Annotated in this window: 31 protein-coding genes (1 of these 31 running past the window's edge); 17 read left to right on the top strand and 14 right to left on the bottom strand. The window is 68.3% G+C overall.

Going from position 1 to position 41,380, the window contains the following annotated elements; all coding sequences use genetic code 11:
* Positions 1-353: 353 nt before the first annotated feature.
* From ABD719_RS17220 to ABD719_RS17205, 4 genes are all read left to right on the top strand, one after another.
* Positions 354-1,640: a glycoside hydrolase family 130 protein gene (locus tag ABD719_RS17220; RefSeq protein ID WP_344694597.1), complete on the top strand. Its 1,287-nt coding sequence runs from the start codon at positions 354-356 to the stop codon at positions 1,638-1,640.
* Positions 1,641-1,711: 71 nt separating this feature from the next.
* Positions 1,712-2,353, top strand: a complete 642-nt coding sequence (locus tag ABD719_RS17215) for a hypothetical protein (protein WP_344694596.1) — start codon at positions 1,712-1,714, stop codon at positions 2,351-2,353.
* A gap of 94 nt (positions 2,354-2,447) precedes the next feature.
* Positions 2,448-3,698 (top strand): arsenic transporter, encoded by a 1,251-nt coding sequence (locus ABD719_RS17210; RefSeq protein WP_344694595.1) that lies wholly within the window; start codon positions 2,448-2,450, stop codon positions 3,696-3,698.
* A gap of 12 nt (positions 3,699-3,710) precedes the next feature.
* The gene (locus ABD719_RS17205) at positions 3,711-4,973 is read left to right on the top strand and encodes an MFS transporter (protein ID WP_344694594.1); all 1,263 of its coding nucleotides are present in this window, start codon (positions 3,711-3,713) and stop codon (positions 4,971-4,973) included.
* 4 nt (positions 4,974-4,977) lie between these two features.
* Here ABD719_RS17205 and ABD719_RS17200 read toward each other — a convergent pair whose 3' ends face one another.
* From ABD719_RS17200 to ABD719_RS17180, 5 genes are all read right to left on the bottom strand, one after another.
* Entirely contained in the window at positions 4,978-7,206 is a 2,229-nt protein-coding gene (locus ABD719_RS17200; protein ID WP_344694593.1) for a glycosyltransferase family 4 protein, read from the bottom strand.
* Positions 7,207-7,434: 228 nt separating this feature from the next.
* Entirely contained in the window at positions 7,435-8,535 is a 1,101-nt protein-coding gene (locus ABD719_RS17195) for a zinc-dependent alcohol dehydrogenase (protein ID WP_344694592.1), read from the bottom strand.
* Positions 8,532-10,604 carry a glycosyltransferase gene (locus tag ABD719_RS17190; protein ID WP_344694591.1) on the bottom strand — a complete coding sequence of 691 codons (2,073 nt, stop codon included), beginning with the start codon at positions 10,602-10,604 and terminating at the stop codon, positions 8,532-8,534. Before ABD719_RS17190 ends, ABD719_RS17195 begins: the two co-directional genes overlap by 4 nt.
* Positions 10,601-12,898, bottom strand: a complete 2,298-nt coding sequence (gene glf, locus ABD719_RS17185; RefSeq protein WP_344694590.1) for a UDP-galactopyranose mutase — start codon at positions 12,896-12,898, stop codon at positions 10,601-10,603. Before glf ends, ABD719_RS17190 begins: the two co-directional genes overlap by 4 nt.
* 48 nt (positions 12,899-12,946) lie before the next feature.
* Positions 12,947-14,113: a glycosyltransferase gene (locus ABD719_RS17180; RefSeq protein WP_344694589.1), complete on the bottom strand. Its 1,167-nt coding sequence runs from the start codon at positions 14,111-14,113 to the stop codon at positions 12,947-12,949.
* Positions 14,114-14,244: 131 nt separating this feature from the next.
* On the opposite strand from ABD719_RS17180, the gene ABD719_RS17175 reads away from it, so the two are divergent.
* Together ABD719_RS17175 and ABD719_RS17170 are read left to right on the top strand one after the other, a co-directional pair.
* A complete protein-coding gene (locus ABD719_RS17175) occupies positions 14,245-14,676 on the top strand; it encodes an antitoxin Xre/MbcA/ParS toxin-binding domain-containing protein (RefSeq protein ID WP_344694588.1) in 432 nt (143 codons plus the stop codon).
* A gap of 214 nt (positions 14,677-14,890) precedes the next feature.
* Positions 14,891-15,433 (top strand): RES family NAD+ phosphorylase, encoded by a 543-nt coding sequence (locus ABD719_RS17170; RefSeq protein WP_344694587.1) that lies wholly within the window; start codon positions 14,891-14,893, stop codon positions 15,431-15,433.
* An 11-nt stretch (positions 15,434-15,444) separates the two neighbouring features.
* Here ABD719_RS17170 and ABD719_RS17165 read toward each other — a convergent pair whose 3' ends face one another.
* On the bottom strand, positions 15,445-17,082 hold the full coding sequence (locus ABD719_RS17165; protein ID WP_344694586.1) for an alpha-N-arabinofuranosidase: 1,638 nt from the start codon (positions 17,080-17,082) through the stop codon (positions 15,445-15,447).
* Positions 17,083-17,095: 13 nt separating this feature from the next.
* Positions 17,096-18,259, bottom strand: a complete 1,164-nt coding sequence (locus tag ABD719_RS17160) for a glycoside hydrolase family 43 protein (RefSeq protein WP_344694585.1) — start codon at positions 18,257-18,259, stop codon at positions 17,096-17,098.
* Between the two features lie 418 nt (positions 18,260-18,677).
* Between ABD719_RS17160 and ABD719_RS17155 the strand changes: the two genes are divergently transcribed.
* Positions 18,678-19,523, top strand: a complete 846-nt coding sequence (locus tag ABD719_RS17155) for a hypothetical protein (RefSeq protein ID WP_344694584.1) — start codon at positions 18,678-18,680, stop codon at positions 19,521-19,523.
* A complete protein-coding gene (locus tag ABD719_RS17150; RefSeq protein ID WP_344694583.1) occupies positions 19,520-19,975 on the top strand; it encodes a hypothetical protein in 456 nt (151 codons plus the stop codon). The genes ABD719_RS17155 and ABD719_RS17150 overlap by 4 nt, the downstream gene beginning before the upstream one ends.
* Before the next feature lie 41 nt (positions 19,976-20,016).
* Here ABD719_RS17150 and ABD719_RS17145 read toward each other — a convergent pair whose 3' ends face one another.
* From ABD719_RS17145 to ABD719_RS17135, 3 genes are read right to left on the bottom strand one after another with little or no spacing between them, the layout of a single operon-like run.
* Positions 20,017-20,457 (bottom strand): hypothetical protein, encoded by a 441-nt coding sequence (locus tag ABD719_RS17145; protein WP_344694582.1) that lies wholly within the window; start codon positions 20,455-20,457, stop codon positions 20,017-20,019.
* A complete protein-coding gene (locus tag ABD719_RS17140; protein WP_344694581.1) occupies positions 20,454-21,683 on the bottom strand; it encodes a PAAR domain-containing protein in 1,230 nt (409 codons plus the stop codon). Before ABD719_RS17140 ends, ABD719_RS17145 begins: the two co-directional genes overlap by 4 nt.
* A complete protein-coding gene (locus ABD719_RS17135; RefSeq protein WP_344694580.1) occupies positions 21,683-22,099 on the bottom strand; it encodes a DcrB-related protein in 417 nt (138 codons plus the stop codon). The genes ABD719_RS17140 and ABD719_RS17135 overlap by 1 nt, the downstream gene beginning before the upstream one ends.
* Positions 22,100-22,465: 366 nt before the next feature.
* Between ABD719_RS17135 and ABD719_RS17130 the strand changes: the two genes are divergently transcribed.
* Both ABD719_RS17130 and ABD719_RS17125 read left to right on the top strand, forming a co-directional pair.
* Positions 22,466-23,356 (top strand): replication initiator protein A, encoded by an 891-nt coding sequence (locus tag ABD719_RS17130; RefSeq protein ID WP_192128444.1) that lies wholly within the window; start codon positions 22,466-22,468, stop codon positions 23,354-23,356.
* Positions 23,357-23,828: 472 nt separating this feature from the next.
* Positions 23,829-24,644 carry a helix-turn-helix domain-containing protein gene (locus tag ABD719_RS17125; RefSeq protein ID WP_344694579.1) on the top strand — a complete coding sequence of 272 codons (816 nt, stop codon included), beginning with the start codon at positions 23,829-23,831 and terminating at the stop codon, positions 24,642-24,644.
* Positions 24,645-24,831: 187 nt separating this feature from the next.
* Here the strand turns inward: ABD719_RS17125 and ABD719_RS17120 are convergent, their stop codons facing one another.
* The 3 genes from ABD719_RS17120 to ABD719_RS17110 all read right to left on the bottom strand — a co-directional run bounded on the left by ABD719_RS17120 (position 24,832) and on the right by ABD719_RS17110 (position 28,371).
* Complete coding sequence (locus ABD719_RS17120; RefSeq protein WP_344694578.1) at positions 24,832-25,920, bottom strand: PepSY-associated TM helix domain-containing protein; 1,089 nt, start codon at positions 25,918-25,920, stop codon at positions 24,832-24,834.
* A 167-nt stretch (positions 25,921-26,087) separates the two neighbouring features.
* Positions 26,088-26,519 (bottom strand): hypothetical protein, encoded by a 432-nt coding sequence (locus ABD719_RS17115; RefSeq protein ID WP_344694577.1) that lies wholly within the window; start codon positions 26,517-26,519, stop codon positions 26,088-26,090.
* A 271-nt stretch (positions 26,520-26,790) separates the two neighbouring features.
* Positions 26,791-28,371, bottom strand: a complete 1,581-nt coding sequence (locus ABD719_RS17110) for a hypothetical protein (RefSeq protein ID WP_344694576.1) — start codon at positions 28,369-28,371, stop codon at positions 26,791-26,793.
* A gap of 327 nt (positions 28,372-28,698) precedes the next feature.
* On the opposite strand from ABD719_RS17110, the gene ABD719_RS17105 reads away from it, so the two are divergent.
* From ABD719_RS17105 to ABD719_RS17075, 7 genes are all read left to right on the top strand, one after another.
* On the top strand, positions 28,699-30,243 hold the full coding sequence (locus tag ABD719_RS17105) for a hypothetical protein (RefSeq protein WP_344694575.1): 1,545 nt from the start codon (positions 28,699-28,701) through the stop codon (positions 30,241-30,243).
* Positions 30,244-30,544: 301 nt separating this feature from the next.
* Entirely contained in the window at positions 30,545-31,342 is a 798-nt protein-coding gene (locus ABD719_RS17100) for a glycosyltransferase family 2 protein (protein ID WP_344694574.1), read from the top strand.
* A gap of 125 nt (positions 31,343-31,467) precedes the next feature.
* Positions 31,468-31,893 (top strand): GtrA family protein, encoded by a 426-nt coding sequence (locus ABD719_RS17095; RefSeq protein WP_344694573.1) that lies wholly within the window; start codon positions 31,468-31,470, stop codon positions 31,891-31,893.
* A 2-nt stretch (positions 31,894-31,895) separates the two neighbouring features.
* Positions 31,896-32,957, top strand: coding sequence for a glycosyltransferase family 2 protein (locus ABD719_RS17090; RefSeq protein WP_344694599.1), 1,062 nt, complete (start codon positions 31,896-31,898; stop codon positions 32,955-32,957).
* Positions 32,954-34,375 carry a DUF2142 domain-containing protein gene (locus tag ABD719_RS17085; RefSeq protein ID WP_344694572.1) on the top strand — a complete coding sequence of 474 codons (1,422 nt, stop codon included), beginning with the start codon at positions 32,954-32,956 and terminating at the stop codon, positions 34,373-34,375. The genes ABD719_RS17090 and ABD719_RS17085 overlap by 4 nt, the downstream gene beginning before the upstream one ends.
* A gap of 56 nt (positions 34,376-34,431) precedes the next feature.
* On the top strand, positions 34,432-35,085 hold the full coding sequence (gene parA / locus ABD719_RS17080) for a ParA family partition ATPase (RefSeq protein WP_344694571.1): 654 nt from the start codon (positions 34,432-34,434) through the stop codon (positions 35,083-35,085).
* Positions 35,082-35,363, top strand: a complete 282-nt coding sequence (locus tag ABD719_RS17075) for a ribbon-helix-helix domain-containing protein (RefSeq protein WP_344694570.1) — start codon at positions 35,082-35,084, stop codon at positions 35,361-35,363. Before parA ends, ABD719_RS17075 begins: the two co-directional genes overlap by 4 nt.
* 43 nt (positions 35,364-35,406) lie before the next feature.
* Here ABD719_RS17075 and ABD719_RS17070 read toward each other — a convergent pair whose 3' ends face one another.
* Positions 35,407-41,380, bottom strand: partial view of an autotransporter outer membrane beta-barrel domain-containing protein gene (locus ABD719_RS17070; protein WP_344694569.1) — the 3' portion only. It continues 1,094 nt past the right edge of the window; the window shows 5,974 of its 7,068 coding nt (coding positions 1,095-7,068); its start codon lies off the right edge, out of view; it ends in the stop codon at positions 35,407-35,409.

Here is a 41,380-nt window from a genome sequence, read left to right as displayed (position 1 = left end):
TGGAGCAGCCCGGTAGCTCGTCAGGCTCATAACCTGAAGGTCACAGGTTCAAATCCTGTCCCCGCAACCAAACACCCGACATACACCACCGCCTCGGTAGCTACACGCTCCGAGGTTCTTTGCGTTTGTGCTGAAATTCTCCCGGTAGGGCAACGGCATAGAACAGATCGTTGCCCATGACCCAACCGTGGAGGATGACGCCGGCTCATGTGATCCACGGACCGCGGGGTAGCCGCCTGCACTTCCGGCGAAACCTGATTTCCACCCTCGGGGGATCGTGGCCGGACCGGGATCGTTACCGGTGGCAGCGCACCTTGTCTGGTCGCGCTACTGTCCCGAAAAGGCCGATGCCCATGAACGCTGCCGATGTCTTCACGACGCTTGATATCGAACTGAAACCCGATCCCTCGCGCACCGTGATCCGGCCGTTCAGCTTTGGCTACCCCGCCGCCTTCGCCGATGGCCATCCGCCGCGGCCCGAAGCGGTGGTCGATCGTATCCAGGCGCTTGATACCTCGATGCGGGCGCGGATGCGCGATCTGCTCCTCGCCGCCATGAACGACCGGCACCGCAATGCCGAGCAGGTACTGCTGCGCCGCTTCGAGGAAGTGCGCCCGGATATCGGTGAGGGGGACTTCGATCATGACGAACGCGTGCTGATCGGCGCCTATTTCAGCCAGGAATATGCCTTCGAATCCGCCGCGCTGTTCAACCCCAGCATCGTCACGCTGACCGAGTTGACGCCGTCGCAGCCGGGGGCGGTGCCCTTCATCCTGTCGCTACGCGGGATCGGCGAGGGGCATATCTCGTCGATCACCTTCCGCACCGGTGAATGGGGGCCGGGCGACCGGCTGGTGATCGATCCGCCGAGCCCGGAGGCGGTGCCACCCCGGATCGAGCGGCAGGACGACGGCTGGGTCCGGCTGGTCTGCGAGGACAGCGAGGACCTGTCGGAGACGATCATCTTCCCGATCCTCCCCAGCCAGCGACAGGGCGTGGAGGATCTCCGCCTCGTCAACTTCACCGATCATGACGGCGTGCGCAGCGTGATCGGCACCTATACCGCCTATGACGGCAAGGATGCGCGGCAGGAGATGCTGCGCGGCGTCGACCTGCGGACGGTCGAGATGCGGCCACTGACCGGCGCGATGACCGGATACAAGGGCATGGCGCTGTTCCCCCGCCGGATCGACGGGCAGTTCGTGATGCTGGGGCGGCAGGACAACGAGAATATCTGGCTGCTGCGCTCCGACGATCTCTACACCTGGGACACCGGCACCCCGATCATGGCGCCGAAATATCCGTGGGAATTCGTGCAGATGGGCAATTGCGGCTCTCCGATCGAGATCGACGAGGGCTGGCTGGTGTTCACCCACGGCGTCGGCATGGTCCGGGGCTATTGCGTCGGCGCCTGCCTGCTCGACAAGGACGATCCGTCCAAAGTGCTGGCCCGCACCCCCTCTCCCCTGCTGTTCCCCAGCGCCGAGCAGCGTGGCGGCTATGTCCCCAACGTCACCTATAGCTGTGGCGGGCTGCTGCACGAGCGCCGCATCCTGCTGCCCTATGCGATCGGCGACGAGTTCAGCGCGTTCGCGGTCGGCCGGGTTGACGATATCCTGTCGGTGATGGTGCCGGCCTGAACATGGACGGGCCATGGCGGCCAACCCGGTGCTGGTGCGTTGCGTCAGGGTGATCCAGCGAAGGAGTTGACGTGACGGCATCGCCTTCCACCCATCCCGGCCCTACGCTGCTGGCCGATATAGCGACGCTGGAGACGCCCTCGCAGGCGCCGCACACGCTGCGGCTGCCGCCGGCGATGGTCGCGACGATGGCGGCGCAGTGGCGGGCCAGCTTTCCGGGCGGGCACCAGCACGAACAGGGCGGGACGATCGTCGCGGATCGCCACGGCGCCCTGTCGATCCAGAACATCGGCGGGCAGCGCGGCGTGTTGCACAGCAACCATCACCTGTTCCTGCCCGATATCAAGCTGCGCGATGCCGCCCATTACCGGGTCGTCGGTACGTTTCACACGCACCCCTATGACAAGGCGAACGGCGGGGCGACGGGGGTGCCGCAGAGCGGTGCCGACATGGGGGTGCTGATCCTGATGACCCCGTTCCTGCTGTCGATCGTCCAGTCGGGCAGCCAGTTGTTCGCCTTCGTCAAGACGCGGCTGACCCCCAGCTATGTCGACAAATGGGAACTGCACAAGAACACTCAGGAGGAGGTGTGGATGCGGATGAAGGCGGGGCAAAGCTTCGAGGTCGGCAGCCGGAAGATGGCGGAGGGACACGCGCTGCGGTTCGGTTTCGCCTATTATCGCGGATCGGGCAGCGTCCTCACCCGGTCCTGACCCCGACGGCTGCCCCACCCCGTTCAGATTGGGTTGGGTCTGCCCCGCTATCGGCGCGTCCTCCGCCCGAAGTGCCGGCGGCTGGAGTATCCCGTTGAGCCTTGCCGTCGTCGCCACCTGGTCCGTCTGCGCCGCGGCGATCGGCGGTGTCGTCGCGCGGCCGTTCCGCTGGCCGGAGGCGGTGTGGGCGATCGCGGGGGCATCGGTCCTGCTGCTGGCCGGCCTGATCGCGCCGGGGGCGGCGTGGACGGCGGTGGGGCGCGGCCTCGACGTCTATCTGTTCCTGATCGGCATGATGCTGCTGAGTGAAACCGCGCGCGAGCATGGCCTGTTCGACTGGATCGCGGCCACCGCGGCGATCCATGCGCGCGGATCGTCGCCGCGGCTGTTCCTGCTGATCTACGCGGCCGGCATCGTCACCACCACCTTCCTGTCCAACGATGCCACCGCCGTCGTCCTGACCCCCGCCGTCTATGCCGCGGCGCGCAAGGCCAGGGCGGAGCCGTTGCCGCTGCTGTTCGCCTGCGCGCTGATCGCCAATGCCGCCAGTTTCGTGCTGCCGATCTCCAACCCCGCCAATATCGTCCTCTATGGCGGCACGATGCCGCCCCTGGGGGAATGGCTGGGGTCGTTCGCCCTGCCCTCGGTCGCGTCGATCGTGGTGACGTTCCTGGCGTTGCGCTGGATCGAACGACGCCGGATCGCGGGGACGTGCGCCACGGATATCGCGCGCATGCCCCTGTCCGCCGGCGGGCGGGCGGCGCTGGCCGGGATCGTCGGCACCGCCGGGCTGCTGCTGGTCGTATCCGCATTCGACATCGCCCTCGGCCTGCCCACCGCGCTGGCCGGGACCGCGACGACGCTGGGCGTCTGCGCGCTGGTGCGAGACTCGCCGCTGGTGCCGGTCCGGTCGGTGTCGTGGAGCGTGCTGCCGCTCGTGGCGGGGCTGTTCGTGCTGGTCGAGGCGCTGACGCTGACCGGGGTCACCGGCCAGATCGCCGCGCTGTTGCAGGCGGTATCGGCCGACCCGGCGCGCGGCGCGGCGATCGCGGGGACGGTGCTGGCCTTCGGATCGAACGCGATGAACAACCTGCCGGCGGGGCTGTTCGCCAGCATGGCGGTGGCCCAGGCGCAGCCGCCCCGGATCGTGACGGATGCGCTGCTGATCGGCGTCGATCTCGGCCCCAATCTGTCGATCACCGGATCGCTCGCCACCATCCTGTGGCTGCAGGCGATCCGGCGTGAGGGGGAGGATGTCGGCTTCCGACAATTCCTGAAGGTCGGTGCGGTGACGATGGTGCCCGCGCTGATCGCCGCGCTGGGCACGCGGCTGATGCTGGGCTGAGGGGAAATGACGATGACGATGGCGACGCACCCGGACGGGCGCGACGGGGCGGACAGACGGGTGCCGACCCGCACGCTCGATGCGCTCAATTTCTTCCTGGCGGACGTGCGCGACGGGCTTGGCCCCTATCTCGCCATCTATCTGATCGCGGTGCGCGGGCCGGCCCATGGCTGGAACGAGGCGACGGTCGGCGTCGTGCTGACCATCGCGGGTATCGTCGGCCTGTTGTCGCAGACCCCGGCGGGGGTGCTGATCGACCGGGCGCGCAACAAGCCGCGGATCATCATGATCGCCGCGCTGCTGGTGACGATCAGCAGCGTGTCGCTGCCGGTCGTGTCCGGCTACACGATGGTCGCGATCACCCAGTCGGTCGCGGCCGCGGCCGGCGCGGTCTTCGCTCCCGCCATCTCGGCGGTCACGCTCGGGCTGGTCGGGCCGAAACTGTTCGCCCGCCGGGTAGGCCGGAACGAGGCGTTCAACCATGCCGGCAACGCGGTATCGGCCGGGCTGGCGGGGGTGCTGGCCTGGTCGTTCGGCCCGGTGGTGGTGTTCTGGCTGATGGCCGCGCTGACCGTGGCGAGCATCGCGGTCGCGATGCGGATCAGGAACGGCGACATCGACAACGCCGTGGCCCGTGGCCTCGACTGCGAGCCCGACGGGGACGGGGGCGAGGATTGCGCGCAGCCGGGCGCATGGCGCTGCCTGATCGAGAACCGGCCGCTGATGATCTTCGCGGGCGTCGCCTTCACCTTCCACCTCGCCAATGCGGCGATGCTGACCTCGGTCGGGCAGTTGCTGGCGAAGACGGTGGGCAAGGATCAGGCCACCTCGCTGACCGCGGCGTGCATCGTCGCGGCGCAACTGGTGATGGTGCCCGTGGCGATCATCGTCGGGCGCAACACCGAACGCTGGGGGACCAAGCCGATCTTCCTCGTCGCGTTCGGCTTCCTCGCCGTGCGCGGCGCGCTCTACACCGTGTCGAACGATCCGTGGTGGCTGGTCGGCGTGCAGGCGCTGGACGGGATCGGCGCGGGCATCTTCGGCGCGCTGTTCCCCGTCGTCATCGCCGACCTGACCAGGGGATCGGGGCGGTTCAACGTCAGCCAGGGCGCGGTCGCGACCGCACAGGGGCTGGGCGCCGCCCTGTCGGCCACGCTGGCGGGATCGATCATCGTCTGGGCGGGCTACAGCGCCGGTTTCCTGACGCTCGCCGTGATCGCCGCGACCGGCTTCGTCCTCTATCTGGTCGCGATGCCGGAGACGAAGCGGGGGTAACTGGTCAGCCTCGCCGCAACGCCGCCAGCGCCGCGGCAAAGGCGGGGTCGGCGCGGCGGGTGCCGTCCGCGGTCGTATGGAGCAGGCCGTTGGGGCATGGCCGCTCGTCGTCCCAGCCGGGATGGTCGAGGATCGGATAGAGGCAGATGCCCGCCACCGGCACGCCCAGCGCCTGCGCCCGTTCGACCTCGCCGGCGATATGCGCCAGCCAGATCGGGCGTTCGTCGCCCTCGATCCCCGTCTCCGCCACGAAGATCGGGCGGCCGTAGCGGGCATAGGTGTCGGCGAGGATGCGGTGGAACGGCCTGGCCAGCGGATGGTGGCGGTCGATCGGCGGGCCGCCATGGATCCACTGGTTGTTGTGGTAGTAATTGACGCCGACGATATCGAGCAGGTCGGGCCGTCCGCCGATCTGCGGCCAGATGCGGCCCGAAATCAGGTCCCACCCCTGGAACTGCGCCTGCCGGTGTCCCTCCGCATGGGGGGCGTCCCATGGCCGGGCGGGATCGGTAATGACGTTGATGACCGGGTCGACATGGACGAAGCGCGCGGCCGGATCGATGCGGCGGATGGCGTCCATCGCGGCGATCGCGGCGCGGGCCAGTTGCACCTTCAACTCATAGCCGCGCCCCCGCGCGAAGGGGTTGAGGTACGCCGCATCGCCCCCGCCCCATGACAGGAACGAGATCTCGTTGACCGGGCAGTAGAAGCGCGTGCCCATCGTCCGCGCGGCGACCACCTGTGCGGCCGCGGTGGCGAAAGCGGCGAAGCGGGTGACGAAGGCGGGGCTCCACACATCGATATCGTCGGGCCAGCCATAATGGAGCAGGTCCCAGATCACCTCCGTTCCGCTGGCGGCTGCGCCGGCAAGCTGGTGGTCGAGGCTGGACCAGTCATAGACGCCGGGGGTCGGCTCGATCAGGTGCCAGCGCAGGCCGTCGCGGACGGTGCGGATGCCGTGCGGGTGGAGGCTGCGGTAATCATGCTCCGCCTGTACGTCGTGGCGGGTGGCGGCGATCACGTCGACCCGCCGACGATCATGCGCGCGGCGATGCGTCGAGCATTCGAACCCGCCCTGCCAGAAACTGCGGAACAGCGGCGTCGGAGCGGGCGGTGGCGGCGGACGGCGGACCGCATCGAACAGACGCTGCCACTGCGGCACCACCACCTCGACCGCATAGTCGCGGGCGACCTTCGCATGGAGCGCCGTGCCCAGCTGGCGGCGCAGGGGCGCATCGTCGATCAGGCGCAGCATCGCCGCGGCGATGGCCGGCGGGTTCTCATGCGGCACGAACAGGCCGCTGGTGCCGTCCTCTATCTGCTGGAGCGCGCCATTGTCGGGGGTGGCGATCACCGGCAGCGAGGCCGCGCCCGCCTCGGCGATGACGTGCGGCATCCCCTCCCCGCGCGACAGCCAGACGAAGATGTCAAGTGCCGCGAGCAGCGCCGGGATGTCGCTGCGGTCGCCGAGGAAGGTCAACGCGCCGGCCAGCCCCGCCGCCTGCGCCTGTTCGCGCAGTCGCACCGCATAGTCGGGCATGAAGGCATCCGCCCCGCCGATGACGAGGAAGCGCGCATCGGGGCGGACGGCATGGACGAGCGCGGCCGCGGCGATGAAGTCTTCGACCCGCTTCTTGGCATCCAGCCGGCCAACCCAGCCGATCAGCGGCACGGTATCGCCGATGCCCAGTGCCATACGCGTCGTCGACCTGTCGACAGGTCGATAGGCCGACATGTCCACCATCGAGGGGATTTCGATCGCATCCCCCTCCCGCCCCGGCATCCGCGACGCCGCGGCATCGCGGATCGACGCGCAGACGCCGACATAGCGGGTGGTGAAATGCTTGGGGCCGGCCAGTGCCTCCGACACCAGCCCGCCATGCTCGATCAGGGGCGGGCGCAGGTGCAGGCGTTCGAGCGCGGGGTAGATGTCGGCGACGTTCTGGCACGACACCACCGCGTCGTAGCCGGGGACGATGCTGGCGAGGTACGCGACCGTTTCGTCGAATGACAGGTGATAGGGGGTGGTGTCGACCTTTACCCCGATCGCGGCCAGCTGCGCGTGCGTCTGGTCGGGCATCCCCGGTTTATGGAAGCAGGCGACGACGTCGATCGTGTGGCGCGCGGGATCGAGCGATTGCGCGAGCAGCCGCACCTCGGTTTCCTCGCCGCCCACGACCAGCCAGGCGAAGACGAACAGGATGCGCATCGGGGGGGCGGTATCAGGGATCAATCGACGTTTCCTGCCAGCCTGCCGTGGTAGCCCCGGCCCTGAGCGGGGCCTTCGCGAAAGTTCGTATCGCCACCCCATACCGCCACCCCGGCGGAGGCCGGGGCCCAGTTGGGCGAACGGTGGTGATGACTCACGATGGCTATCCCAACTGGACCCCGGCCTCCGCCGGGGTGGTAGAGCGGGTCTTGCCCGGGTCTCGCCCCGAACGACGGGGCAGGTGACGCCGGATCAATCGACGCCCTTGAACACGATCTGGAGGAACTCCGGCCGGTCCGCGATCAGGTGGCGCAGGAAGTCCGGCGCGTCCTCGATCGGGACGACATGGGTGATGAGCTGCGCGCGGATCGCGTCGCCACGCGCCGCCAGCAAGGCGACCGTCTCGTTCGCCAGCCGGCGCTTGTCCCATGCCGTCGCCATGCCGCGCGGGACGCGATTGATCTGCGCGCAGCGGAGGTTGAGGCCGTTGTGATGGAACTCCTCGCCCAGCCGCAGCCGGTCGGTGCCGCCCTGATAGAAGGCGAGGTCGATCACCGTGCCCTGCGGGCGTAGCGCCTGCATCGCGGCGTGGAGCGAGGCGCTGTCGGCGCGGGTCTGGAAGACGAGATCGGCCCCGCGATCATCGCCGCCATGATGCCAGCGCGACTTGGCATAGGCCCAGGCATCCGCCTCGACCATCGGCACCAGCCCGAGACAGGCGGCGCGGGTGCGGCGGAATTCGGAAGGGTCGGCGATCACCACCTCGCTCGCCCCCGCGCGCTGCGCGAACAGCGCCACGAACAGCCCGACCACCCCGGCGCCGATCACCAGCACCGGCCGGTCCTTCACGCTGGCGCCGAAGAAGGGCGCGGTCGGCCCCAGCATTTCGGCATCGGCATGGAGGATGCCGTTGGCGGCGATCGGCCCCATCTGGCCGACATAGATGCCGAGGATCGGGTCGATCGCGGGCGGCAGCTTCGTCAGCACGTCGTGGAAGGGATCGGCGGTATGGCCGGTCTTGTGCCCGAAGACGGTGCCGATCGTGTCGCCGGGGGCATAGTCCCACGCTCGCGATTCCACGACGCGCGCGGATTCCATGTAACCGAGGAACGGCACCGGATAATGCTGCTGCGGCTCGCCGTGGACGAACACGCCGCGCCCGGCGTCCCAGCGCGCGTGGAGATAGGGGTTGGTGTTCTTGACGAAGGTCAGCTCGGTGCCGGCGGAGAAGCCCGTGTAGAGCATGTCGAGCCGGACCTGCCCATCGCCGGGCGGCCCCTCGTCATAGCCGTGCAGATACGCCTCGCCGGGTCGTTCGACGCCCAGTGAGCGGATATGACGCCACTCGCTCATATCAGTTCCTCCAGCATGATCGCAGCGCCCGTGCGCGCGGATTCACCGATCGCCAGCGCGACGCGATGGGTTTCGACCGCGTCGGCATAGGGGCAGCGGATACGGTTCTCCTTGCCCTGTACCGCGTCGATGAAGTCGCGATCCTCGTGCCAGACGGGGTCGCCCTGCGTGCCGCGCACCGGCCGGCCGTGCCCGACATCGACCATCAACTCGCGGTCGGTGATCTCCACCGCCAGCCGGTCGCCGAACAGGTGCAGGCCGACGCGGTGGTTCCAGCCGAGCAGGCAGGTCGAGGCGAAATTGGCGATCGCGCCGCTGGCGAATTGCAGGCTGGCGGTGCTGGCGGTCGGCACGTCAAGGCCGTGGAAGTCGGCGCGGTCCGTATGGCCGGCGAGGCCGAACACGCGGGTCACGTCGCCCGCCAGATATCGCGCCAGATCGATCAGGTGCGTGGTCTGTTCGACCATCTGGCCGCCCGACTGGTCCTCATGCCACCACCATTGCGGGGGCGGCGTGGAATCGAGCCAGTAGCCCGACATCAGCCGCGCCGGATTGTGCGCCAGCAGCCCGCGCACCTCGTCCACCGTATCGAGATAGCGCCAGTGATAGCCGACCGCGGTGACGAGGTCCGCTGCGGCGACCTCCGCCGCGATGGCGTCTGCGGTGGCGATGTCGAGGGCGACGGGCTTCTCGACGAAGAAGGGCAGGCCCCGCGCGATCGCGGCGCGTTCGGGGGCGCCGTGCGCGAAGGGCGGCACGCAGATGTAGAGCGCGTCGACCTCCACCGTATCCAGCATCGCGTCGATATCGGTGAAGGCCTGCGCGCCGAACCGCGCGGCCGCCTCGTCGGCGCGGGCGCCGTCGACATCGGCGATCGCGACGATCGCCACGTCCTCGAACTGTTCGAGCACGCCGAAATGGCGATGGGCGATGCCGCCCGCGCCGATGAAGCCGATTCTGGTCATGCGTGTCCCGTCCGGGCGCGGTGCGCCGCTGGTTTCCTGGGCATAGATCGCCGCGGTGTCGCGGATCATGCGGTCGGCGTCGTAATGGGTGCGCTGGTCGTCGCTCGCGGTCGCGGCGACGGTGCGCAGCCGATCGCGGTCGGATAGCGCGTCGATCACCGTCGCGGCGAACGCGGCCGCATCGCCGGCGGGGGCGAGCCAGCCGGAACGGCCATGGTCCAGCATCCCGGCATTGCCCGGTGCGTCGCTGGCGACGACGGGCAGACCGGCCGCCATCGCTTCCAGCGCGACCAGCGACAGCCCTTCGAACCGCGAGGGCAGCACCAGCAGATCCGCCGCGCCCATCAGGTCGGGCAGGTCGTCCCGCTGGCCCAGCATCCGCACCGAACCGGCAAGGCCGCGTGCCGCGATCTGGCGCGCGATCGTCCAGTGCAACGGTCCCTCGCCCGCCAGCAACAGCGTGACGCGCGGATGCACGGCGCGGATCGCGGGCATCGCGTCGAGGATCAGACGATGATCCTTCTGCTCGGCGAAGCGCGCCGCCATCAGCAACACCGGGCCGTCGTCCAGTGCCCCATATCGCCGCAGGGTCGCGCGCGGTTTCGTCGGGGCGGTCGGCGGTACGACGCCGTTGAGGATCGTCACCAGCCGGTTGCCGAATTCGGCACGGGCGTGGCTGTCGGCGACCGCACCGGACACCGCGATCAGCCGGTCGACATGGCTCAGGCCGGCGCGATGCGCGGCGCGCTGGTCCGCATCGGTCAGCAGATAGGGGAGATGCTCGGTACGGACCACGCGGGCGCCGGCATCATGCGCGGCCTGCGCGCTGGCATGGCCTTCCCAGCCGATGCCGGCATGGACGTGGACGATATCCGGCCGAGTCCGGGCGAACCAGCGCGACAGGTCGGCGACGTCGCCGGGGTCGATCGCCTTCACCGTCAGGCCACGGGCGCGGGCGCGGGGCAGTAGGCCCGACGCGGGGGTCGCGGCGATCACGATGTCATGGTCGCCGCGCAGCCCCTCCGCCAGCGTCAGCATATGCGCGCCCACGCCGGACGGCGCCGGGCTCTCGGTGACGAGAAACAGCCTTGATCGGATGGTCATGCGGCGACGGATGCCGGTTCGATGCGGGCTGCAAGGCGACGATAGGTCGCCAGCGCCTGCCCGACCACCTGGTCCATGTTGTAATAGCGGTACGTCGCCAGCCGGCCGACGAAACTGACATCGGGCAGCGCATCGGCGAGCGCGGCATAGCGCCGGTACAGCGCCTGGTTTTCCGGGCGCGGGACCGGGTAATAGGGATCGCCCTCGCCCCGCGGAATCTCATGGCTGATGCTGGTGCGCGGGGATTGCTGGCCGGTCAGGTGCTTATACTCCGTGATCCGCGTGAACGGCGTATCGGGGGACGGATAGTTGACGACCGCGACCGGCTGATACCGGGCCACGTCATGCGTCTCGTGCCGGAATTCGAGGCTGCGATAGGGCAGCGGGCCGAAGCGATGGCCGAAATATTCGTCGACCGGGCCGGTGAACACGGTGTGGTCCGCACGCACGTCGCAATCGGCAAAATCCACCCCGGTCTGCACGGTGATGTTGGGGTGATCGAGCATCGCCTCGAACATCGCGGTATAGCCGTGCAGCGGCATCGCCTGATGCCGGTCGGTGAAATAGCGGTCGTCGGTATCGGTGCGGGTCGGGACCCGCGCGGTCACCGCCTTGTCCAGTTCGGACGGGTCGAGGCCCCATTGCTTGCGCGTGTAGCCGCGGAAGAACGTCTCGTAGAGTTCCTGTCCCACCGCCGCGACGACGACATCCTCCGAGGTGCGGATCTCGCGCGGTTCGGCGCGCGCGGCGAGGAACGCGGCCGCCGCGGCCTCGTCGTGCAGGTCAAGGCCGTAGAGCGTGTTGAGCGTGGTGCGGTTGATCGGGATTGGCACCAGCTTGTCCGCCACGCTCGCCAGCACGCGGTGCTCGTAGGGCCGCCATCTGGTGAAGCGCGACAGGTACGCGAACACCTCGTCGCTGTTGGTGTGGAAGATGTGCGGGCCGTAGCGATGGACCATGATGCCCGCCGCGTCGTGATGGTCGAACGCGTTGCCGGCGATGTGCGGGCGCTTGTCGATCACCAGCACGCGCTTGCCCGATCCCGCCGCCAGCCGTTCGGCCAGTACCGACCCGGCGAAGCCCGCGCCGACCACCAGCGCGTCGTAATGCGGACGCCGCCCGGCGGGGTGGATCGCGGGGGCGGCGGGAGGGCGCTTCGGCACCATCCTCGCCTTCATGCCCGCGAACGTGCGGTCCCATGAGGTGGCGGCGAGCAGCGCATCCGCCTCGTCCCGCCACGCGCCGTCCACCGGCAATGCCAGTGCCGCCTCGCAACCCGCGACGAACGCCGGGGCGTCGGCCGCGATGCTTACGCCGGCCAGATCGCCATAATGGCGGATCACGTCGACGATCGGGGTGGATACGACGGGGCGGCCCGCCGCGAGATATTCGGGGGTCTTGGTCGGGCTGATGAAACGGGTGGCGGCGTTGATCGCGAACGGCATCAGCGCGACCGACCAGCCGGTCAGGTAGGCGGGCAGCTCGTCGTAATGCCGGTTGCCCAGCCAGTGGAGATTGGGCCGCTGCGGTAGCGTGGCGGGATCGATCTTCACCACCGGGCCGACCATCACGACCTGCCAGTCGGGCCGTGCCGTGGCCAAGGCATCGACCAGCGCCAGATCGACCCGCTCGTCGATCACGCCGTAGAAGCCCAGTTTCGGACCCATGATCCCGCGCTGGTCCGCCGCCTCCGCCACGTCTCCGCGCGCCGCGGCGAAATGCGCGACGTCGACCGCCGAGGGGAAGGGCGTGATCGCGTCGTGGCGGTCGCGCTTCGCCTCGTACAGGCTGTACCCGCCGGTGAACATCACATCGGCGCGCGCGATTAGCGCCGCCTCGCGCTCGACCAGCAGCGGATCGGCGAAGGCGAAGGCGGACAGCTCGTCCATACAGTCATAGACGACCAGCGACGATCGCAGATGCGCCGCGAACCCCAGCATCATCGGCGTGTAGAACCACAGCACCGGGTCCGCCGGCATGCATGTCGCGACCAGCATGTCGAGCAGGCCGCGCAGCCCCTCCTCCACCTGGTCGCGGTTCCACCAGTGCGGCACGCGCGGGCGCAGCGCGATGACGCCATCGGCGGGAAAGGGATGATGTTCGAGATAGGGCAGCGGATGATCGCCGCCGATCGGTTCCTCCCAGAAGAACACGCGGCGTTCGGCCGCGAACCGCTTCATCAAATGCTGTGGCCGCTGGGTCACGAAATCCCAGCGCAGGTGCGAGAAACAGATCAGCGGGGCGGGAACGGCGTGGAGCGGGGCTTCATCGACAGACCGGGCCGGACCATGCACATCGTTCTCCATCTGATCCGACGGGTGTGGGCCGCGATATCGACGAACTCAATTAATGCAGATCAAATCACAGGATTTTTTCTGTGCGGCCTGCGCCAGCAAGGGTCGCAGCCGCGCGATGGTGTGCGGCCATGTCCACCGCGCCAGCGACGTTTCCCGCGGGAAACTTTCGCCGGTTTCCGCGCGCATCGCCATGATCGCGGCGGCCAGATCGGCGGGGTCGAAGAACCGCCCCGTCTCCGGCAGGATATACTGCCGCCCGCACACCAGTTCGGCGTTGCAGAGCACCGGCAGGCCGGCGAGCATATATTCGGTCAGGATCGCGGGGGCGCCGTCGTCGCGCCCGCACACCATGCCGAACCGCGCACAGTTCATCAGCCGGTTGACCTCGTCGAACCCCACCCCCGGCGGGCCGATACAGTCGACCGACAGCCCGGCATCGGCGATGCGGGCGCGCAGCCGATCCGCCTCCTCGCCGTACCCGAACACGAACAGCCCGCGCACGTCGCGCGGCAGCGTCTCCAGCGCATCGAGCAGAAGGTCGTGCTGCTTGTACCCCTGCGCCGCGGCGACGTAGATCAGGTCATAGTCCCGGGGGCCGTCCAGCGGCCGGAACTGGTCGATCGCGGCGAATTCGGGACCGACCGGCATGATCGCGGTCGCCATGCCGGGATGGCGCGCCTCGACCTCGTCGGACTGCCACTGCGCGCCGGTCAGCACCAGATCGAAGCGGGCGCTGACCTCCGGGGGAACGCGCAGGGACGGCGCGTCGATCGAGTTGTACAGGATGATGCTGTTGGCGCACGCCGCCAGCAGCGCCGGCGCGACCCCCAGCCCGTAGACGACCAGGATATGCGGCGCGCCATGCGTCGCCACGAATTCCAGCATCGCGCGATTGTCGAACGGGGGCACGGGATCGACGATCGGAAACCCGCGATAGCCGAGCCGGGGGCCGGCGGGGGTGTAGGACGATCGCCCCTGCCCCGCCCGGTGGTGCCAGATTTCCGCCCGCTCGACGATCCCGGCCGCGATGCAGGCGAGCGGCAGCCGCTCCAGATAGCCGCCCGTGACCGCGAAGGGCGCGTCGGTCACCACCTGCCACGGCGCGGGGGGATCGGCGATGCCGTCATCGGGATGCCAGTCGACCCGGTCGCTGATGACGACGATCGAGGGCATCGGGGTCAGCGGCGCCGGGGCGGTGCTGGCCGCCATCATGCCATCGGCCGCGCTCTAACATATGTCATGGGCGGAGAACGCGTGTCGCCATGCTCCGTTCAACAGGGACGACTTGATCCGGTGACGGTAATGTCCCATATTATCGACCTGTACTGGACGAAAGAACGGACATGAGCGTCGAAGCCAAGGGTATCGGTCGGAAACGGGCAGCGGCCACCATGCCGCCCGCCATCGCGCTGGCGGGGCAGGGGTTCGTGACGCATTTCCTCGATCAGGGCGGCATCGTCGACATGGAGCGGGTCGCCGACATGTTCCGCATGACCAAGGGCCAGCTGGCCGAGACGGTCGGGCTTGGCGCCGCCACGATCGGCAAGGCGGAACGGCGGACGGCGCCGCGCGCCCAGTCCCGCGTCCGCGAGATGCTGGAGATCGTCGCGCGCATCCGGGACTGGGCGGGCGGCGAGACGCAGGCGATGGCCTGGTATCGATCGCAACCCATCCCCGCGCTCGACGGGCGGACGCCCGAGGCGCTGGTGAAGGCCGGGGAGGCCGGCGCGGTCCGCGACTATCTCGACCATCTGGCGCTGGGTGGTTTCGCCTGAGCGGGCTTTCACGCGGTGCCGCGAGGAAGGCTGGTTCGCGCGGAGACGCGGAGACGCGGAGGGTTGCGTATGACGTATCCTCACCGGCTCCACGGTCCGACCATCTGGCCCGGCCGATGATGCACGCCATGATCGGCCCCGTGCCCGGCACCTCCGCGTCTCCGCGTCTCCGCGCGAACCCCAATCTTTCCCTCTTCGCGTCTTCGGGCGAACGATGAGGTTCGCCGGTCGCTGCTACCGGGGCCATGACCCGATGTGGTCCTTCTCCCCCCTGTCGGGGCAGGGCGCGGCGAAGACCGGGGGGCGCTTCAATCGGCGGGGCGAGCCGACGCTGTATCTGTCGCTGTCGATCATGACCGCCGTCAACGAATGCACGCAAGGGTTCGGCCGGCGCCTGCACCCGCTGACGATGTGCGAATATGATATCGACTGCACCCCCGTCGCCGACCTGCGGACCGAGGCGGACCGGGCGGCGACGGGCGTGGCGCTGGCCGATCTCGCCTGTGGCTGGCTGACCTGTCTGCGCGCCGGGCGCGACGCGCCCTCCTGGGCGGTGGTCGACGCGCTGAAGGCGGGCGGCCATGCCGGGATGCTGGTGCCCAGCTTCGCCCCCGGCGCGGGGGCGGGCGACGACAATTTGATCCTGTGGCGCTGGGGCCCGGACCTGCCGACCCGCGCGACGGTGTTCGATCCGGGCGGCCGCCTGCCCCGCGATCAGCGGTCGTGGACCGAAGGGACTGCCGTCAGCGGATCGTGACCCTGCCCGCGTCAGCGGATCGTGACCATCGTCACCGACCGCGCCGGCACGGTCAGCGCCAGCCGTCCGTCCGCCAGCCGCACCCCGTCCAGCGGCACGGGCACGAATGGGTCCGCCTTGCCAAATTCGATGCGCGTGTCGATCCGGCCGGCGGTCAGCGTCTCCGCCGTGGCGCTGCGCCCGGCCACCCCTGCCAGCATGGCGGCGACGGGGGCGGGCCGGTCGGGGTGGAGGTTGACGATCGACAGGTGCAGCACGCCGCCCGCATCGCGGCTGGCCGAGACGCTGACCTGCGGCATCCGGCTGTCGCCCTCGACATAATCGGGGGTGCCGATGTCGACGGGGATCAAGTCCGCGCCCTGATGCACCTTGTACAGGTCGAACACGTGCCAGGTCGGCGTCACCACCATCTCGCCCCCGCGCGTCAGGACCAGCGACTGGATGACGTTCACCATCTGCGCCAGATTGGCCATGCGCACCCGGTCGGCATGACGGTTGAAGATGTTGAGGCTGAGGCCCGCGATCACCGCGTCGCGCAGCGTGCTTTCCAGATACAGGCTCGACGCACCCGGCTCGCTGGCGAACCATGCCCCCCATTCGTCGACCGCCAGCGCGACCTTCTTCTGCGGGTCGTAGCGGTCCATGATCGCGGCGTGGCGCGCGATCAACTCGTCGGTCAGCGTGGCGCGCGCCAGCGCCTTCGCCCAGCCGGTCCGGTCGAAGCCGACATTGCGGCCCTTGTCGCCCCAGTCGTTGCCCGCGAAGGTATAGAAGTGGAGCGACAGGCCCCACATCAGCGGCCTGGGATCGACATAGGCGAGCGGCGTCGGATCGGGGCGCCACGTCATCGCGCGCGCCATCATCGTCTCGGTCCAGGCATAGTCGTCGGTATCCGCGCCGACCGCGATCAGATTGGCGCGCGGGCCCGAATAGCTGCGCAGGAACGCGGCATAATGGCGGAACGACGCGGCATAGGTGTCCGCGGTCATGTTGCCGCCACAGCCCCAGGTCTCGTTGCCGACGCCGACGAACGGCACGGCCCACGGCGCGGCATGACCGTTGGCGGCGCGGGCGCGGCCGGGATCGCTGTCGGTGGGCGCGGTCATGTACCGCATCCAGTCGTCCGCCTCCTGCACGCTGCCCGACCCGACATTGACCGACACGAACGGCGCGGCGCCGATCTGGCCCATGAAGTCCATGAATTCGTGCGTGCCGAACGCGTTGGTATCGGGCTTGCCGCCCCACGACGCGTTGATCTCCTGCGCGCGCTTCGCGCGCGGGCCGATGCCGCCCCGCCAGTGATAGCTGTCCGCGAAGCACCCGCCCGGCCAGCGGATGACCGGCACCTTCACCTGCCTGAGCGCGGCCACCACGTCGCGGCGGATGCCGCGCGTGTTGGGGATGGACGAATCCTCGCCGACCCAGATGCCCTCGTACACGCCGCGGCCGAGATGCTCGACGAACTGGCCGTAAATCTCCGGGGCGATGCGCGGGCCGGGCCGGTCGGCATGGACCAGCAGCGTGGTCGCGGGCGACGGGGACCGCGACGGGGACTGCGGCGGGGTCTGTACCTGGGCCTGTACCTGCGCAGGTACGGCCGCGGCGAAGGCCAGCAGCGCCAGCCAGCGCGAGCGAAGCGGACGGATCATCGCCCCGGCCCCGTCAGCGCGCGAACCAGCCGCGCAGGCGATCCGCCTCCGCCGGGGTGATCGCCATCACCGTGCCGTGCTTGGGCTGGGAGAAATTGGTCGCCTTCATCCGCGAACCCGGATCGTTGAAGCGGCCGATGTCGCGGAACGTCTGGAAATCGGTGGTCTCGGCAAAGCCCATATTGTTGGGCTTCACGCCGAACACGTCGTACATCAGCACATATGTATCGGTGCCGTGGCGCCGCCACAGATTGGGCGCCTCCGCCGCGACGTTCTCCGGATCGACCTTGCGCGGATCGTGGACATAGCCGCCATCGATGCGGCTCGACACCGCCTGACGGATGCTGCCGGGCTGTTCGTGTACGACGTAGAACATGCGGTACTTGCCGCCGATCTTCGTGATGTCGGCATCGATCGTGTTCACTGCGGGCCGGGGATAATAGAGGATCTGCTTCGGCACCGTCGTCAGCGTGGTGAAGGCGGGATCGGCATAGGCATAGACCATGTAGTTGGGGCCGTTGCCCATCCGGGTGGTGAAATAGACCATCATCCGCTTCTTCGCGGGATCGTAGATCGTCTCCGGCGCCCAGGCGTTGCCGGCGTTGCGATAGGCCGGGAACAGCGCGGCGATATCGACCTTCGCCAGCGTCCAGTGCAGCATGTCATGGCTCTTCATGAACAGCATGTTGCGGTTGTTGCCCCAGCCATAGTCCTTTTCCGGCCGCTCCCACCGGGTCGTCCGCAGCCCTTCGCGTTCGGCGAAGATGTGGAGGTCGGTCATCGACATGTAGAAGGCGCCGTCCGGCCCGCGCATGATGTGCGGATCGCGGATGCCCTGCTGGTCGGCGACCGCCCTGCCCCGCAGCACCGGCTCGCCCCCGTTCACGTCGGTGAAGCTGTAGCCGTCCGCCGAGGTGGCGAAATGGAGCGAGTGCGTCTCGTCCTTGAAATAGGCGAGCAGATAGGCCGACCGGGCCTCCGCCTTGCCCGCCTTCGACGCGGGGGTGGCGGCGATGGTCGGGACGATCGCCAGTTGTCGCGGCGCGGCGTTTTCCGCCTGTGCCTGCGCCTGCGCCGGGGACTGAGGCTGGGTCTGGGTCTGGGTCTGGGGCGGAGCGGCGGGCGCCATGGTGCCGAACCCCAGCGCGACGGCCGCCCATGCAATGATCGTCTTCACCTTCTCTCCCCCCGATATCGCCCGCCACCGCGCGGGACATGCTTTGCCGGCACCCTAATAACTCCGACAAATGTTGCAAGCACCGTCGGGTTGGCCGCGATCGGAAAGTCACGAAAGTCGCATGGTACGGCCCTCTTTGGGGAAACCGTGACGTTCGGGACCGCAGGCGGATGAAGGGTTATGGCGCGGACCGGTGGTGTAGGACAGAGGGTGGTTTGACGGCGGCATCCTAGTCCGTCAGATGCCATGAAGGCCACGCAGGATGACATTTGCAGTCCGAAACGGATGCGTAACGAGGGAGCGAAAGCTATGCTCGCGCATTCAGTAAGGAGCGACTGTAACGCCACCAACGGGGATTGCTATGCCTGCACAGCCCGCCAACGTACGTGCCCGGCCGAACGTACAAGGTTCACCACGCATGTCGGTCGTCGATCTTTACCATGTGGTGCGAACATGGTCGGACCAGCAGGTCAAGGCCGGCAAAATTTCGGCTGTCAAGGCTAACGATTTTTGGCAAAAACATGGTAGCAATTATCTCGAAAAGATAAAAAGCTACTTCCCTATTGGTAAGGATGTGAAGGAAGGTCTTGCGACGCTGCGAGTGATCATCAGCGAACTTGGCATATTCGGGCGATACCATATCAAGGAATATCGCGGTCGCCTGCACATAGTTTTCAAGGGGCATGCGGGTGCACGCCAGTTCCTGACGGGTACACGATATGGCATCCTTCATCACAAGATCGTATCTTTGAAGATGACGTCCGCTGGCATGAAGTCGGCGGCTAAGGGCGGGCTGATATTCGGAATCCTGTTCTGTACGGCAATCGACGTGGTCGACTATGTCAGCAATGATCGTGCTACGTTGGGTCAGCTTTTCGGTGCGGTCGGGATGGATATCGCCAAATGCCTGATCGGCACCGGCGTGGCCCTCGCCATGGGCTTGGGAACCGCCGTGGCCATGGGGACCGCCGTCGTCGCCATCGGGCCGGTGGCAGTAGGATTAATTTTCGGGGTCGGCGCGTCGCTTTTGCTCGATGCGATCGACAATCGCCTGGGTTTGACCAAGAAGCTGGGCGAACTGTGCGATAAGGGGTTGGCGAGGATCAGCGCCAGTGCCGCGCACCTCGCAGATGAAGGCAAGCGGGTCTGGCAACGGATCGAGACATCCGAGGTCGTTCGCGACCTGTCACAGGAAGCGGGAGAATGGTCGGACTGGATCGTCAAACGGGCATCCGGCGTCACTTGGCAGAGGGGTTTTTTGTGAGTGATACCGGCATACCCCAGTGGAAGTCATGGTATCGCTGGCCGTTCCTGCTCGCCTTCCTCATGGGGGCGGCGATGTTCGTCATCGGGGTGCGGGAGTGCGCGGCACTGGTGGACGCGCTCGGGACCCTGCCGCCGACGATCACGGTCAACACCGCGATGAGCGCCTTTCCACCGCTCGGCATCGGCATCATGGCGGCAGGACTGCTGGGCTGGCTGCCGCGCAAGGCGGACAACAGCGGGCTGCGTCCGATCCGGACCCGGCGCGGCCGCGAGCGCGATCCCGGCGCGATCGTCATCGCGATCGTGCTGGCGATGCTGTTGCTGTACCCGGTCGCCGGGCTGGCGCTGCGCACCGTGACGGCGGACATGCTGTCGGCGCGCGGCTATACCGAGACGACCGAACGGGTCAGCGCATCGTCGGGCTATCTGACGACGCGGTGGCACCGGTAGAGACAGGTATCGGAATGTCGACACGTACTCGTGTCGACATGTCAGGTTTCGCTTCCGGCTGCAGGGTCGTCGATCCAGCGTGAGTTGGGTCGGAAGCGATCGGTCACCTTTCCATTGGTATCGACGTACCACCAACCCCGGATCAGGGCCTCCGGAATGTCGGGAAAGCGATGTTCGCCACGCGGATCGATCTCTACGATCCATTGGTCCCGATTGGTGTCGGCGGCCGCGTGAACATAGGGCTTGAGGGTACGGCTGCATTTCTCGATGGGGCGGTAGCGGGCGTTGGGTGTGAACAGGCCGGTCAGCTGACCATCGGGCCCTACTTGCCATCCGCCACGGATCGCCTCCGGTGGCGTGCGCTGTGTGGCGGGATAGGGCCAGTCGATGTCGTAGGCCCACCCCCCGGGATTTTCCTGTGCTGCCTTGATCAAGGCGGGGTCCTGGGGAGGGATACGGTGCTCTGTCACGATATCGTTCACGGGAAAACCTTGTAATAAGGATTAGGTATCGTTTCACCAAGCGTTCCATCCGGTAGAATCGGTCGAGAACTTCGGACTGACTCTCGCGGTATTCCACCAGGAATGGCAATCTCACTTTCGCGGGCAAAGGGGTTCGTTGGATAGACCTTGTTGACGTCGACCCCCTTCAAGCCTCTTCCGTCTATCTCATAAAGATGTGAACCAGCTTTGGCAAAATCGGGGTTATATGCGATGTCAGATGTCTTTGACGTACTGACATATATACTTGGTTGATTGGTATTTACATAGATTTCCAGATCGGCAGCGGATCCTCGGGGCTGAAAACCTTCGTCGAAGATCGTGCCTGGTGCGCGCTGATCGACCCGATAGACCGGCTGCTTCACCGGGCCGATACCAGGAATATTATCCGTTGTGGTTGCATTCACACGGGTCTGCGCTTCGATGGGTACGGATAAGGCACCGGGAACGGCTGGTTTGCCGGACATTCCATATTTGAACCCCGCACTGCCCCCCAGCGCCCCACCCAGCATCCCGCCCGCGACGCCGGCGATCGCCTGTCCGGTGGCACCGTAACCCAGCGCTGCGGCACCGGCGCTTGCCGCCTGGCCACCGAAATGCCCACCGGCCATGCCCCCCACCAGACTGCCCACCGCTGCGCCCGCGCCGTAGGTCAGGCCGACGCCCCATGTGCCGATCGCGGTGCCGCCGATCGCCATCGCCAGCATCGTGTTCTCCAGCCAGACTGGGACTTCCGGGGTCGGCTTGATGACCGTTTCGCTGGGACCGCCGATGAAGACGCCGGCAGAGCCGCGCCGGATCACCGCCGAACAGGCCATCGTCTCGCCGACCCGCGCGGCGAATTGATTGTTGATGCGGACCGTCTTCGCTCCGGTCGCGACGGGGACGGGCGGTCCCGAGTCCTTACTGCACGGGCCGGTCGCCAGCACCGTCATCGCCGCAGGCCGCCGGTCGATTGCCACATTGGGGGAGCCGATGGTGATGACGCCGGTGTCCAGTCCCGGGATCGTCTGGCCGATCGCCTGCCCCGCCATGCCTGCCCCGCCGGTGATTGCGACCGCAGCCCCGACCGCGATCAGGCTGACGCCCCCGGTCAGGATCGCGGTGCCGATTAGCGCGCCCACCGCCAGTCCGATCAGTACGCCGTTCATGGCGGAGCTGTGACCGAACGGGTCCTCGACCCGGGCAGCGGGGGCGGCGGAGGCCATCAGTCGATCCGGAAGCTTTTCAGCATGTCGCGGAACAGCGGTTCCGCCGCGTCGAACTCGCCTTGGCCCGTGGTCGCGGTGGCGACGATGAAGCCGCCCTGCGCATCCCCGACGAAGGTCAGCTTCTGGGTGAGCCGCGCCTGCGCGTTGTGCCAGTCGACCCGCAGTTCGGCCAGCGCATGGTCGCCCTTGGCATCGACGCGGCGTTCGATCTCCTGAAAGCCGGCGAGCTGCTCGGCCATCTGCGCGACCTGACGGTCGAGCATCGTGTTCAGCCGCGCCTGGGGATCGGTGGGCAGATCGGCGGATGGCGTTGCCTGGGTCACCACCATGTTGGCGGTGACGCCGGAGGCACCCGGTCCGGGGGCGCTCAGGATCAGCATCGACTTGTCCTGCCAGTCGGGAGGACAGGTCATCGACATACGCTGCAGCACTTCTCACCTCGCTTGTCGCCGGGGCGGCCCGTTGCGCCCGTTCCTACACATGGTGCGAGGCGCTGTCTCGTGCGGATGACGATGCGTGTCGTGTGATCGACACGAAGACATGTCTTCGTGTCGACATCGGTCTTGTCCGGCATCGACCGGGATATTCCGCACTCCCTCCGCCCCGTCCGAAAAATCATCCGGCAATTTATCCGCGAAAGCACGAATGGCGGGGGGTTTCGGGGGGCGTTGGGGGTGTTTCCCTAGGGGCGGGGGCATCGCTTCGTGCTTTCGCGGATGAATGACCCCGCCGGTATTCGTGCTTTTGCGGATGAATGGGGGTTCGGGGTAGAACGCGCCATGAAGGACCCCAAGCCGACACCGCTCGACCAGCGCGACCTGTTCGCGCTCGACAGCCCGCTGATGACCGAGGTGCGCGGCGAGCGGTCGCTGATGGCGTTTCCCTTCTTCGCGCTGTCCAAGGGCAAGTGGACCCGGCCGCTGGCCTACAAGACCGACACCGTCTCGATCGAGATCGTGCCGACCGCCAAGGGGGTGGCGACGATCTACGACAAGGAGATCGTCCTCTACATCGCCAGCCTGATGGTCAGGAAGCTGGAGGCGGGCGAGGAAGTGAGCCAGGATTTCTACTTCACCGCGCACGACCTGTTCTGCGTCACCGGCAACAACCCGTCGGCGCGGTCCTATGCGCGGCTGTCGCAGGCGCTGGAGCGGTTGCAGGGCACGCAGATCAAGACCGACATCGAAACCGGGGGCGAAGGCGAGGAAGGCTATTTCTCGTGGCTGTCCGAGGCGCGGCTTTTCTACAGCAAATCCAAGGAGAAGCCCGGCGAGCGCCGGCTGAAGGCGGTGCGGGTCCGCCTGTGCGACTGGCTGTTCCGCGCGATCCTGCGCGACCGGCAGGTGCTGGACTATGCCCCCGCCTATTTCCAGCTCGGGCCCGTCGAGCGGCGCCTGTACGAGATCGCGCGGTCGGGCTGCGTCGACGGGCCGTACGAACTGGGGCTGGACGATCTGCGGCTGCAACTGGGCTACCAGAACACGCTCGCGCATTTCCGCCACATCCTGAAGGCGGTGATCGAGGCGGATGCGATCCCCGACTACAGCTTCGCCTTTTCGGAGCCGGAGGAGGATGCGGTGCCCGTCGTGACCGGCAAGGGCGGGCGTCGCGGCCGGCCCGCCGGCCTCGCCCGCGTCGTGATCTCGGCCAAGGCGCTGGCGATCGCGTGACGCGAATGGGGGCGATCGCCTGATTCGAATCGGAGCGAACCGCGTGGCCCGGCACCGTGGCATTTATCCGCGATAGCACGAATCCGGACCCCGGTTCGGCGGCCATTTATCCGCGATAGCACGAATCGGCGGGGTATTTATCCGCGATAGCACGAACGATTTTCGGCATTCATCCGCGAAAGCACGAACCGTGAACGCTTCCGATGTTGGATTTTTGCTGCGAAGGTCGTCGGCACCGCGGCGATGCCCGCCGCGGCTCAGGGACAAGCGAGCGACCGTGACCACATAAAGGAAAGCCCGGCACGAAGGCCGGGCATCCCAGGGTATCGATGGAGCGACGTCGCCAAACGTCGATCCGGGCCATTCCGAACGGCTCCCTCCATCTACCCCTGTCCGCCCTCCGGATCAAGGATGCGCGTTTCGCGCCACGCCCCCCTCTTGTCTGGTCCCGGCCCTCGCGAAGGGACGGACGATGACGGCGATTACCCTCGGCCAGGCGGCGACGCTGGCGCTTGGCGGCATGCGTGCGCGCGGCAGCGAGCGCATGTCCACGCGCGCAACAGCCGCACCGCGCATCCACATCACCGGGGCACCGGTGCGTCGCGACAGCATCGAGGCGGGGACGTTCGAGGATATGTTCTTCGCCGTGCCCGCCAGGGGGGAGTGCGACCGGCTGCTGCGGATCGCGCGGGTGATGCTGGACGCGGGGCGCAAGCTGAAACGCGCCGCGCGGGCCGAGGGACGCCACCTCACCCGCAGCGAACGGCTGGTCGCCGCGCTGGGCGCGGGCGCGGTGCGGATCTACGAGGAGCTGCTGACGCTCGCCCGGCTCAACCGCGGCCGCGTCTATCCCAGCTACGACCGGCTGGCGGAGCGCACCGGGCTGGGCCGCGCCACCGTCGCGCGCGGGCTGGCGCAACTGGAGGCGATCGGGCTGCTCGTCCGCCAGCGCCGGTTCCGCCGGGTCGAGGGCGCCGGGCCGGGACCACGCTACGCCCAGACCTCCAACGTCTATCGCCCGACCCCGCCCGCCGGCCTGCCCGCGCGCATCCTCGCGCATCTGCCCCGCTGGATGCAGCCCGCGCCGCTGCCCGACGACGAGATCCAGCGCGAGGCGGACCGGCAGGGGGAGACGCAGGCGATGCTGGCCACCCTGTCCTGCCGCGATCTGGCGCGGGCGACGCTGGGCGGGCCGTTGGGGCGGATGCTGGCCCGGCTGGGGGCCGGCATCGATCGACGGGAGTGCGAGTCTCATGAAGAGCCTCAACCCATGACTGATTCAATTTAACCGGACTTAATGAGCCGGCCTAGACGGCCGACAGCACGTTAAAGGAAATCCAACGGACCCATCACAAAGAAACTAAGCGCGGAGTGCCGGCTACGCCGTCACATGCTCCCCGGAAGGAGCAGGCGGCTGGTGGTGTGGCCATCAGGATGGATGGTGGCCGTCATCCTGTCGGAAGGACGGCAGCGGATCATCGACGGCTGGCCCAGCGCAGCCATCCGGTTGCGGCCAGCCCTGTCGCCATCAGCCCGGACAGCAACACCAGGATGCGGCCGGCCATGCCCAGCGCCTCGCCGCCATGGAGCGGATGCAGCCAGTCGAGCAGGATATCGCCACCGCGCTCGTTTTCCCCGTCGCGCACCGCCAGGATCGCGCCCGTCCACGGGTCCAGCCAGACATTGGTGCGCGGGAAACGCCGGCTGGGTTCGGCCGGCCGGGCGAGGTTGATCCGGACCACCCCCTCGGGCATGGCCGGGGTCTCGATCCAGGCCGGCTCGGCATCGGGGAAACGTCCGGTCGCGCGCGCCACCAGCTGGTCGAGCGGGACCGGGGGGCCGGGCCGGGGCAGGGTGGCGAGGGCGGGGGCGTGGAACAGCGGCCCCAGCCGGGCCAAGGCGGGGCGCAACTGATCGGGAAAGGCCAGCAGCACCCCGGTCACCACCACGACCAGCAACAGGGGCGCGCCGGCCAGCCCGATCAGCTTGTGGAGATCGTAGAGCCGCCGGACCGGCGCCGCGCGACGCTTCAGATGCAGCGCGCGCCGCCACTGGCCCGGGCGGGGCCACCAGGCGACCAGCCCGGTCAGCAGCAGGAACGCCAGCGCGATGCCGGCCAGCCCCATCACCGTCTCCCCCGTCCGCCCGGCGAGCAATTGCCAGTGCAGCGCATAGATCCAGCCGGTCGGATATTCCCCCCAGAAGCCGGCGCGGATCGTGCGCAGGTCGCGCGGGTCGAGCCACAGCATCAGCGGCGCGAAATCCCGGTCCGCGGTCTCGACCGGACGATAATAGCGCACCGGGATCGGGCCGCCCGCCGGCGTCACCTCGATCCGCCAGGCGCCGGTGCGGTCGGGATGATCGCGGCGCAGCGCGTCGTACACCGCCTGCCACGACGACGGGCGGCTCCCCGCCGGCACCGCGCGCAAGGCGGGCACCAGTGCCCGGTCCAGCTCGGGATAGAAGGCGAGGATGCTGCCGGTGAGGCCCGACACCACGAACAGCAGCCCCAGCGACAGGCCGAGCCACAGATGCACGCGCCGGGCGACGGTACGCAGCGTCATCGCCGCGCCCCACGGGATCGGAGGCCGGTTCGGGGAAAGACGGGCACGGCGAAGGTGCCGGCGCGCGGCACCCCCGGGAACGGGGAGAGCGGAAACGGGAAGATCATGGCCACCGGACAGGATGCGAGGGCAGGGGCCATCGCCACCCGGCAGGGCGGCGGGGCCGGCTATCGTCGGATCGGGGCCGGGGCGGGCGGTGCCTGCGAGGGGGGCCGCAGATATGGCACGCGCCGCCCGGCCTGGGTGGGCGGTGTCGCCAGCGCGACCGCCGCGACCCATGCGAGCGCCGCCACCAGCAACACCGGATCGACCCCGCCGAGCAGCGGCGCCGACAGGCCGGCAAAGGCGCAGGCCTGCCCGCCGCCCCGATTGTCGCCGTGCGATCGCTTGCCATGCCCGTCCGGGTGCGGGGATGCGGTCGCGTGGTTGCCATTCGCCATGTCGGTCATGCCGGCCATGGGCGCGGGGCCGGTCGCATCGGGGCAGACGACGATCGCGAACCGGCCGGCGTCGATGACCGGCATATGGCCCGCCGGGATCAGCAGCCGCATCGCCAGCACCGCGAGACAGAACGGCAGCCACCATCGTCGGTCGATCATGACGAGGCGGCGAAAGGCTTGCACCGCATGGGGTTAGCGCCCCGTGGAGGTGCTGTCACCGCTGGTAATCAATCCGCCGACATGTCGACACGTAGATCATCCGACATGTCGGATCGGTCCGATACATGCCGGCGGCCGGGACATGACGACGTAAACCCACCCTGTCGTCGTTGCGAGCGTAACGAAGCAATCCAGGGCGTCGCGAACCGGGCTCTGGATTGCTTCGCTACGCTCGCAATGACGGGATGGGTCGAGCCGGTGCCGTCTCGCGTCAGCGCAGCAGATACACGTCGTAATTCTCGTCGGTCTGCGCCGGGCCGTAGGAGGCGAGGCGCGTCGTCGCCGCGAGGAAATCCCGGGTCTGTCGCGGCGTGACCGAGAAGGTGATCCGGTAGCCTTCGCTCTCCACCTTCGCCGGCGCGGCCGGGTCCAGCGTCCGGCGCAGCATGATGACGACCGGCCGGCCGGTGCGCTGTCGCAATTGCCGGGCGGTGGCGAGCATCTCGCCCAGGCTGAGGTCCTCGTCGTCGAAGAAGGTGAAGCGGACGACCCGCCCGGGGGTGCGCTGGCGCAGCAGCCAGACCGGGTTGGGGGCGTAATAGCCGAGCGCCTCGACCATCACGTCGGGATTGCTCATGACGATGGCGCGGCGCAGGTCGGGCCGGTGCAGCAGCCGCCCGAGTTCCGCAGCGCGGCCATAGACGCCTCCGCCGGCCTGATAGCCGAGCTGGACGACGGCATGGCCAACCTGGATCGCCAGCAGCAGCGCCAGCAGCAGGGAGGCCGGGGCGGCGATCCGCCGGGCGGGCGCCTCCGCCGGGCCCGGCCAGCGGCCCCCGTGTCCGCGCGCGACCATCCAGTGCAGCGACAGCATGAACGGAAGGAGCAGCGCGACATGGCGGTACGCACCACGATACACGAAATGGAAGAACAGCAGCAGCGCCAGCGTCACGACCAGCCCGCCTGCCAGCCCGCCGGGCGTCCGGGCCAGGCCGAGCGGCAGGGCGACGACCAGCACGATCAGCAGGACGTCGGCCGCCGGCCGCCATTGCCACATGAACATCGGTAGCAGGCTGAAATAATAGTCCGCCACCTGGGTACAGGCGAGCAGCACCGCGCCGACGCCGACCTCGTGCAGGTGCGGGGATACCGCCGCGTCCTGATAGGGGGGATAGACGGTGGCGAAGCACAGCAGCGCGCCCAGCCCCGCGCACCCCGCCGCCACGGCCCAGGCGCGCAGCGCGGGGGTCGGTCGCCAGCCATCGACCGTCAGCAGCTCGACCAGCCAGAACAGCAGCAGCCCGCCCGCGAGCAGCACCGAGGGGACGTTGGTGTTGCAGAGCAGGAACAGCAGCGCCCCCGGCCACCAGCTACTGCCCCGCCCGCGAACCTGCCGCGGATCGTAGCGGTCGGCGAACAGGAACAGCAGCAGCGCGCTCATCCCGTAATTGCGGGCGACCGCGGTATATTCGAACACCATCCATTCGCCGAACAGCGCCAGCGCGACGACCAGCCCCCGGAACGGCGCGCGGAACGCCAGCATCGCGGCCGCGCCGATCCCGATGATCGCCGCCATCGCCGGCAGCACCTCGCGGACCGGCACGATCATGTGCGCGGCGCGCAGCAGGATGTACCAGGTGGCCGGGTGCCCCTCGCCATGGATGTTGCGCAGCATCGCGACCATGTCGGCGCCGCTGAGGGCGAGCGTGAACGCGCGCACCTCGTCGCGCCACATCACGTGCGTCGCGACGAAATAGCCGGCCAGCACCAGCCACGCGGCGAACAGCGCCACCTGCGCCCGCGGATCGGGCCCGCGCGCATCGGCATCCGGCGGGCTGAACAGATCGGTCATCCCCCGATCCTGTAGCCAGGGATGGTTAGCGCCGCGCTAACGCCGTTTCCGGCTGGAAGATGGTTGAAATCCTGCGCCAGGCGCCGCGATCATCCCGATCGGGATGGTGATCCGAGTTTCGAGCGAGCCACCGCCAACGGCCATGCATCGGATATATGCATCAAGGCGGGGTCCGGATTTCCACCGTTTCGAAAGCGATGCGGAATCTGTGAGTTTTGCATCACACTGTGCTTGTAAAAGCTCCAGTGCTGCCGAACACGGACTATGCGCGCCCGCTTTGGGATCGGGCATGGATGCATTCGGGTGCCGGTCTTGGTAGATCGATGCATGTCGACCTTAACTCAGCCCACAAGCGTCATAAACGCTGCCGCTCATGCCGACGCCACGATCGCTCCACAGCGGCTCCATGCTCTTTGGATTACATCGTTCACCTTATTGTTACTTGCCTTTTTGCTGAGAGGCTGGGATTTTGGCAGCGCCGCTCTGGATCTGGACGAACAATGGTACTTGTTGGTCGGAGAGCGAATGCTTCACGGCGCGGTGCCCTACATCGATTTATGGGACCGCAAACCGATCGGCCTGTTCCTGCTCTATGCAGGCGTTGGAATGCTGCCAGGCGACGGCATCATCGCGTATCAGCTTATCGCTACGCTATTCGCCGCGGCCACCGCCATTACCGTGGCGATGATAGCGCAACGCATCGGCGCCGGGCGCATAAGCGGCTGTGTTGGTGGACTGCTATATCTGCTTACCTTGTCTGTGCTTGGAGGGCAGGGTGGTCAGTCCCCGGTTTTCTACAACCTCTTCGTTGCCATGGCGGCGCTGCTGACGACAAGGCTCCCTCATCTGGTTCGGCATGGACGTCTGTCGGCGATCGGATGGAACGGACTGGGGGCTTGTGCACTCGTTGGACTGGCAATCCAGTTCAAATATACCGCAGCGGTCGAAGGCGCGTTGATGGGGGGCGCGCATGTCTGGGCCGCGTGGCGGCTGCCGGGCGTCCGATCACGGGCTGCGACGATCGGCTGGACAGTCGCCTGGATGACTGCCGGGTTGTTGCCGACGATCGCCGTCGTCATCGCCTATGCAGATATGGGCGCAAGCGCATTCCATGCTTTCTGGTTCGCCAACTTCATATCCATTGCGCTTCGTCGGGCTTATCCGGCACGTCAGGTGATGGGGAACCTGGGAAGCATCCTGGGCCAGGTCACACCCCTGTTGATAGCCAGCATTGCGACGCTTACCCGATACCGTACGCTGAAAGAAGGACAGGCATCGCGTAGATTGGTGATCGGATGGCTGATCGCCGCAGTGGCCGGGTTCGCCGCCATTGGAACGTTCCACGACCATTATGCACTGCCGCTTTTACCGCCGCTCGCGGCGCTGGGGGCGGTCGCGCTGGCCCGGTCACGCGCCCTGGCCGTCATCGTGGTTGGTGCAGCGACGCTGGTATTTGTCGGTGAGCGCGCGTCTACGCCAAATGCCGATCAGGCGGTACGCGAGGCGGCAGCATTGGTCCAAACATATTCCGGGCAACGCTGCCCTTATGTTTTCATGGGTGATCCAATCATTTACCATCTGGCTGGCAAATGCATTCCCACTGCCTATGCCTTTCCCAACACGCTGGCCCAAGCCATTGAGCAGAATGCAACGGGTGTGGATGAAGCCCGCGAAGTAAGACGGATCATGAGTAATCGTCCGCCCGTGGTGGTGTCGTCCGACCGCAGCCGCACAATCTGGAACGTAGCCAGCGCTGCTGTGATGCGTCGCGCGCTGGCGAGCGATTATTATCTGAGGAAGCGGATCGCGCGAGGCCGGTACAACTTGCTGATCTACGTCCGGCGCGACCGGAAGCGTCCCTATGACAGCTGAACTATGACTCGCCATGGTCGTGCCTGCCTCGCGGCCGACCGGTTTCCCCGGAACCGCCCGTTGGACATGGGGAAACGGGACGCTCCGCAAACGGGGGGCGTGACGATCCCCGCTTCTGCCCGATCGCAGGTGATCGATGTCACCCGGCCCGCCACCCAGTCCATGCGCCACAAGGGGCTATCGCGTGGCGTATGATGGCGGACATCCCCTCACCGGTGCCCGTTTACCGGGTTCTTAACCCTTCCGCCCGATAGCGGTGACGGACAGGGGCGGTGCCTCGCTGGCAGGGACGTGACGGGCGATGATCGACGGGCGCAAGGTCGCGGTGGTGTTGCCTGCCTATAACGCCGCCCTGACCCTGCGCCGCACCGTCGCCGAGATCCCGCGCGATATCGTCGACGACGTGATCCTGATCGACGATTGCAGCCGCGACGACACGATCGCGGTCGCGCGCGACCTGGGACTGCACATCGTCTGCCACCCCGCGAACCGGGGCTACGGCGGCAACCAGAAATCCTGTTACGAGGCGGCGCTGACCCGGGGCGCCGATATCGTGGTGATGCTGCACCCGGACTATCAATACTCGCCGCGGCTGGTGCGGGCGATGGCGGCGATGATCGCCAGCGGCCATTACGACGCGGTGTTCGCGTCGCGCATCCTGGGGCAGGGCGCGCTGGCGGGGGGGATGCCGCTGTACAAATACATCGCCAACCGGTTGCTGACCGCGTTCCAGAATCTGGTGATGGGGCAGAAGCTGTCCGAATATCATACCGGCTACCGTGCCTGGAGCCGGACGGTGCTGGAGCGGTTGCCGCTCCGGACCTGTTCGGACGACTTCGTGTTCGACAACCAGATGGTCGCACAGACCGCGTGGTTCGGGTTCCGGATCGGCGAGATATCGTGCCCGACCCGCTATTTCGCCGAGGCGTCGAGCATCGATTTCCGCCGCAGCTGCACCTATGGGCTGGGCGTGCTGGGCACCGCGATCGCCTATCGCCTCGCCCGCTGGGGGGTGCGCCCGTCGGCGCTGTTCGCGGTCGAGGACGAGACGCTGCTGATCCCGGCGCCGCTGCCGGTGCCGATACGGGTGGCAGCCTGATCCGACAATCCTACGTGTCGACATGCCGACAGGTATGATTGTCGATCGATAGGCATCGCCCCCCCCCCGATCTCGGGCTGCGTGTTTAACCTCTATTTTAAATCCGTGACTTATGACGGGCGACGATGCCGAACACGTCAAGCCAGGAAGGGCGCCACGCCCGGATTCGCGAACTGGCCCGGTACGGGGCGGTGGGCGTCGGCCTCGTCGTCGTCGAATATGCCGTCTACATCCCCATCGTCCATCTGTGGCCGCAGGCGGTGTTGCCGGCGCATCTGCTGGCGCGCGTCGTCGCCGGGGTCGCGGGTTTCGTGGGGCATTCGCGCTTCTCCTTCGGTCTGGTCGATCTCCGCCCCCGCGACGGGGTGCGTTATGCGCTGATCGTGATCGTGAACATGGCGCTGGCCGCGCTGCTGCTGATGGCGCTGCTGCCGCTGCTCGGCCCGCTGGTCGCCAAGCTGGCGAGCGACGGCGCGGTGATCGCGGCGGGCTATGTCGCGGGGCGCCGGCTGGTCTTCGCGCGGCCGGCCCGGCGGGAGGCGATCCCGTGAATATGCCCGTGAATGTGCCGATGAATATGATCGTGCCGGTGGACCCGTCGATCGCCGTCGTCATCCCCTGTCACCGGGTGACCCGCCACATCCTGTCGCTGCTGAACGGCATCGGGCGCGAGGTGCGCCATATCATCGTCGTCGACGATTGCTGCCCCGACCGGAGCGGCGAGCTGGTCACCGCGCTGTGCCGCGATCCGCGCATCACCGTCATCACCCATGCCGACAATCTGGGGGTCGGGGGCGCGGTGATGACCGGCTATCGCCACGCGCTGGCGCTGGGGGCGGACATCGTCGTGAAACTGGACGGCGACGGGCAGATGGACCCCGCCCTCATCCCGCAGTTCGTCGGCCCGATCCTCGACGGACAGGCGGATTACACCAAGGGCAACCGCTTCACCAATATCGAGGACGTGCGCGCGATGCCCGCCGCCCGGCTGTTCGGCAATGCCGTGCTGTCGTTCGTGACCAAGGCGTCGTCGGGCTACTGGACGCTGTTCGATCCCACCAACGGCTATACCGCGATCCACGCCGCGGTGCTGGCGCGGCTGCCGCTGGACAAGATCCGCCAGCGTTATTTCTTCGAATCCGACATGCTGTTCCGGCTGGGCACGGTGCGGGCCTGCGTGATCGATATCCCGATGGCCGCCATCTACGGCGACGAGGAGAGCGGCCTGAAGATCGGGCGCGTGCTCGGCTCGTTCCTGAAGGGCAATCTGGTCAATGTCGGCAAGCGCGTGTTCTACAATTACTTCCTGCGCGATTTCAGCATCGCCTCGGTTCAGCTGCTGATCGGGATCGCCGCGCTGGTCTTCGCGCTCGCCTTCGGGCTGCACGGCTGGATCGCCAGCGTCGACACCGGCACCCCCGCAAGCACGGGGACGGTGATGCTGGCCGGGTTGCCGGTGATCGTGGGGATGCAGCTGCTGTTGTCGTTCCTCGCCTTCGACATCGCCGCGATGCCGAACCGTGCGCTCCATCCCCTGCTGACGCCGCGCCTGCGGGCCAGATCGACCGCGGGGCCGAAGGCGGAGCCGGAGCTGCGGGTGGTCGACGCCGCGTGAACCGCATCCGGTCGTGGCGCGCATGGTGGTCGGCGTTGCTTCCCGACACCGTCACCCGCTGGGCGTTGCTGGTCGGGTTGCTGGGGGCCGTGCCGCTGGTGCTGCTGACCCCGCCGTTCCAGGTCGCGGACGAGCCGCAGCATTTCGAACGCGCCTATCAGATCAGCCGGCTCGACCTGATCGGCCATGCGCATGGCCGCGAGGCCGGGGCGGTGCTGCCCGTCTCGCTGTCGGCGATGGCGCGCGACATATTGGGGACGGACGCGATCGATGCCGACCGGCCGATCACCCCCCGGCCGCTGTCGGCCAGTCTGGCCGGGCTGGGCCGGCCGCTCGATCCCGATCGGGTCGCCTTCACCGCCTTTACCGGCGCCGCGCCCTATTCGCCGCTGCCCTATATGCCGCAGGCGATCGCGATCGCGATCGGGCGATCGTTCGGCATGGGGCCGCTGGCGCTGCTCTATGCCGCGCGGCTCGCCAATGCGCTGGCGGCAATCGTCCTGCTCGCGCTCGCGGTGCGGACCGCGCCGGTCGCGCGTGAGGCGCTCGCGTTCGCCGGGCTGATGCCGATGGCGCTCTATCAATATGCCTCCGCCTCCCCCGATGCGATGACGATCGCGACCGCGCTGCTGTTCACCGCCATCGCGACGCGGGCGATCGTGCGGGGCTGGACCGGGCGGACCGTCGCGGCCGCGGGGTTGCTGGGTGCCGTCTTCTGTTCGCACAAACTGGTCTATGCGCCGATCCTGCTGATCGGGCTGGTGCCGGCGATGGCGGGCGGGCGGGCGCGCCTCCGCACGATCGGCCTGAGCGTCGCCATTGCCCTGTTCGCGCTGGGCGTGGCGATCGCCTGGTTCGCGCTGAACAGCGGGCTGGCCCTGACGCGGTTGCCGGATACCGACGTCCATGCACAGGCGGCGTTCCTGATCGGGCGGCCGATGGCGTTCCCCGCGATCCTGTGGGCCAGCCTGCAGAGCTATGGGATGCTCTATTATTTCGGGATGGTGGGCGCGGTCGGCTGGCTGGTGGTGCCGCTGCCGGCCACCGCCTATCTGTTCGCGCTGTTCGGCATGATCCTGACCGTCTGCATCCGCCGACCGGACGAGCCGGTGCTGCCGCGCCTCGTGGGTGTGTGGCAATTGCTGCTGGTGGCGGGGGGCATCGCGCTGGTCGCGCTGGCGCTGTACCTCACCTGGAACACGGTCGGCAGCGCCGCCATCCTGGGGGTGCAGGGCCGTTATTTCCTGCCGCTGCTGCCGTTGCTGCTGGTCGCCTGCACCTTGCTGGTGCGGGTGCCGCCCGATGCGGCGCGAGCGCGGCTGTTCGGGCGTATCGTGGCCGTGGTGGCGGTGCTGCAGGCCCTCGTCCTCGATGCGACGGTCGTCACCGCCTATTCGGTGTTCGGGGGCGCCGTGTAGCCGAAGCGTCACCCCGGTCTTGCCGATTCGACATGTCGACATGTATGGAAGCCGACATGCCGACGATCGCGATCATCAGTCAGAAGGGCGGGGCGGGGAAGACCACGCTCGCGCTCCACCTCGCCGCTGCCGCGCAGGAGGCGGGGCGGGTCGCGCTGGTCATCGACACCGATCCGCAGGCAACCGCCAGCCAATGGGCATCGTGGCGGCAGGATGCGCCGCCCGAGGTGATCGACAGCCCGCCGCCCCGCCTCGCCGCCAAGGTCGCCGCGGCGCGCGGGCAGGGGGCCGATACGATCGTGATCGATACGCCCCCCCATGCCGACAGCGCCGCGCGCGCCGCGGTGGAGATCGCCGACCTCGTCCTGATCCCGTGCCGGCCGAGCGCGTTCGACCTCGCCGCGATCCAGACCAGCGCCAAGCTGGTGCAGCTGCTGCGCAAGCCTGCCTTCGTCGTCTTCACGGCCGGCAGCCCCAACGCGCCGCGCATCTATGCCGAGGCGGGCGAGCTGGTGGCGGGTTACGGCACCCCGTCCTGCCCGATCATCATCCCCGATCGCGCCGCCTATCGCCACGCCTCGGCCGAGGGGCGGACGGTGATGGAGCTGGAACCCGCCGGCAAGGCGGCGGACGAGATCAGACAGCTATACCAGTGGACATGTCGACAGATCGACATGGCCGCCTCCCCATCCGGAAGGATCACGGCATGAGCCGCAAGCCCAGCTTCGCCAACCTGCGCGACCGCAGCGTGCCTGCACCCACCCCGGCACCCGTGGCCGATGCCGGCCCCGCCGACACAGCCGGGGCAGGCGCGCCGCGCCCGAACAGCCGCGAGGGCCGCAAGCAGATCGCCGGTTTCTTTTCCCCCGACATGTCGCTGGCGATGCACATGCTCGCCCGCCGTCAGGGCCGCAGCCTCCAGGCGCTGATGGCCGAGGCGTTCAACGACGCGCTGCGTAAGTACGGCGAAAGTCCGATCGGCGATTGAGCGCGGTGGGCCATCCCGCTGACCGGGATGGCCCGTGCCATCGTCAGAAGCGCAGCCGCACGCCGGTGGTGATCGTCTCCTGATGATCGTCGCGCCCGGTCTGGGCGGAAGCGGTGGTGAACAGGTCGAGTCCGCTCGACAAGCGATAGCCGATCCCGCCCGCTGCGGTGCCGACCAGTTGCGCCCGCGACGCGCCGACCCCGGTCAGGCCGAGACCACCCCCGGCATAGCCCGCCAGCGCATCGACCCGCCGTCCCTCGATCTGGTAGCGCGCGCCGAGCGACACGAACGGGCGGAGCGCCGCGTCGGAAGCGTCGCCGCGCGCGAACGACAGCCCCGCATCGGCGAAACCGGCGACGTGACGATCGCGTGCGACCCGGAGCGCGAAGGGGCTGGTGCCACCCTCCGCCACGCCGTCGCGCGTGGTGCGGACATAGGTGAGGCCAACCCGCGGTTGCAGCGTCCAGCCCCCGGCCATGTCGAGCGCGTAATGCGCCGACACGTCGCTGACCCAGCTGCGCAGGTCGTACCGGGCGGTCGCGCCGCGTGTGCCGGGCAGGGCGCGATCGGTGCGCGCCTCGCCGCCATCGTACAGGACCGAGGCGGTGAAGCCCCAGCCCTGCGGCGCGGTGTAGCGGCCATGCACGCCCGCCACCATGCCGTCCGCCCGCGTCCGCGCGCCCAGCGCCTCGATCTGCTGACGGCCGTTCAGATAGCCGGCGAACGCGCCGATCGACCAGTCGCGGTCGCCGAAGCCCAGCCCGCCGAGGAAGCCGTAGCTCTGCGACCGTGCGGCCGCGCTGCCCTGTGCGGCGTCGCCCGCCAGCCGATGCCACTGGCCGACCGTCTGTGCGATGGTGAACAGGCCCGCCTCCTCCCGCGTGGTGGCGAAGGCCGGGCCACGCGCGGTCTGGCCGAGGGTCAGCGCATGGTCGATCCCCAGTTGGGTGGCGGTGGCATAGGCCTCCGGCGTCAGCTGCGCGAAGGCGCGGGCGTTGGACGTGCCCGACGCATCGACCAGCGCGGGCAGGGCGGCGAACAGCGTGCTGGTCGTCGGCTGCACCGCCAGCGTCGCGTTCGCATAGGCGATGCTGCGCGTCACCTGCGGCGCGAAGCGGGCATCCCCCAGGAACTGGCCGAGCAACTGGATGCGGTCGGCACGCTGCACGACGAAGCCGAACAGGTCGGCGGGCTTGATGACGGTGGTGAAACCGCCGGTGATCCCCCCGCTGGCGGTGATCAGGTCGTAGCTGGTGCCGGGACGTAAGCCGCCGCTGGATACGATCTCCAGCGTGCTGCCGCCGGCGATCGCCAGCGCGCCATTCACGACCAGCCTGTCCGACACGGTCGGGGTCAGCTCGAACAGCGTGCGCGAGCCGCTGGCCAGCGCGACGTTGCCATTGACCGTCATCGTGCCGGGGGAGGCGCCGGGGCTGAGGATACCGGCGATGGTCAGGTTGCCGGTGACGGTGCCGGCCGAGCCGAAGGTCGCGCCCTGTGCCACCATGATCCGGTCCGCGCGCAGCGACGACCCCGCCAGCCCGACCAGCCGCCCGCCGGTGAGGTCGACATTGCCGAGCGCGGCGTTGCCCGCGATCGTCGCGAAGCCGCCCGACATCGCCAGCGTCTCGACATTGGCGATGGTCGAGAAGGCGACCGGCGCTGCCGCACTGCCGCCCGATACCGCGATCGTGTCGTTGCCCGCGCCGCCATCGACCGCGCCGGCAAAGCCGCCCGCGATCGTCAGGCGGTTGTCGGCGCCCGAGAAGCGCAACTCGCGCGCGGTCAGCCCCGCGCCGGTGGCGACGGTCAGGTTGCCGCTTCCCAGCACCCGGTCGTAACCGTGGCTGCCGGCCAGCGTCAGCGTGCCAGCGCCCTCGGTCGCCAGCGTCTCGAACCCGGTCAGCGTGGTGGCCGCCAGCGTGCGGGCGCCGGCCAGCACCAGCGTCGCGCTGTCGTCGCCCGCCCCGCCGGCGACACTGCCGTCGAGCGTGGCGTTGGCGGCGAGGCGGAAGCTGTCGTTGCCCGCGCCCAGATCGATCGTGCCGGCCAGCGTGCCGCCATCGGCGATCGCCAGTTGCTGATCGCCGACGCCGAACGAGAGCGGTGCGCCGGTGCTGCCCAGCGTGCCCGTGACCAGCAGCGGGCCGGTGAGCGCGACCTGCTCGAACCCGGTGGCGATGCCGGCCAGCGTCGTGGCGCCGACCGCGGTGAAGCGCAGCATGTCGGTGCCCGCGCCCCCGGTGTAACGGCCGGCCGCGGTCGTCGCGCCGAGCGCCAGCATGTCGTCGCCCGCGCCGAGTGATATCTGCGCGACGTCGCCATCGACCGACAGCGTTTCGCGCGCGTCCGATCCGGTGACCGCGCCGATACGGTTGCCGCCCAGCGTGAGCGCCAGGCCGGTGCCGGCCAGCGTCACCGCGTCGAAGCCCTGGTCGAGTGCCAGCGTCAGCGTGCCGTTGCCCTCGACCCCGAGCAGTTCGAAACCGCTGCGCGCACCGATGCCGCTGCGGTCGCCGGCAAGCGCGACGGTGTAGCGGTCGGTGCCGACGCCGCCATCGACGCCGCCCGCGACGCGGCTGCCCGCGCGCTCGACGAAGCCGTCGTCACCGTCGCCCAGCAGCACCGCGCCATTGATCGTGCCCGCGTTGGCTACGCGGTCGTTGCCCGCAGCCAGCGCCACGGCGCCCGCGATCGTGCCGTCGTTCAGGACGCTTTCCCCCGCATCGCCACCGGTGATGGTGACCGCACCGTCGCTGGCCAGCGTCTCGCCCGCCGCGACGGTAACCGTGCCGCCGCTGACGCCCAGCGTTTCGGCGCGGAAGGCGCCGACATATTGCACCGCGCCCGCGCCGATCTGGCTGAACCGTTCGAAGTTGATGAACTGCGCCGCGCGGACCGTGCCGCCCCCGGTCGCGTCGATGACGAGGCCATCGTCGCCGATGCCGGCATCGACCGTACCGATCAGCGTGGCCGACGCACGGTGCAGGAAGCTGTCGTCGCCCGCGCCCAGGAACACGTCGCCCTCGATCCGGCCGGTATTCTCGATCCGGTCGTTGCCGTCGCCCAGCGCGATCGAGCCGATGATCGTGCCGGTGTTGACGATGCGGTCGTCGCCGCTGCCGGTATCGATCGCACCGGCATAGTAACGCTCGCCCTCGCGGGTGCCCGCCCCGCCGCGGATCGTGCCGGCATTGGTCAGGTCCAATGCGGCGCCGTAGACATCGATCGCGGTCGACAGTGCGCCGGACGCCTCGATCATGCCGGTCGCGGCGTTGGCGATCGTCGCGGTGATGCCGGTATCGGTCGCCACCGTCAGCGCGGTGGCGATGTCGAGATCGACGAACTGCTCGCCGGTGAAGGGATGAGTATAGGTCTGGCGCGTTCCGCCGTCATTGGCGCGGATCGTGCCCGTGTTGGTCACCGACAGGCGCTGCGTACCGGCGGGGCCCCCATCCCAGCTGCGCCGGGACATTTCCAGATAGACACCGTCGGCGTCGGCGCCGGTCGCCTCGATCGTGCCGCTGTTGTCGAGGCTGAGGGTGCCGTCCACCCCGCGATCGTCGAGGATGCTGGCCGACAGCGCGGTCCGGCCGCCCGCGGCCGTGACGGTGCCACTGTTGGTGACCGCGACCGCCAGCGGCACCGCAGGCGTGCCCGGCAGCATCATGGCCCAGTTATACGCGTCCACGCTCAGACCAGCGGTGATGCGGCCGGTGTTGGTAGCGGTGATGCTGCCATCGAATGCATATGCCGATACCGCCGGGGTGCCGGTGTTGCCGGTGATGAGGCCGTCGTTCGCGAACGACAGGTCGCCGCTGCTGTTGATCAACACCGCTGACGACGGATAGAGCCACGGCATCGAGGGGTCGGACACGAAGGGAGGCGCATTGATCGTGCCGGTGTTGACGAAGCGCCGCACCTCGCCGCTGACGCCGCCATCCACTCGCGCCTGATTGGTGAAGGCGGCGAGCACACCCGTCTCGCTGTCGAACGAGGAGTCGAAGCGTCCGCCAAGCGACACCGATCCGCCGATATCGACGGTGTTGACGATCGCGCCGTCGCCCGATGCGGTCAGATCGCCCGTGATCGGTGCCGCGGCGCGCAGCGTCAGCACCGTCGCCGTGCCCAGCGCACGGATTCCTTCGCGTTCGAACCCCCTGGGCAGCGCACCGGCCAGCGTCACCGTCTCGCTTGCGGTGCGGGCGTGGACGAAGGTGTCGATGCCCTCACCCCCGTCGATCTTGCCGCTGACACCGGTGGCGCCGTAGGAGACGAACGTGTCGCTGCCGCTGCCGAACCGCAGGTCGCCCGCGATCGTACCGCCATCGGCGATATAGGTCGCGCCCGCGAACGACTGGCCGAAGGGCGAATAGCCGAGATCGACCGAACCGGTGATGGTGCCGGCATTGGTCAGCGTCCCGCCGCTGGTGCTGATCGCGGTGCCGCGGCCGGCGATCGTGGCGCCGGCGCGGTTGGTGATGGTGGCGGTGCCGTAGAAATCCATGCCGATCGCGAACCCGCCGGTACTGGCGATCCGGCCGCTGTTGTCGATCGTCAGGCCGTAACCGCCCGTCACCGCATCGCCGGCGACATCGATCGTGCCGGTGTTGAGCAGGGTCAGGCTGCTATAGGATGAGAGGATGCCGCGGGCGCTGCGCCCGCCCGCGGCTTGCGTGATCGTGCCGTTGTTGGTGACGCGCTGCGCGCCGCTGATGCCGACCGCATTGTCGAGGCTGATCGTGCCGTCGTTGACGATGGTGCCGCCCGAGATCGCGGCGATCTGGCTGAAACCCGTCGTGGTGCGGTCGCGCACCACGATCGTCCCGACATTGGTGAAGCGGTTGCTTCCGCCCGGTGATACCGCGCTGGAGACGAAAACCTGCGAACCGGTGTCGCGCTCCAGCGTCAGCGTGCCGCGGCTGGTGATCGCGATGGTGCCGGTGGTGCCGGGGGCGGTTTCGGTCCGTGCCAGCGCCAGGCTGGTGATCTGGATGACGGGCTGCGACGATGCGGTGATGGTACCGGTCAGGTCGACGCTGCCGCTGCCGGCGAAGCTCAGCGGCTGCGTTGCTCCGGTCAGCGTCAACGCGGCATTGTCGTACAGGTCGTAACCGGTTGCGGCGAAGCCCGCCGGTGCCGCCCCCGTGACGGTTGTATCGGCGCGCACGCGGTAGCGCAGCAGCGCGTTTGTCGCGGTGACCGTGCCGGTGATGCCGGCAAAGGCGCCCGTGCCGGTGTTGGCCAGTTCGGTGACCAGCAACTCGCCACCGCCAAGCGTCAGGCTGCCGTTCAGCACGCCGCCCGGCAACGCATAGTAACTGTTGCTGTTGAAGGTCGCGGTCGATGATCCACCCAGCCGCACATTGCCGTTGATCGTACCGGCATTGACGATGCCGGTGCCCGACACCGATCCGAACGTGAATGTCTGGGGCGCGACGCCGCCATTGACCTGCCCGCCGGCACGATTGTCGAGGAAACCGTTCGATCCCAGCACCACGCCGGTGGCCGGCGAGGTGATCGTGCCGGTGTTGACCAGCGTACTGGTCAGCAGCACGCCCGTAGCGGCACCGTCGATCGTGCCGCGGTTGGTCCAGTTCGCCCCCCACGATCCCGACAGGATCGCAGCCGTCCCGGCGGTGGAGCGGATTGTGCCGCCATTGTCGAACCCGTTGCCGGACACCGACGCGCCCGTGCCCGTCGCGGTGATCGTGCCGGTGTTGACGAAACTGCCCTGTCCGCCGAGCGATACGCCGTTACCGCTGGCGTCGACCGTGCCGTCGTTCTGGAAACGGCGGACGCTGCTCAACTGCACTGCGAAGCTTCCTGCCGCCCCGCTGGTGGTACGGATCGTGCCGGCATTGGTGAAAACGGGCGATCCGTCGACGCTGAAGCCGTCCGATACCACCGGCGCGGTGCCGGTGAGCGTGCCGCGGTTTATCACGGTGCCGCCGCCCTCGATCTGCACCAGCCCGCTGACCCCGCCGAACGCCGTGCCCAGCGTCACCGTCGCACCG

The organism is Sphingomonas cynarae (genome assembly GCF_039537815.1).
Lineage (GTDB): Bacteria > Pseudomonadota > Alphaproteobacteria > Sphingomonadales > Sphingomonadaceae > Sphingomonas > Sphingomonas cynarae.
This window is presented reverse-complemented; position numbering and strand designations above follow the sequence as displayed.

Coding starts and splice junctions, on each gene's coding strand:
- parA (WP_344694571.1), top strand. CDS start 34,432: ATGCCGACGATCGCGATCATCAGTCAGAAGGGCGGGGCGGGGAAGACC.
- ABD719_RS17165 (WP_344694586.1), bottom strand. CDS start 17,082: ATGATCCGTCCGCTTCGCTCGCGCTGGCTGGCGCTGCTGGCCTTCGCC.
- ABD719_RS17100 (WP_344694574.1), top strand. CDS start 30,545: ATGATCGACGGGCGCAAGGTCGCGGTGGTGTTGCCTGCCTATAACGCC.
- ABD719_RS17095 (WP_344694573.1), top strand. CDS start 31,468: ATGCCGAACACGTCAAGCCAGGAAGGGCGCCACGCCCGGATTCGCGAA.
- ABD719_RS17155 (WP_344694584.1), top strand. CDS start 18,678: ATGTCGGTCGTCGATCTTTACCATGTGGTGCGAACATGGTCGGACCAG.
- ABD719_RS17130 (WP_192128444.1), top strand. CDS start 22,466: ATGAAGGACCCCAAGCCGACACCGCTCGACCAGCGCGACCTGTTCGCG.
- ABD719_RS17175 (WP_344694588.1), top strand. CDS start 14,245: ATGAGCGTCGAAGCCAAGGGTATCGGTCGGAAACGGGCAGCGGCCACC.
- ABD719_RS17105 (WP_344694575.1), top strand. CDS start 28,699: ATGTCGACCTTAACTCAGCCCACAAGCGTCATAAACGCTGCCGCTCAT.
- ABD719_RS17205 (WP_344694594.1), top strand. CDS start 3,711: ATGACGATGGCGACGCACCCGGACGGGCGCGACGGGGCGGACAGACGG.
- ABD719_RS17140 (WP_344694581.1), bottom strand. CDS start 21,683: ATGGCCTCCGCCGCCCCCGCTGCCCGGGTCGAGGACCCGTTCGGTCAC.
- ABD719_RS17190 (WP_344694591.1), bottom strand. CDS start 10,604: ATGACCATCCGATCAAGGCTGTTTCTCGTCACCGAGAGCCCGGCGCCG.
- ABD719_RS17195 (WP_344694592.1), bottom strand. CDS start 8,535: ATGAGCGAGTGGCGTCATATCCGCTCACTGGGCGTCGAACGACCCGGC.
- ABD719_RS17180 (WP_344694589.1), bottom strand. CDS start 14,113: ATGATGGCGGCCAGCACCGCCCCGGCGCCGCTGACCCCGATGCCCTCG.
- ABD719_RS17115 (WP_344694577.1), bottom strand. CDS start 26,519: ATGATCGACCGACGATGGTGGCTGCCGTTCTGTCTCGCGGTGCTGGCG.
- ABD719_RS17075 (WP_344694570.1), top strand. CDS start 35,082: ATGAGCCGCAAGCCCAGCTTCGCCAACCTGCGCGACCGCAGCGTGCCT.
- ABD719_RS17170 (WP_344694587.1), top strand. CDS start 14,891: ATGAGGTTCGCCGGTCGCTGCTACCGGGGCCATGACCCGATGTGGTCC.
- ABD719_RS17110 (WP_344694576.1), bottom strand. CDS start 28,371: ATGACCGATCTGTTCAGCCCGCCGGATGCCGATGCGCGCGGGCCCGAT.
- ABD719_RS17125 (WP_344694579.1), top strand. CDS start 23,829: ATGACGGCGATTACCCTCGGCCAGGCGGCGACGCTGGCGCTTGGCGGC.
- ABD719_RS17220 (WP_344694597.1), top strand. CDS start 354: ATGAACGCTGCCGATGTCTTCACGACGCTTGATATCGAACTGAAACCC.
- ABD719_RS17135 (WP_344694580.1), bottom strand. CDS start 22,099: ATGACCTGTCCTCCCGACTGGCAGGACAAGTCGATGCTGATCCTGAGC.
- ABD719_RS17090 (WP_344694599.1), top strand. CDS start 31,896: ATGCCCGTGAATGTGCCGATGAATATGATCGTGCCGGTGGACCCGTCG.
- ABD719_RS17120 (WP_344694578.1), bottom strand. CDS start 25,920: ATGACGCTGCGTACCGTCGCCCGGCGCGTGCATCTGTGGCTCGGCCTG.